The following is a 46,762-nucleotide window of genomic DNA, read 5'->3' on the forward strand; positions in this document are numbered from 1 at the left end:
GTTTGTTTACACGATTTTGTTTGTTTAGTTTTCAAAGAACAATTATTAAAGGTAATTTGGAGCGGGTGAAGAGAATCGAACTCTCATCATCAGCTTGGAAGGCTGAGGTTTTACCACTAAACTACACCCGCGTAAAATTTATTCGACTGGTCGGGAAGACAGGATTCGAACCTGCGACCCCTTGGTCCCAAACCAAGTGCTCTACCAAGCTGAGCTACTTCCCGTAAAAATGCGCCCTGAGAGATTCGAACTCCCGACCTTTTGATTCGTAGTCAAACACTCTATCCAGCTGAGCTAAGGGCGCATGTATTGAAGTCAACTTTTAAAGTATATCAGACTCAGTATTGTTTGTCAACAATTTATTTGGTGCGGCCGAGAGGACTTGAACCTCCACGGGGTTGCCCCCACTAGGCCCTCAACCTAGCGCGTCTGCCATTCCGCCACGACCGCACGATATTTAGCGACAAAAACAATCATAACATACTAACCAAATTAATTCAAGTAAAACATTTGGTGCGGGTGAAGGGAGTCGAACCCCCACGCCTTGCGGCGCCAGATCCTAAGTCTGGTGCGTCTGCCAATTCCGCCACACCCGCATTTAATATTGATTTATAAAAAAATGGCTGGGCTAGCTGGATTTGAACCAACGCATGTCGCAGTCAAAGTGCGATGCCTTACCGCTTGGCTATAGCCCAATATTTGATGTTTATAAAGATTAAGAAACAGGAAATGAATCAATGTCACTCCCCGTCCCAGATGACCCCTACGGGACTCGAACCCGTGTTACCTCCGTGAAAGGGAGGTGTCTTAACCGCTTGACCAAGGGGCCTAAAAATTATATGGCGGAGAAGGAGGGATTTGAACCCTCGCGCCGGTCACCCGACCTACACCCTTAGCAGGGGCGCCTCTTCAGCCTCTTGAGTACTTCCCCATATGGCTCCGCAGGTAGGACTCGAACCTACGACCGATCGGTTAACAGCCGATAGCTCTACCACTGAGCTACTGCGGAATAATAATATTACATTCTCTAATCTAAGCTATATTACAACCATGTCCCCACCTCAGTAAGTAACCCAAGGAGCGTCTCGGTGTGTACAACTCGCAGCAAATTCATGATGCCTCGCTCGTCTCTACCACTGAGCTACTGCGGAATAATACTATTAAAAACCTTAGATCAATTAGGCAATCACCTTATCGACTCTTTACATTATAATGACGTTATAATAGAAAGTCAATATAGTTTTTAGATAAAGATTTTTTCCAAATTCTTACGTCATTCTAATATTATTTCTTTTATTTTCGTCAACTTCCCCCTACATTTTCCACAAACATATCTGCTTGTATCAATGCTTCTTTTTCGCCTGTATGATAGCTGACATTTCGAGCATTGATATATAAGGATTCTTTTGGATGTTCGTTTTACTGGTCTATCGGGTAATTGTGCACAAAATCGCGGTGCTCCTACTTTTTTTAATAATTGCTTAAACTCTTGGTCTCTATGCTGATACCCCTTCCCTTCAAGGTGAAGATGATAATGGCATAGCTCATGTTTAATGATCCCCACTAATTCTTTTACACCTAGCTGCTCGTAATATTTTTTATTTATTTCAATATTATGTGTGCCAAGAAGGTATCTGCCGCCAGTTGACCTTAGTCTTTGATTGAAAGACGCTATGTGTCGAAACTGCTTCCCAAATGATTCAACAGATACCTTTTCAACTAATGATTGAAGTTCTTGTTGTTCCATTTAGGGACCCTCACTTTCTTTGCGAACATGACAACCTATTATAGCATATATTGTATATACCTTTAATAATGATGTACTTTTCGGGAGGTTTTATTATGCCAACTTGGTTGCAAAACCAAATGAAAAGAGCTTTCTATGAGAAGGATCGCTATCAGATCAAGATGCTAAACCAGTGCTGGTTCTTTTACAGAAAAAAACACTTCTCTTAAGTTCATGAGGGCAATTTATGCACTTCTCTTCCTATTTTTGTCCTCATGAAAACCTCATGAGGACAACTTACACCATTCCCTTCCTATTTCTGTCCTCACGAACATTTTTGAGACCCTTTCCCTTCACATCTAATAATTATTTCTAAGAGTTAATTGATAGGGACAAAAATAAAAAAGAAGACCAACTCGCTTTGCGAAATGGTCTTCTTTAATGGTGATAATATTATTACAGGAACCCGTTACTTCCAACTAGTTCGAAGGCGCCAGCATTGTTAACGCAACCCTGCCTTTTTTCATATCAACAGAATCCACCCATACAGTGACTACATCCCCTACTGACACAATGTCCAATGGATGCTTTACAAATCTATTGCTTAGTTTGGAAATATGCACAAGCCCGTCCTGCTTAACGCCGATATCAACAAATGCACCGAAGTCCACAACATTCCGAACCGTACCTTGCAGCTCCATACCTGCTTTTAAATCCTCTAACTTAAGGACATCTTTTTTCAAAAGAGGGCGTGGCAAATCATCGCGCGGATCGCGTTCCGGCCTTACCAAAGCATCAATAATATCCTTTAGGGTTAATTCCCCGATAGCAAGTTCTTCTGAAACAGCTTTTAAATCAATCCCATTAAGAGCAGTTATTAACTCATCCGAACCAAGGTCATCAGTTGTAAATCCTAGACTCGCTAATAATTTCTTCACTTCGTCGTAATTTTCCGGATGAATCCCTGTTCGGTCAAGCGGCTGCTTGCCATCTAATACGCGCAAGAACCCTATCGCCTGCTCATAGGTTTTTGCACCAAGACGAGGTACTTTCTTTAATTGAACCCTGCTCGTAAATTTCCCTTCCTCTTCACGCTTTTTGACAATATTATTTGCAGCAGTCTTGTTAAGCCCCGCTACATACTGTAAAAGTGATGGAGAAGCAGTATTCACATTTACACCGACCCGGTTAACGGCTGTTTCGACCACAAAATGCAACGATTCTGACAGACGTTTCTGGGAAACATCATGCTGGTATTGACCAACACCAACCGATTTTGGGTCAATTTTAACCAATTCCGCTAATGGATCCTGCAACCGGCGTGCAATAGAGGCTGCACTTCTTTCTTCTACCTGCAGATTCGGAAACTCTTCTCTGGCTAATTCCGAAGCAGAATAGACACTGGCCCCTGCTTCATTGACAATTAAATAGAAAATCTCTTCATCCATTTCTTTTAAGATATCTGCGACAAACTGTTCTGTTTCCCTTGAGGCTGTGCCATTTCCGATGGCCGCCATTTCAACCTTATACTCGCGGAGGATGTGAATAAACTTTTCGCGCGCTTCCTTGGCTTTGTTAACCGGTGGGTGGGGATAGATCACATCTATCTTCAGCACCTTACCTGTTTCATCTACGACTGCTAATTTACAGCCTGTCCTGTAGGCTGGGTCGACACCGATGACGACTTTGCCTTTCAACGGTGGCTGTAAAAGTAAGTTACGAAGGTTTTCAGAGAATATATGTATGGCTTGCTCTTCACCCTTATCCGTTAATTCATTGCGGATTTCCCTCTCAATGGAAGGCTGAATTAATCTTTTGTAGCTATCTTCCATCGCTTCTAACACAATGGGTGCTGATGGAGAGTGCTGGACACGGATCCATTTTCTCGCCAAATATGACAGGATTAAATCGGCATTCATTTTAATCGAAACTCTTAAAATGTCCTCTTTTTCACCGCGATTTAAAGCGAGAATTCGATGCGGAACAATTTTATTTACAGGTTCTTCATATTCATAGTACATTTCGTAAACGTTTTTCTCGTCTTTTTCCGCTTCTTTGACCACCGATACAACTGCACCGGATTTAAACGTTTCTTTACGAATCCATTTACGGCTTTCAGCATCATCAGAAACCCATTCCGCAATAATGTCTTTCGCGCCTGCAATTGCATCCTCAACCGTAAGGACTTCTTTTTCTTCTGATAAAAATTGTTTTGCTTTTTCTTCCACACTTTCTTTTGTAAAAGTCAGCAGCCACTCTGCTAAAGGTTCTAAGCCTTTTTCTTTTGCAATCGTCGCTTTTGTCCGTCTTTTTTGTTTATATGGCCTGTATAAGTCTTCAACCTCTTGAAGCTTTTCGGCTTTGGTAATCGCCTGGTTAAGTTCATCTGTTAGTTTCCCTTGTTCAGCAATGATTCGAATAACCTCTTCTTTTCTATGCTCAAGGTTTTGGATATACTGCCAGCGTTCTAAAATATTGCGAATCTGTACTTCATCAAGCGCTCCTGTCATTTCTTTCCGATATCGAGCAATAAAAGGAACTGTATTGCCTTCATCTAATAATGAGATAACACTTTGTACTTGTTTATGAGATATTGTCAGTTCAGCTGCAATTTTCTTTAACAATTGATCATCTTTTACGATTGTATCATTCACAAAACAATCCTCCATTCCTTTTCATTCTATTGTATCAGAATCATTAGACCGTTTCATTAAAGTGCCTTCTGCAATTTATTCAAAAAAAAATAGGCGAGCATATGAGCTCGCCTAAGCAGAAGTAGAAAATGAGGTCAGGATATGTATGAAAAAACGCTCTTCCTAAAAAGAGCGTGCTTTAAATTAAAATTCGATGAGACCCAGGCTAACCTGCAAGGCTTCATCCACTTTTTCCATCATTTCGTCATCGAGATGGGTGATTTTATCGGTTAACCGCTGCTTATCAATTGTACGAATTTGCTCTAACAGAATGACCGAGTCTCGTTCAAATCCGTAGCGCTTCGCATCAATTTCTACATGAGTAGGAAGCTTGGCTTTTTGAATTTGAGCTGTAATCGCTGCAACAATCACTGTGGGACTAAACCGATTCCCGATGTCGTTTTGGATGACAAGTACAGGTCGGACGCCGCCTTGTTCAGAACCAACAACTGGGGATAGGTCCGCGAAATAAACGTCACCACGTTTGACTATCAAAGGATTATCCTCCGCTTACAAGACGTTCAACTGTGTGTTCTGCCTCATATTCTGCTAAAAATGCTTCTGATGCAATTCTAAGATTTATCTTTGCCATTTCCATGTATCCGCGTCTCATCGACTCGCGAATTTGTCTCTTTTTTCGTTCGCGTAAATACATTTTTGTTGCTTGGTAGATAAACTCGCTGCGGTTTACATTTTCTTGTTTAACAAAACCATCTAATTCCGTTAAAAGATGTTGCGGTAACTTCACTAAGATTTCCGTAGTTGCGCCTGACTCAGCCACAAACATACACCTCCACCATCACTACACACCATTTTTATCTAACCAGAATTCCTTCTGACGCATAAATTCAACACACTACATGAGTCGACCCAGAGTCGGTTTCATACAGTGAGTTTCACTTATCTATCTGTACCATATACAATAATAACACTTATCGAACTTATTGCATAGACTATTTATAATACTACTGTATTATAAGCCAATAAAACACTCTTTTATGCACAAATTACCGCAATATCATAAATATGACTAGAAAACTTCATTTAGCCCATTAATCTTCAAGAAGGTAATTTTTTAAATCGACAATTTTCCCGCCCTTTTTATAAAGGCGCGGAACTCGATTTGCAATGATACATGGAACTTCATAATTAATTGTGTCAAGCTTTTGGGCGATTTCATTAACGGAAATAAACTGATCCTCGTCCCCGCCGATTAATGTTACGGTGGTCCCAATTGGAACATGATATGGGAGACGAATCATACATTGATCCATACAGATTCGACCGACAATCGGCAACCTCGTTCCCTTAACAAGCACCTCTTGGCCTTGCAGTTTGCGAATCCAGCCGTCTGCATAACCAATCGGAATGGTCCCAATCCACTCTTCTTCACCGGTTTCATACGTTGCCCCATAGCTCACTTTTTCGCCCTTTTGCAACTTCTTTACATGGACAAGTCGTGACCTGAGTGAAAATGCTTCCCGGAGCGGAAAAGGAATTTCACTTTCCATTTCAAGTGAAGGTGCCAGGCCATACATTGCAATGCCAATCCGAACGGCATTAAAATAAGCGCTAGGATATCTTAGTGCAGCAGCACTATTGCTTGAGTGGATATACTTCGGTTGTTCTTTTAGCCCATTGGCCATACTGTCAAATAACGCTAATTGCTGACGAAAATAGGTTTCATCCAGTTCATCAGCCGTAGCAAAGTGTGTATAAATCCCTTCCAATATAAATTGGACATTTTCGGAGATGATTTGTTCGATTGCAATTAACTCTGGTAAGCTGCGAACACCAATCCTCCCCATCCCTGTATCTACTTTGATATGAAAAGAAATTCGATCTTCTGCCTTAAGATGTTTTATGGCATCTTGCAGCCATTCCTTCTGGAAAACTGTAAGGGTAATATTAAATTTCGCTGCCACTTGAACATCTTCAGGCCGTGCAGCACCCAAGACAAGAATAGGAGCAGTAATTCCTTTCTTTCTTAAGGCTATCGCTTCATCCATAAAAGCAACTGCTAAATAGGCTGCACCTGCTTCAAGGGCTGTTTCTGCCACTTGAATATCACCGTGGCCATATGCATTTGCTTTGACAACTGCGATCATATTCACGTCTTGAGGCAAATGCTTTTTGACGGAGGCAACATTGGCAAGAATACAATCTAAATCTATTTCCGCCCATGTATCTCTATAAAAAAAACCTTGCTCTTCCATGTTTCCACTTCCTAATAGCTTTAATTAAATATCATTCCATTTTATCACAAAAATTATCATACTGCTGTTTACTTTCATTTACAAATAAAAACAGGCCCTGTAAAGAGCCTGCTAGTATCAATATTTATTTTACTGCTTCACCTTGGACAGATGCTGCAATTTCAATCATTTCTCTCTTCGTTAGGTTTTTCGATGCAATCATATAATCCACACCATTATGCGACCAAGAGAGGGAGTGTTCCGAAACTGCTCCGATAGTCATACCTAAGTCGACAATATCACCTTCAATATAGGTTGGATTCGCAGACGCTGTTTTTGCTGTTACCTTTTCCTGGACAAGCGTGAACGATTTTTTGCCATCATAGGTGAGGACAACCCTCTTGCCATCTTCTAGCGCCACTTCTTTTTCCTCAATCAATTTTGTCCCTTTAAGTTCTGTAGTTGGATACATAACGGTAAAGGCATCATCGCCGCCATCTGCCATAGCAGGCAAATTAAGCTGCGCACGTGTCATGTTTTTCTTCATATCGAAATCATCCTTGTCAAAGCTGGCATTAAATTTCACTTTGGAAAACTCAACAGTTACAAGGGCATTTCGATCCGGATCCATTACTTTTACCACAGCAGGTGATAAATCACTTTTATTCAATTTGATTTCTTGGAATGGCAGCATTGTATTGTTTTGATAGCGGGTCTTCGTTTCGAATACATAATATTCTTTAGTGGTGGAGAATTTTGCACTTTTATCGGCAACAATATCCTTAATCAGCGATTCATACAAGTAGGCCTGGCTGCTGTTTTGCGGCCAATCGCTTTGGAAGCGGAAGCTCTTATTTAGAGCAGGTGTAAGAACAAATACGCCTTCGTTATTCCTTAATATCATCTGACTTTGGTCTTTTTGAGCATTTTTCAAATTCACGCGATAAAAGGTAGGATCTTTATGCCAAATTTCAACCTTATAAATTTGTGAATCAGATCCCATTTTCAATGTCATTTTTGCATTCACCTTATAGCCACTTAAGTCATCTAGTTTCCCCGTTAGCTCTTTTACCACATCACCTTGTGATTTAGAACCGCAGGCCGCTAGTACAAAAATGACCATGAGCCCCGTGATTAGCAGCAATAACTTTTTCCTCATTCCTTCAACCCCTTCTTGTCTCATTTCATATGATTATAGAGAAGAGAAAGGCAGGGGTCAGGCAATGGAGTTTGCTTTCCAAAATGACCATAGCTGACCTTGTCTCTCCTGTTTCCCTATGAATATATGAGACAACCTAAAGGAATATGATAAGGAGTTGCCAAGCTATTTATTTTTATAAAAATTTATATGCTCTAAATTTCTTCAATAATTACATGCGCTACGGCGTAATCTCTACTATGTGAAATAGATAAATGAGCATGCCTCTCTGGCTTTGCAAAAAAGGGTTTTCCGGAACTATCATTTTCTATTTCAATATCTAAAAATGACAGTTCCTCTCCAATACCTGTGCCATTCGCTTTAGAATACGCTTCTTTCGCTGCAAAGCGCCCTGCTAAAAACTCTACTTTTCTGACAGCCGATAAACCTTCAAATTTTAGCCGCTCATTCGGAGTTAACACGCGGTCCACAAACTTCTTTTGTCGATTGATGATGTCCTCAATCCTTGAAAGTTCAATAATATCGATCCCAATCCCTTTAATCATCGTTCATCTTCCTTCTATTTAATATACAATGAGCATAAGTAATAGTGTACGAGGACGGAAATTAGTTTATTAATATTTTAATGTGAAACTCAGGAGGTTTTTATCATGTTTACGAGAACGGAAAGTTTTCGCGATTTTATCCGCCTTTATCCGATTGTTTCTATTATTATTACCATTCATGTAGGATTATTTCTATTAACGAGTATAACCATCTTCCCTAACTCTTGGTTCTTTGAAAATCTTTCTGGAGTTAACCTTTATATTAAGGAAGGGGAATATTGGCGGCTGATTACACCGACCTTTATTCATAGTGGTTTTTCACACATGCTGTTTAATAGCTTTTCACTTGTGTTATTTGGACCGGCACTGGAGCGAATGCTTGGAAGCGGCAGATTTTTATTTGTCTATCTGCTGTCAGGTTTTATTGCAAATGTCGCCACACTGCTGCTCCAGCCGCTCACCTATACCCACGTTGGCTCAAGTGGAGCGATATTTGGTTTGTTTGGTTATTACCTGGCGGTTATTATGTTTCGGAAACATATGCTTTCCAAGCAAAACTCGCAAATAATCCTTACTCTTTGTGTTGTTAGTCTTATTATGACATTCTTACAGCCAAATATTAATATTACCGCCCATCTTTTTGGATTACTTGGTGGTTTTTTAATGGGGGCGATTCCTTATTTTAATAAAAAAGATTTATCCGATTCGATTCGAGGTACCGCGAGCTGGGCCAGCAGTAAGAAAAGCAGCATCTCCTATCAATCTCCATTGAAAGTGATCATTTGGGCCTCGATTATTATCATTGCTATTCTCGGATTACTAGCACAATAAGAAAAGCGCAAGCGCCCTGTTCAGCGGCGTATGGCCTGGAGTGCTCCAACTGAGATAAAGGAAACACGAAGAGCCGAAGGTGCATTCGTGCTTGACTTATCGTAGGGCGGAGAGCGAAGGACACTAGCCGCTAGGGCGCTGGAGCTGGACAATTTTCAAAGTCGAAATTTATACTTTCTTATTTTGAAATAACAGGGATTTGCAGTCGAAACTACCTTTCACTGCAAATCCTTTTTTCTTTGCCGCTAGAATACCAATCATAAATTTTCTTTAGATCACCCTTTTCCATATCAACAACAGTGCCGCCTGCATCACCGACGCCCGATTTCACAAAGGCTTCGAATGTTCCTAATTCTTGTTTCTGCTGAAAATAACTTTCTCTTATTTCCAAGCTTTGAATCTTATTTTTCTTCATCATAACCGTCGTTCGAATCATCATTAACGTCCGGTATCTTAGCGTTAGCTGCTGTTCAGCAAGAGTCCAACCAGCTGCCTTATATTTTAAAACAGCCCCAAGCGTCATCGCACCAAGCAGGATGATGGAAAGAAGGCCCCAAGTCTTCAAAAATAGCAGCGACACAATCACGATCGGAGTAGCAATGTACCAGTGCCTGAATATATAGCGCCACATCGACCGTTTCGGTATTAGGGTAAAGGTGGTCGGGACAAGGTACTCTGTAATGGCCGGGTCAAGGATTGAAGCAATCTGATCTAGCTTGACGATTGGCAAAAGGGTCACTTTAGAACCCTCTTGATTGGCCGATGACCCGCCAGCACTTTCCGCATATACGGTCGCATAACCGAGGGGTTGTCTGACAATATTTTCACTGATGCGAATCGCTTGGATCCGCTTCAACGGAATTGTTATTTGTCTTCTCTCCAACAGACCCTGAGTAATAACTAAATCATTGTCTTTTTTGATCACAGTAAAATTAGCATACTTTAGCATCGTACCAATGAGCGCGATTACCCATGCAAGGAAAAATCCAATAACCACAAGGATCGTAAGCAGGATCAGACTAGGGGCCGTCCATTTTTCAATACCGCTGGCTAATCTTCGAAAGGGAATCAGGTCATCCACTTGACTTAATAACGCAAGGACAGCTGAGATGACCACCCCAACACCACCTGAGGTTAGGGAAAGAATCAATAATTGTCCGGTGGATATTTTATAAACGGATTTACCCTCAGGTAGATCTTTTCCTTCGATTGCCCCGTTCCCTTTAGCTGCTGCCGTAAATTCCTGGATTACCAGAGCCTCCTCTTTCGATATCCCAGAAAGGACGGCTTCCGCTTCTTCTGCTCCCACTCCGCCAGCCGTTTCAATTTGGAGTTTTACCATCCCGAACAATCGTTGTAAAATACCTTCGGAAAGATCGATACTTTGAATTCGTTCATATGGAATGTATCTTTTCTTCCGAATGAAAATCCCATCATTAATCCGGAGTTCATCCTGTTCCAAATTATATGTATACCGTAACCACGAGAGGAGACTGGTGATAAAAATAATAATAATTGATATAAAGGATACACCCAAGGCGAATAATAACGGACGCCCACTATCGCGAGTAACCGAAAATGTAAAAGCAGCAATTGGAAAAATAAAGTTTTTTATTCTTTTACCCATATATCCCAAAATGGCTATGGGATGAAGTCGTTTTGGTTTAGACATCATCTTCAGCAACCCTTGCTAGTTTCGATATATTGAACCTTAATTGTTCTGCTTCTGTTTCTTCTAAAGCAGGAATTTGATGGGCTGTGGCCGCCGTATGAACAATCACAGAGGCTAATTTGTACTTTCTTAGGATTGGTCCTTGGACGGTATCTACATGCTGAACGCGAACCATCGGAATCAAGGTACGACTCCGGATAAAGAAACCATCCTGCAGCTCTATTTCTTCCTCACGAACTTCATATCTCCACCATTTCCATCTGAGTGCAGGAAACAGAAAAATATGTAAAAATGTAAAAATAACTCCTAATATGATAAGGGTAAGCGAAATCCAGAAGGGACCATCGAAAATATCTAATAGTAAAACAATAACAGCTGTGATCGACCATTCTATGACAACCTTGATTACTGCAGAGATTCTCCATACCTTTAAGGCCTTTTCCGAAAGTCGATTTTGCGGTTCAACCATTCATCTCTCCCCCTGCTTCACAATCTCAAAATCAGTTTAAGTATACATGGTTGGGGAGTACGGCACTACTACTTATTCGATAATAAAACTAGACTGGTCAATTCACGTAACTCCTTCACGCTCATTCAAATCCTTTTCCAATTGAAAAAGCGCCGCATCTTTTTGCTTCTCTTCAATCATACAGTGGATCTCTGGAATCTATGTTTACTGTTCCCCTTTTGGTCAAATAAAAAAAGCATGAACGATATCGTCCATGCTTTTGTATTTTAGTGGTTAAAAGTTCTTGGCTTTGATGTTGACTTACCGCCACCGCCAGTTCTTTTTTCACCACTGCGTGGCTTTGTTGGTGCTTTTTTTCTGTTACGGTCCCCGCCGTATGAACCTGAACCTCTAGAATCATCTCTTCTTCTACGGTCACGATCTTGGGGTTTTCTTTCTCGTCTTTGTGGAAGCTGTTCTTCTGTCAGCTTAACCGGTGTTGTATCCGGTTCTTTTGTTAACATTTTCAACACAGCTGCGACAACAGTTGCTGCATCATTTTCTTCCAACAATTCTTGAGCTGCTGCTTTATAATAATGTAAGTTGTTTGATTCAATCGTTGCTACGATTTTTTCTACAACTGCTTTTTGTTGACCTTCTAATGCTTCATCAAGCGTAGGAGCTTTCATTTTTTCCATCTTGCTTCTAGTAGTTCTTTCCACGACAGCAAGATATGATTTTTCACGTGGTGTAATAAATGTTAAAGCTACACCCTTTTTACCGGCACGACCTGTACGTCCAATACGGTGAACGTAGCTCTCAGGATCTTGAGGGATATCAAAATTGTATACGTGAGTTACTCCGGAGATATCAAGTCCCCTTGCTGCTACGTCTGTTGCTACAAGCACGTCAATTGTTCCTTCTTTAAATTTACGAAGAACTGACATACGCTTTGCCTGAGTTAAATCGCCGTGAATACCTTCTGCCGTATAACCTCTTAAAGTTAATGCCTCCGATAATTCATCGACACGGCGCTTTGTACGACCAAAAACAATCGCTAGTTCAGGGGATTGAATATCAAGAAGTCTTGTTAATACATCAAACTTATTTCTTTCCACTACTTCAAGGTAATACTGTTCAATTGAAGGAACGGTCATTTCTTTCGTTTTGACACGAATAATTTGCGGATCCTTCATGAACTTTTCTGCCATTCTTTGAATCGGCCCTGGCATGGTTGCAGAGAAAAGTAATGTTTGACGTTCTGCTGGTGTTGAAGCAAGAATCGATTCAATATCTTCAATGAATCCCATGTTTAACATTTCATCTGCTTCATCAAGAATCACTGTGTTTACTGTTTCGAGGCGCATCGTTTTTCTGTTGATATGATCTAATACACGGCCTGGAGTACCAACAATGATATGTGGTGCTTTCTTTAATGAGCGAATCTGACGGCTGATATCCTGCCCGCCATATATTGGCAATACGCGAACTCTTTTGCCTGAACCAAGTTTATATAGTTCTTCTGATACTTGAATCGCAAGTTCACGAGTTGGCGCAATAATAATACCTTGGATTGCATCCGCACTAATATCGACTTTTTCAATCAATGGAATCCCAAATGCAGCTGTTTTACCAGTTCCTGTTTGAGCTTGCCCGATCAAATCAATACCTTTTAGCCCCAATGGAATAGTTTCTGACTGAATTGGTGTTGCCTCCTCAAAACCCATTTTGAGGACGGATTGTAACGTGGCCTGACTTAGACCTAATTCTTCAAACTTTGTCAATGTTTTCATTCTCCTTCATCTATGTGAAAATATTTTTTAAGTGCTGAATATTTTCGCCTGATACTCAGAAAAGCGGAAGCGCCTGCTCTTAGAGGCGAAAAGCGCTTGAGGGCCCAAGTGAAGTCCTATTTTGAATTAATAAAAATGCTATAGGTTATCTTTCATCTTTGATCAAGTAGGTTTAAAGTTCATCACGGATAAAATAAATTTTAATTTTTTCACATGATGGCAGTGGATTTTTATACTTCATCTTAGGCAGGACCGAAACGGCTCGGTTCCCTTGGCGCTTGAGCGGACACGCATCAAAATGCCGTAAATAGGTAACATCTTTATTTTACCAAAAAAAAACATGCTCCCTCAAGGAGTATGCCCTTTAATAATCGTTCTTTAGACACGTTGATGAATATCATACCACTGTTGCTAGTATTTTGCAATAAAGACAAGTTTGTTACAGGTTCAAACCGATCCTATTACTTCATCAAATTGTCCAGTACTCGAAAAGAAGGGCAACTTCTCCACACAAGGGGGGTCTCAGTTATTTTTCTTTTATCAAGCTTAAATCATTCATTAATTCGTCAGTTTTAATTTCTTTTATTTTTTTTGCAAAGCCGTTACGATTTCCTCTAATTTCATACCTCTTGATGCTTTAACAAGGATTAAGGTATTTTTATTTACATGCCGCTTTAATTCTTGAATAAGTGGTGCTTTTTCTGTAAAAGCAAACACTCTTTCTTCTCCCAAAACAGTTCGGGCTGAGTTTGCAATATGCCCCCCTAAGTTTCCATAGGTAAACAGAAGATCGACTTTATCACCGTTTAAAGCAGTTCCAATTTGCTGATGATACTGTTCTTGCTGTGGGCCAAGCTCTAACATGTCCCCTAAGATAAGGATTTTTCGATCATACCCCTTAAGATTGGAAACTAATTCGATCGCCGCCATCATGGAAGTGGGACTTGCATTATAAGCATCGTTAATTATTTTTTCGCCTTGACCCCCTTCTACCAACTCCATACGCATATTCGTTAACTTTATACTAGCTAACCCCTCATTCATTTTTTCGAAAGGGATTGAAAAATAGTTAGCAATCAACATCGAGGCAAGTGCATTTAAAATATTATGCGTTCCTAATACTGGAAGTTCGAAAGTAGTCTTTGAAGTGTTGATGTTGAAACGATTCCCATTCTCTAACTGAGTAATATCAGTTGGATATAGATCATTCGTTTCATTTCTGCCGAATGTTTTAACCTGTACATTGCCTTTATGTTGTTGAATTCGTTCCATCAGCAGTGGTTCATCGCCATGGAGGACAGCAAGTCCCCCTTCTTTTAACCCTTGGAGGATTTCAAGTTTCGCTTCCGCGATTCCCTCCCTTGAACCGAGGTCGAGAAGATGTGATTCACCAATATTGGTAATCACTACAGCATCCGGGCATGCAAGCTTCGTTAGAAATTCAATTTCACCCCTGCCGCTCATTCCCATTTCAAGGACGGCAATTTCAGTGTCTTCGTGTAATCCTAAAACCGTTAATGGAAGACCAATATGATTATTATAATTTCCTTCTGTCTTTTGAACCTTATAATTTGTGGCAAGAATGCCAGCAGTCATATCCTTTGTCGTAGTTTTCCCATTACTTCCAGTGATACCGACCACTTTTACGTCTAATTGCTGCCGGTAGTTTCTTGCTAATTCTTGTAAGGCCACGAGGCAATTATCGACAATCAAAATAGGTAAATGTGTGGGCGGGTTCGGGACATCCTTTTGCCAAAGGGCCGCAGCTGCACCTTTACTGATGGATTCTTCGACATATTTATGTCCGTCTGAAACCTCTCCTTTAAAAGGAATAAACAGGTTACCATTTTCAATCTTACGGGAATCAATGGAAACACCCGTGATTATCGTTTCAGCAAACGTACTCATATCATTTTGAGCAGAAACCATTTCAGCAATCTGTTTTAACGATCGTTTTATCATTGATATCCTCCTTTTTCTAAAATAATCTTGGGACTCCGCTAATCGGATATTCCTCTTTATTAAATAAAAACTGACACGGCAGCTACAGCCGTGTCTCCGTTTTTTAGAAAGTAAACTTTATCTGTTGTTTCTCTGCATGTCTTTCTTTCGCAAGACTTACAAGCCGCTCAATCAATTGTGGATACTCCAAGCCTGTGTGCTTCCACAAGAGCGGGAACATACTAAATGGAGTGAAACCAGGCATCGTATTTACCTCATTAATTAGCGCTCTTCCATCTTTTGTTAAGAAGAAATCGGCACGGACCAAACCAGAACAATCTAAAGATTTAAAAGCTTGGATTGCCATTTGATTAATTTGTTGTGATTCTTCGTCTGTTATGTCAGCAGGGATGATCAGCGCTGTATCCCCGCTCTCATATTTCGCTTTATAATCATAGAAATCCTTTTTTGGTACAATTTCACCGGCAACCGAACATTCAGGCTCATCATTCCCAAGAACCGCCACCTCGATTTCACGAGCAACGACGCCTTCTTCAATGATGACTTTGCGGTCAAATTGAAAAGCTTCGGCAAAAGCGGTTTCTAATTCCGCACGATTTGTACATTTGCTGATTCCGACACTGGAACCAAGGTTTGCGGGCTTTACAAAGCAAGGATAGCCAAGTTCTGTTTCGACCTTGCTATAAGCCTCTGCTTTTGCTTTCTCCCATTCACTTTTAATAAAGGCAACATAGTTTACTTGAGCAAGCCCCGCCTGTGCAAATACATTTTTCATCATAACCTTATCCATTCCTGCTGCTGAGGCTAGCACTCCATTGCCGACGTATGGCAGGTTTAATAGTTCTAATAAACCTTGTACGGTTCCATCTTCCCCGTTTGGTCCGTGCAGCAACGGAAAGATAACATCAAGTGTTTCCTGCTTCTCAGCTTGGAAAAGTGCGGGCGCGAGCGATAAAGGCGATAATTGATTTCCCTCTGCAAATTCAAGCGCCTTCACGTTTTCAACCGGCTCACTTAACTGCGGTCCTTTAATCCATTTTCCTTCTGTATTTATGTAAATAGGATGAATTTCAAATTTTTCAAGGTCTAACGCTCGAATGACAGCCAGTGCTGTCTGCAGAGACACCTGGTGTTCGGCTGATTTTCCTCCATATAATAAACCTAATTTTGTTTTCATACGAAAACCTCCATTTTCTCATTCACGGTTATATTTTAACACTTATTTTAAAAAGAAAGGAAATGTAGTCCACCAATTTTTTATATGTTTTTTCCTACTGAATATTTTATGATGGCCATAGCTTGCTTAAAAACTAGCGCTGGTTAAATTGTCAATTTTCTCATTCTCGTTTATCCTAATATTTCATGTATAATTAGTTTAAAACGATAATCTGGAGGCACATAATGACGGGTTCACTTTTATCCATATTATTATTTGGCTTTTTGCTGGGAATTAAGCATGCAATCGAGCCTGATCATGTTATTGCAGTTTCAACCATCGCAAGCGAATCAAAAAATTTAAAGCGCTCAATCTTTGCCGGTGTCTACTGGGGTATCGGGCACACGGCTACTCTTTTCATTGTCGGAATGTTTTTGATTGTAGCCAAAAACACAATCACAGATACGGTCGCCCTGAGTCTTGAGTTTATTGTGGGAATTATGCTAGTTATTCTCGGCTTAAATAGTATTGTAGCGTTTCTGAAACATCGCCATCATCACCCACACACCGACGGCAGCCAGACCATTGAAAAAAAAGGCCGTACCCATTATAAATCCTTTTTCATCGGGCTCATTCACGGGCTTGCCGGCAGTGCAGCAATGGTTCTACTTACAATGAGTACCGTTTCGACCGCGTGGCAAGGTGCTTTATACATACTTATTTTCGGTTGCGGCACAGTTGTTGGTATGCTCAGCTTTTCAACTGTTATTGGTATCCCCTTTGTTTTGACATCCGGTAAACAGTTGAATAGGTATTTGAATCATCTCGCGGGCATTATCAGCATATTATTCGGAATTTATTATATGTATAACTTAGGCGTGAACGAAGGATTATTTAACCTATGGTTTTCATAAGAAAAGCGAAAGCACCATAAAAAACAGTCCCACCCATATGGAGTGGGACTTTTTTATCAAGCCAAATGTTCTAGATGACATTTAATTTCCATTCTTTTGTCTTCTTGTCAAAAATAATTTTCGCGTGATATGGTTTAGATGATATTTGATCATATTCCTCCACCATGTCATCCATATTGGCGAAATCACCAATTACCCAGATGGGAATTTCAATTTTGCCCCGCTGGTGATCTGCAGCCCGTAATGAAATGCAAATTCCTTCTTTAATGAAGGGTGTTAATGAAAGCAGGATTTCTTTATTCACCTGAGGATACGTTCTTTTCTTACGGAATCCTAGGATCGATTTTTCAATCTTAAGATCTCCTAATTTTACGGCCACTACTTCGCTAAGCACATGAAAAAAATCCTTGAAGCTGCGGTAATAAGTTTTGTTATACCAGCCATCATCTTGTGCTAAATAAACAAAACGGTTCCCTAATTTATTATAAAAAGGCATTTTCAAATGATGCTTTTGATGACCTAAGTACAATAATTCAGCGATTTCCTGTCCCGTCAGTTCATTCAACACATCTTCCTCAATAAAATCAATCCAGCAAAAGTTTTCGTAACTATAAACATTGTCTGCCGCTAACTTTTTAATTCTTTCTTCAGGGCAATATTCGAGTTGTGTATGCATATTAAAATCAGCATCATCAAAGCGGTGCTTTAGTAAAAGCAAGTGATTTAATGAACCTGAAAAAGCAGCAGCGAATTCAGCAAATTCGATACCGGAAGACATTACATACTGGTCTGTTTGGTTCAAATGGACATAGATGAGATCCTGTATGTCTTGATGATGCTTCTTCAAAGCAAAACTCCTCCGATCAACACATGAAATGATTTAGTCAATACTTCCTTATTTTATCAAATAATAGTCCAAATAGCTTATTTCAATTCTTTTACAAATAATAAGTTTGATTAACACATACTAGAATTATGCCTATTGATTATTATTTGTTAACTTTCCTTTTTCATCTATATTTCTTTATCAAATTAGAATCTATGCATTAGCAAGATAAGGAGTTGGTCTATCACCTATGATTAAAGATATGACTCAAGATGAATTAAGTCTTTATATTATTAAAACCTTAAAAGAAAATAAAAAAACTGAATTCGAAAAAATACTCGAAGAACTCCAGCCCTATGATATAGCAAAGATATATGAAGATCTACCTGAAAAACATAAAGGACGATTTCTCCTGTTTTTAAAATTTGATATTCTAGCTGATCTAATGGAAGAGCTTGATAAAGAAGACCAGCTCGGCTTATTAAATATTTTAGGAATTGAAAAATCAAGTAAGGTCCTTGATTTAATGGATAATGATGATTTGGCGTTATTGCTGCATGAATTATCACCAGAGAAGAAGGATTCCCTCCTATCTGGGATGAAAGCAGAGGAGTCTAATGCCGTCCAGGATATCATGAAATATCCTCCGGAAACAGCCGGAAGAATCATGACCAACCGATTTGTTTGGATCCGAAGCTATTTTACGGTTCGAGAAGCAGTTGATAAGTTTAAAGTATTCGCAGAATTTGCCGAATCTATTAACTATTTATATGTGATAGATGAAGACCGAAAACTTGTCGGCGTAGTTTCCTATCGTGATTTACTATTAGCAGAGCCAGACGAAAAGATACGGACGATTATGTATGAAAGGATTATTTCCGTTACGGTGGCAACAGACCAAGAGGTTGTGGCGCAAATCGTGGAGCGGTATGATTTCCTAGCCATCCCGGTTGTGGATGAGAATAATGTCCTCGTTGGGATTGTCACGGTCGATGACATTATCGACATCGTCATTCAGGAAGCAAATGAAGATATCGAAAAATTGTCCGCTACTGGGAAATCAATTGACTTTGAAACCAAAACATTAGTTGCGGCTGCAAGAAGACTCCCTTGGCTCATCCTGCTATTGTTCATCGGTGTCATCTCTGGGAGAATTATCAGCAGTTTTGAAGATACCCTCAAGCAGGTTGTGGCACTTGCCTTTTTTATGCCGATGATTGCAGGAATGACGGGAAACACTGGAACCCAATCCCTTGCGGTCGTAGTAAGAGGGCTGATTTCTTACGATATTGATAAGGGCGTAATTACTCGCTTAATCGCAAGGGAACTTGGTGTTGGGATTACGATCGGGATCACCTGCTCTGTCCTTATCGCGGTCATCGCATATATATGGCAGGGAAGTCTCATTTTAGGTGCCGTTGTCGGCTGCTCGCTCTTTTTCACGTTAATCATTGGGACACTTGCCGGGACGATTATTCCACTTATTCTTTTTCGTTTAAAAATTGACCCTGCCGTTGCCTCAGGACCACTGATTACCACCTTGAATGACATTTTTTCATTGCTTACCTACTTTGGCATTGCAACCATGTTCTTAAAGTATTTAATGTAGGAAAAAATGAAACCTTTTTTGAAGTGAATCGTTATGTAATGTAGACGTTTCAAAATTTTCATAAATTAAGCATGTCTCAATGATAAACACCATATTTATATCATTATGAGACAAACTGTTATAGAATTATTAAGTTAGACTGATTATTTTTTTATAAGTGAAGGTGGATTATGACAGACTTTATTAATAATATTTTGGAGTTTTTATCACAATTAGGATATTTCGGCATTGCCATAGGATTAATGATAGAGATTATTCCAAGTGAAATCGTCTTGGGTTATGGCGGGTATATGATTTCGCAGGGGCATCTCAATTTTATCGGAGCAGTGATTGCCGGGACGATCGGCGGAACGCTCGCCCAGTTATTTTTATATTGGGCGGGTTATTACGGGGGCAGACCTTTCTTAGAAAAATACGGAAAATATGTCCTTATTAAAAAGAATCATATTGACATTGCTGAGCAATGGTTTGAAAAATATGGCGCAGGAGTGATTTTTTCGGCAAGATTCATTCCAGTTGTCAGACACGCGATTTCCATTCCGGCGGGCATTGCCAAAATGTCAGCAACTAAATTTACCCTTTACACTGTGGCAGCCATTATCCCATGGACCATCCTGTTTCTATACCTGGGTAAAGTCCTAGGCAGTAACTGGTCTCATATTAAAGAATACGCACAACCCTATGTGATGCCAGCCATCATCGGAGCCATTGTTCTAGGGGCGATCTACTTTTTAGTCAAAAAAACAAAGAAAACCACCGATTAATCCCGGTGGTTTTGCCTTGCTGAAAATTTCCTTTGTGCCCATGTATCAAGCCTTTTCACATGGTTTCTCCCAAGCGTAAATCCATATAAAATGAGTAAAACAATGATTAACGTGAAGAGGTCGACTTTCTTGGTTGCTATAAAGTTTACGATCCCCATTAACACCTGTGGAATAACCCCTGTTAGCGCAAATAAAACCGTTGCTATCTTAAACCAGAAGCTTGATTTCAAACTATACCTGGCATATAACATAAAGAATGTCGATGACCACGCTAATACTTCAAGACTGACTAGTATGGTCCACTTATTTTCAACCAAAAAATCCATATCCCACCCCACCTATTACTTTTTAAAATGAAATGGCAGTGTGGACACAATAACCCTCTTTTTAAAAATAAGATAGGTACGAATTAATAAACTTGATTGATTGTGCAGGATATTATGCCAACTCTTTTTGGTAATAAACTGCGGAATCAAAACCGTTACACGATAATTATTTTCCTCTGCCTTATGTTCAACAGTATCAATAAATTTCGATAAGGGAATAAGCACACTTCGATAATGTGACTGTAAGGTAACAAGCCTAACATCCGGCTGCCATTGCTGCCATTTTTCTTCAAAACGCTTTTCATCCTCACGGTCAAACGACACATAAACAGCAAAGATTTGATCAGTTAATGATTTCGCATAATTAATTGAGTTTTCAACCACTTTCGTAATCCCTGCAACAGGTACAATAATGACATTTCCCTCAATTGGCTGCGCTGGATGGTCGGGATGAATCCTCAATTGTTCACCCACCGCTTCATAATGATAATTAATTCGTTTGAAGGCAAAAACGATTATTGGTAAGAAGATCACCACAAACCATACTTGACTAAATTTCGTCAGGAAGAAAATGATTAACACGGCTAAGGTGATGAGAGCGCCAATTAAATTGGCACTAAGTTTAGAAACCCATCCGGCTGGTTTTTCACGTAACCATTTAATAATCATTCCCGTTTGAGATAAGGTGAACGGAATAAATACACCAACCGCATAAAGGGGGATTAAGTGCTCTGTTTGCCCTTTAGAGAAGATTATAAGCAAGATGGAGGCTACTCCTAAGGATACAATCCCGTTCGAATACCCGAGCCTGTCCCCCCTAATCGTAAACATTCTTGGCATATACTTATCCTTGGCAAGTGCATACGCTAATAAAGGAAAAGCAGAATATCCGGTATTAGCTGCCAGCACTAAAATGAGGGCGGTCGTTCCTTGGACAAAAAAGTAAAGATAATTACGCCCGAAGGTTTCTTTGGCAATTTGCGAGACGACCGTTTCGTCATGCTTTGGCGATATACCGTAATAATAAGCTAGGAAAGTAATCCCCGTAAATAACAAGGCAAGAAGCGTACCCATTAATATTAATGTTTTGGCCGCATTCTTTGGTGCTGGATCTTTAAAACTGGGGATTGCATTCGATATGGCTTCTACCCCAGTTAATGCCGAGCATCCCGACGCAAAGGCACGTAACAGCAAGAAAAGCGTAATCCCTTGAACAGGCGCTCCAATTGGTGCATGCTGGACAGTCGGTGATACATCGCCAGTCATGATTTTAAAGAGACCCACACCAATTAAAATGAACAGGGCAACAACAAACAAATAGACCGGATAAGCTAAGATTGACGCTGATTCTGTTAAACCGCGAAGATTGAGAATTGTAATCAGAACTACCAGAACACACGCAATCCCAACGGTATGCGCATGTAAGGCTGGAAAAGCTGACGTAATCGCATCCGTACCAGCAGAAACACTTACTGCCACCGTTAATATGTAATCGACTAAAAGGGATCCCCCGGCGATTAATCCTGCTTTCTCACCGATGTTCTCTTTCGAAACAATATAGGCCCCACCGCCATGAGGATAGGAATAGATAATTTGTCGATAGGAAAGGATTAGAGCCGCTAATAGAAATAATACTCCAACTGCAATCGGAACCGAGTACCAATAGGCGATTACGCTTACGGTTGCTAACACGATTAGGATTTGTTCAGTCCCGTATGCTACAGATGATAAGGCATCGGAAGAAAGAATGGCTAAAGCCTTGAAAATGTTCAATTTTTGTTCGCCTAGTGCCGTTGATTTTAACGGCCGGCCGATTAAGAATCTCTTAAAAGAAGAGAGCACCTGACTCACCCACCACATTAGAAGTAGAATTACCGATTGATTTTAACACAAGACAGTAGTTAATATGAAGTGTTTTCTTTTGACGAAGTACCAAATTTTTCATGTAATGTCGATTAAAATTAATATTACTACTTAGTCTTATCCTAAATAGCACGATTATGAAGAAAATTATTAGTTGAGGGCATATAATATTTATCATTACCACTATTCATCAAACAAAAAAGCATGGAGACATTATTTAGTCTCCATGCTTTTACAGTAGCTTTTTTCAAAAAACTATTTTACCGCTCCATTAATGACACGTTTCATTGCCTGTATTTGGCCTAAATGAATACTCTCATGGAAAATCGCAAAATTTGTTAGTTCACCAAACGTTTCCTGACCAAGGAATGGTGTTTTTAGCCTTTGGTTAAAACTCTCCGCTGGAATTTCTTTAATCCTTGACACTTGTTCTTGCAGCTGCACAATTAATTCCTGTACCGAAGGAACATCTCCCTGCCAAGCAGCAGGACTAGTCCTCGAGGCAAATAGCTCCATATAGTTTGCTGGCAGCTGGGTTGATTTTTTCGGGAAGCCAAACATAAATTGCTCGGCAACAGTTAAGACATGGCCAACATGCCAGTGGATAGTATTGTTAAACCCTTCCGGCTGAAAATCAGCAATCCCCTCTTCTAGTGCATCAACACTTTTAACAAACCTATCCCTTGCTAACTCATAATGCTTAAATAATAATTCACTCATTTTGTTTTCCCTCCCATTCGATTACATAGCTATAGTTTAATTGATTTTTGCCTTGTCTGGAAACTACATTTCAACCGGAGCTTCTAATCCTAATAAACGTAATCCTTCTTTCAAAACTTCCGTTACTGCATAGACAAGCGCTAACCGTGCCTGCTGTTCTGGAGTGTCTTCAAGGATTTTTACCTCTGCATAATATTTATTGAAGGCTTGTGCTAAGTCAATAATATATTTAGCCACCTGGGATGGGTCGAAGTTGATGCCGGCTCTTTTAATGGCTGGCGAAAATTCCATTAAGAGGCTGGTTACCTTCCACTCCTTCTCCCAAGTATTTTCGTAGGATAAGGCACCCAACTCCGCATTTACATTCGCCTTTCGTAAAATAGAACATGCCCTTGCATAAGTATATTGCACATAAGGGCCTGTTTCTCCTTCAAAACGAAGCATTTCCTCTAACGAAAATTCAATATCGTTCATTCGATTGTTCTTTAAGTCATGGAAAATTACCGCTCCAACGCCTACTTGTTTGGCCACATTATCTTTGTTTGGAAGGTTAGGATTCTTCTCTTCAATATTATGCCTAGCCATTGCAATCGATTCATTTAAAACTTCCTCTAATAAGACAACCTTGCCTTTGCGCGTGGACATTTTCTTTCCATCTTTTAGCATCAATCCGAATGGAATATGATGCATTTGTTTTGACCAATCGTAGCCCATCTTTGCTAATACAGCCATTAACTGTTTGAAGTGGAGGCTTTGTTCATGACCAACCACATATAGGGATTGGACAAATTGGTATTCCTCCTGGCGATAAAGAGCCGCCGCTAAATCTCGGGTCGCATACAGTGTTGCCCCATCAGATTTTTTGATCAGGCATGGCGGCAGCTGTTCTTCGGTGAGCTCGACCACCTGTGCCTGCTCGGATTCGACCAATAGCTGTTTTTCTTCAAGAAGCTTGACGACACGGTCCATTTTGTCATTATAAAAGGCTTCGCCGGCAAAAGAGTCAAATTCAACATTCATTAACTGGTATATTCGCGAAAACTCTTTTAATGACTCATCACGAAACCATTTCCAGAGTTTTAATGCTTGTTCGTCTCCTTCTTCTAGCCTTTTAAACCAGCTGCGCCCTTGGTCTTCAAGGCTTGGATTCGTCTCCGCTTCTTTGTGAAATTTTATATACAGGGTTAATAGCTCTTTAATCGGATTCTGCTTGACCTTTTCGGCATCTCCCCATAATTGATAGGCAGTGATCAGCTTCCCGAACTGTGTCCCCCAGTCACCGAGATGATTGATTTTAATCGGCTTGTAACCACATTTCTCGACAATTAATGCGAGCGAGTTGCCAATCACCGTTGAGCGCAAATGCCCCATTGAAAAGGGTTTAGCAATATTAGGGGAGGACATGTCCATGGTGACAGCACCGCCATTCCCAAACGTAAGCGCACCATACTTCCCTTTTTGCGAGATGATTTCATTCACTACTTTTTCAGAAGCCGTCTTTTTGTTTAGGAAGAAATTAAGGTAGGCTCCAACCACTTCTACTTTTTCAAAAATGGGAGAGTTAATCTTCTTACTTAACTCCTCAGCAATTAGATTGGGGGATTTTCTCTTTAGCTTCGCTAGTGTAAAACAAGGAAAGGCTAAATCACCGAGCTCCTGATTCTTAGGTTTTTCAATCATCAGTTCCAGATTTGTTTGTGAAATCTCTTGGTCCAGTAATTCATGTAAAATGGCAGCAAGCTCCTGCTTAAAATTCATCTTTAATACCTCCTTTTATCTCTAAAAAAAACAAAAAACTCCCGTCTCTATTAAAAGAGACGAGAGTTCATAATCCCGCGGTACCACTCTAATTGTTCAAAAGAACCAGCTTTCCTTTGTAACGGAGGATCCTCCGGCATACCCTACTCAAGTTCAGGTACACATCTCAAAAGTGCGCTTCATTATCTGTTCTGTTTCAGGCTCCCACCACCCCTGAATCGCTGGTACATCATAGATAACTACTCTCTTTATCATTGATTTTATCCAAATTTATTACTCGTATTATACTGGATTAAAATGGATTTTTCCAGTGATTGTTGATTATTTTTTACATTCAGGTAATCCTACAACTAAAGGAGGGATTTTTATGGCGAGAAGAAGAAATAAAATCCTTGTCCCCGAGGCGCGCAATGGCCTGGATGCGTTGAAAGCAAAGGTCGCGAATACCGGGAACCCTGAGGATGCAAAATTTGAAGCAGCAGAAGAAGTGGGTGTTCCATTGAACAAGGGATATAACGGACAGCTTACATCTGAGCAAGCCGGAAAGGTAGGCGGCAGGCTGGGCGGCAGCATGGTCCGCGAGTTGGTCAAAATGGCACAAGAAAACTTAGCGAAGAAAAAGTAATGCGCGGGGCCTAATTTGTTAGGTCTCCTTTAATTTTTAGGCTGTGTTACAGGGCATTATTAATTTTTATAGCCAAGTTTGATTGGAGCGGAAATCAATAGCCAAGTTTAATAAAGTAATTTTTTTAAAAAAAGTTTGACAATTTTGTGACAATTGATAGAATATTCTTACAAGGAGTTGATAGTGATGCAGGAAAAACACTTAAAGAGTATATTTACATTTAAGAAAACAGCAATCTTTGGAAGCGTTCTAGGGCTCATTCTTATTTTGTTAGGTCAATTTGTAAACGGTTACAATACGACTTATTTCTTAACTGCACTAGGATTTGGAATACTTGCCGGTTCCGTCGTCAATTACCTTTTTGGAACATTTTTAAGTTTAATGGAAGAACTCACTGGAAGCCGTAATAAGAAGTTGCCGAAAATTTCCACTGCTTCAAAAAATATTTATCTTTTAAAATAAGAAATCGGAGCGCCACCCAGTGACGCACCGATTAGTTAAAAGACTTGTATTGAGGTACACACAAGTCTTTTTCTATGTGGACAAGCCTTTTACTAAAAATACTTTCATGATTTCCGCGATTTGTTCCGAGCTCAGCGGCTGATGATTTCTTTCCCAATCTGAAACTAAGGCAATATACATTTTTAAAAGAAGAAAGCTGGTAATTTCGGTGTCGTTCGGTGGGATTGCCCCTTTCGTGATAGCCGTGTCAATCTTCTGCTTCAAATAGGCAATGATTTCATCCTCAACGTGCTGCAGCATTTCCGAAACCGCTAGAGTCCCCATTTCCGCTTCCTCTTGGACCAGTTTAATCATCAGTTGGTGCTGAGCGCGAAACTCTAATAAACGATAAAGTGCCCGATGCACGTTTTCTGTGAAGGGTAAATCTGGTTTGATGACGGATTCTGCCTCAGCAATCATTTCTCTGACCAAAGTGGAAATAATCTCTTCGAATAATTCTTCTTTATTTTTAAAAAAAGTATAAATCGTCCCTTTGCCAACATTGGCCAGCTTTGCGACTTGATCCATCGTTGTTGCTTTATAGCCAAATAATGAAAAAGACTTTGTTGCCGCTTCTACAATCATCTTTCTTCTATCTGTTGCCATGTCCACACCCCTACTGACCATTTCAGTTTTTCAGTCATTTACTTAAATATACCATAAGATAGGTTTCGTTTCCAAATAGGTTAAAAGTAAAGCCGAGTTTCGGATTAGATAAGAACTCGGCTTTTGATTTAGGAACCTGTGGAGCGATAATGTTTTACACCAAACTGCCAGACAAGGAGACACGGGAGGATAAACAAGCGGCCAGCTGCCGGGATCAGCATATATAGGAGGTCGTTCCCACTGTTCTTTCCAAGAATAAACCTCCTTGGACGACAGCTTTCTTCAATACTCCATTTAGTGCCGTCCTCCCTAGCAAGACAAGACCCGCAAGATAAATCAATTGGATAATGATACCGATGATGGCGTCATGCAGTGGGATATGTCCTGAGTAAACCCTGAACGGGAAATCTGCCGTCCAGCGAAACGGCAGAACATTAGCTATTTTTTCAAGCCAGTCCGGCATAAGCGGTACAGGAATGATTAATCCAGCAAAAAATTCGCCGAGGACACCAAATATTAATAGCGATCCCATCGGGGACAAGGTCACAAATACGGATATATATAAGAACATCGAGATCGCTACTAAGAGAAGCAGGCCTAACAGTAAGGCGCTTCAGAATAATAAAAAGGCTGTTGGGCTGGGTGGAAGAGTCATGTTGTACGGCCTTGGCAAGAAGAATGAAACAATTAGAATCGGAAAGCAGCGCAAGAAGGCACTGGACAGCCGCTGCGCCAGCAGCTTGGCATACCAATAACCATAGAGCTCACATGGCCGGCATAGTTCGTAAGCAATATTGCCACTTGTTATCAGATCAAATAGCTCGTTATCGCGAAACCAGATGGTAACGAACACAAGAAAGGCCTGTTGCAGCCAAATGTAGGTGATTAATTCTTTTAAGGAAATAGGAGGAGTTTTCATTACAAATTCGTAAAATGCTTCAAATACCATAATCGTTATAAAACCCCAGAAAAATTGAGTAACTACCCCTGCCAATGCAGCAGTCCGATACTGCAAGCCTTTATTGGATTCTTTTTTCCCTTCCTCTCACCGATTTTTGTCGCCAATAGCCTTTATTGGATTCTTTTTTCCCTTCTTCTCACCGATTTTTGTCGCCAATAGCCTTTATTGGATTCTTTTTTCCCTTCCCCTCACCGATTTTTGTAGCCAATCCATGTCCTCATCCCTTCTCTGTTTACCTAACACATAGAATCATGAACAATCTCATACTAAAAAGCATGAAATTTCCCACTACCGAACATAGGTTATTTTCCCTTATGATAACAATACAATAAAAATATTATTTATATGTCTTCCGAAAGGGATTGAAGCAAATTGAAAATAATCATAATTATGGTAATTGTCTTCGTCATTATTGGTCTTGTTCTTTTTTTCAAAATGAAGGGAAGAAAGGGTCCAATCAAAAGGGGCGGTTTCGGTATTATCTCTCCTGTTTTATTTGTATTGGTCATGTTTTCGTTTAGTATCAGTCAGTTGCTGCACATTCCAGGTGAGCCCTTTCATCTGCCCGCCTTTTGGGAAATGCTGATTGCTGGTCTACTCGGCACATTGTTTGGAGCGATTATGCTAACTCAAACATCATATGAGATTCGCGAAGATGGATTGATTTATTCAAAGCCAAATAAAACGTTTAAGTATGTAATCATCGCCATCATTGTCATTCGCATCGCGTTAAGTCAGTATTTCAAAAGTATGGATTACATCGAGTTTACAGTGCTAACGATGACAATTGCTTTTCTATATATCTGCGTTTGGCGAATTGGAAGCTATATTAAATTTCGCAAATTACATGCAGGCAATCGACCAGCGGAAAATAGATGATTATAATATAAAAGCTCTTCTTTCTACTTTTTTACAGAGAGAGGGGCTTTTTTTGTACGAGCACTTCATTATCGGTTAAGTGGGTTACATGCCTTACAGATTTGAGGTATTATTCATAGTAGATGTTTTTGTGCGGAAAGTTTATCGGTCCGCAGGGAAGGATAAATGTGGAAGCATATCATTTATGATTTTGGAGGAAGTTTATTGATTACTCTAATCAAACCACTGTTAGTTAACATCACGATCTTATTATCTTTTACATTTAATGCCAACTTATTTTTTCCCTTTCAAACGAAAGTTCCTAATGCTTTAAAACAAAAAGTGATTTATGGTTTGATTGGTTCCTTAGGAACGCTTTTTTGTATGTTTTATCCGATTGAAACCTTGGGGGCAACCCATTTTGATTTAAGGATGTGCTCCATTCTGATCCTCACTCTGTATGGGGGTTGGTTACCCGGGGGCATCGTTTTAGTAAGTGCATGCCTTGTCCGCTATTTTATCGGTGGAAAATTCCTAGCGATTGGCATCTTGGTATCCATTGTCGCCTTCTTATGTGCCCTTGCTTTCCGGAGATTTTTTCATAAATCACCTTCTAAGCTTGTGGCAGGAACAATGGTCGTTGTTTGCTATCTTATTATTTATATTACGATTCTATATTTTAGAATCAATTTTTTAAGTCTATCTTTTTATTTGATTTACTTTATTGCCTTATATATTACGGTTATGGCCCTGATCTTTGTAATTGAAAACTTGATAAAAATTAATAAGCAATTTGAGGAAATGGTTTATGTTGATAAATTGACGATGGTGGGCCAACTTACCGCCTCAATTGCGCATGAAATTAGAAACCCTCTCGCAACCATTAGAGGATTTATCCAATTTATAAGTAGAGATACGAACGATGAGCAATTAAAAAAATTTTCGCCTCTAATTATGGAAGAACTAGATCGGACCAACAGTATAATTACAAACTATTTGAAAGTTGCCAAGCCTGAACCTTTTCAGTTGGCAATTATCCCCATAAATGATGTGATGAGTGACTGCGTTCAATTAATGAGGCCTCTTGCCTCCTATTCAAATGTCATCATCGACTATGAAAATATTGAACCATTTTATGTAAATGGAGATGAGGCCCATTTAAAGCAAGCGATCATGAATGTGATCAAAAATGGGATAGAATCGATATCCAATCGGGGAAGAATTAAGATTGAGTTACATGCTAACCACTTCAAAAATACTGTTGAAATCCTTATCAAAGACAACGGAAGCGGAATGACACCAGAACAGTTAAAGCAGATTGGATTGCCCTTTTATACCACAAAAACGAAAGGGACCGGATTAGGGAGCATGGTTACCAACAAAATCATCCGGGAATTGAACGGGGCAATTGAGTATGGAAGTGAAACTAATAAAGGTACCACTGTGAAAATTGTTCTCCCTTTAAGAAATGAATAACATATGAGCCAAAGTAAAAAGACACCGTTCATAACAAATGAACGGTGTCTAAAGATTCCTGTTATTTATGAACAACTAAATGCGCAAAATGAAAATGGTCGAAGGCGTGTAATCCATCTTCTCTTCCCTTAAAATACATATCCTCGATATTAGCAGGAGAAAGATTTTCATAGAGTAACATATTACAATCCTGCAGCTCCCTATCGAGTTCAAATGGGTCAAAGCCCGTAACCATTGGTTCACCTGTATGTGCAGTAATTTGTCGCATTTGGGTTAGCTTCTTAGAGGCAATACTGTCATCAAAAGCAGTATCATCGAGGTAGTCAAAGATGAATGAGCTTCCGTTTACAGACATTTCCGAAACAGAAGATAGAAGTTGATAGAAATCCTTTTTATCTAGGTACATTACAACGCCCAACAAACTAAAGTAAGTATATTTTTGTTCATCATAGCCGCTTTTCTTCAATCCATCATAAAGGGAGTCATTTTTAAAATCTACCGGAACAAACCTAACATTTTCGGGGATTTCAATACCTAATTCCTCTAGCCGATTTATTTTAAAAGCTTGAGTTGCAGGGTGATCGACTTCGTAAATAACAAAATCTTCCGGCAGCCTATCTTGCCTTAAAGCAAAGGTATCGAAACCTGCACCGAGGATGACATATTGTTTAAAACCACGCTGGATTGCTGCCTTGAGTCCATCTTCTGTATACCTTGCCCGACTGACTAATTGTGGAATGGTCTGGCTGCTCATCACCCAGTGCAGTTTATCATCAAACGTTTCCAATGTTTCGCTTTTTTCCTGATCAAAGAAGGCAATCGCGTTAGCCCAATTAGTGGCGATTAACTGTTTTTCTTCTTCTTTTAAAAGCGAATGTGCGACAAAATCATTGAAAATCGGCTCCCTGCTGGTGGATGAATGATATCCTCTTGCAAAAGAACTAACTAACGCAGTTAAACTTTCCTTCCTAGTTTCCAAATAAGTTCCCCCTTCAAAATTCTTTTTAAAACAGAAAAAACTCCTGGCAGTGTCTGCTAGGAGTTTATTTTATGATAGATATATGTATGTTGTCAATAAATAAATATTATATCACACTTCTTATAAATAGTCAATAATTTTTATTTCATCAATAAAAAAAATAAAAAAAGAACAGTGTTAGTCACCGTTCGTTTTACAAAACTTAGTTTTCTGCATTCAATCGTTGGTATTGCTCCACTATCCCTTTAAACAAAATAGATGTTGAATCAAGCTCGGTGTACTTCTCAATCGCCGCTTCTAAGCTTTGTTCACGGATGGTCGATTGGACTTGTACTGCTTCCTCATCACTTTGAACATCGTAAAGAAGTGCCGCTGCAACTCCCTTCAGAAGAAATATCGGTTCTGTTGCGAACACTTCTGCATATTGTCTAGCAGGGCTAACGAGACGATCATTGGGCCCGAGTTTGCGAATTGGCGAACGTCCTACTCTCGTTACTTCATCAACAATATAGGCATTAGAAAAACGTCCGATAATCTTTTCAATATATTTATTATGGTCTTCTAGATTAAAATCATATTTCTTAACTAAAAACGCTCCGCTTTCTTTTAGCGCCCCTTCCACTAACTCTTTGATTTGCGTATTTGCCATCGCACTATTAATCGTCTCCATGCCAAAATGATAGCCAAAATACGCAGCTAAGGCATGACCTGTATTCACCGTGAAAAGCTTGCGTTCAATAAAGGGAACTAATTCCTGAACATACGTTATTCCCTTAACAGGCGGCTTCTCGCCAATAATTTTTGGCTCTTCGACCACCCACTCATAAAAGGGCTCAACCTTAACCATTAGCCTATCTTCATTAACTTGATTCGGAACAATTCGGTCAACAGCAGAATCAGGGAATCCAAAGCGCTTATCAAATAGAGAAATTTCATCGGCTGATAACGTTTCATAAATCTTTTCTTTTAAAAACGACGTGCCGCCAATCATGTTTTCACAAGCGATAATATTAAGCGGCTTATCGGTTCGTTCCAACCGCTTCCGTAGACCATCTGCCAACAAATTCGCTATAAACGGTAAAATGTTTGGTCCGATTGCCGTCGTTACAAGATCTGCTTCCGCAATTGCCTCGATGACTAGTTCAGGGTTAAGCGCGCTATTTATCGCCCTTACGTTTTTGATCACAACTTCCTCTTGCGACGGTTCCGCAAGAACCACACGGTATTCGTTCTTTTCATTAAGTAAGTCAACGATTTCACGATTTACATCAACAAAGCACGTTTCATAGCCTGAATGATATAATAGATTTCCAATAAAGCCACGGCCAATATTTCCGGCGCCAAAGTGAATAGCGAGCATATTAATTCACCTCTTCAAAAATCGATAAAATCTCTTCGGCGGATTTTGCAGCAACTAGTTTTTCGATATTCTCTTCTTCCGAGCAAACAATCGCTATACTAGATAAAATATCAAGATGTTCATTGTTCTTACCGGCAATTCCAATTAACAGCTTAACGATATTTCCATTTCCAAAGTCAACACCTTGCGGAACCTGAATGAAAGAAATACCTGATTCCTTCACAAATGACTTCGAATCTTCGGTACCATGGGGAATGGCGACAAAATTCCCCATATACGTAGAAGTTAGCGCTTCTCTTTCAAGCATTTTTTCAATATAGTCTGCAGCTACATACCCTTTTTCCACAAGAATGCTTCCAGTTAATCTAATCGCTTGTTCCTTTGACCCAACCGATACATTTAATAGTATATTTTCTTTTGCTAAGATTGCTTTTGACATATTTAAACACTCCTTATATTGTTTAATTTCTCCGTCATAAATTGATCAAATCTTGCTGTTAAATAGGCTAGTATTTCTTCCTGTTGATCCGATTGAAACAAGGAAATACTTTCTTCACTCTCAATTAACAACGAGCTCAGGTAACTCAAGACTTCTAATGAGCTCTCAGCTGTTTCCTGGGGTGATAGCATTAATAAAATTGACTTTATTTCCATTACCTTTTGATCCATTCCAACAACTTCAATCAGTTTTTGAGTCAAATAGATTGTGAAAGTTGGTGTCATTACATGCGGTGACCGTGCATGGAATAATGCCATTGATGTATCTGGAATACCTAAGCCCCCGAGTTTTTCTCTCTCGAGGATTGCATCAACAACCGCTTCAATATTATTAATCTTTTGGCTAGCAAATAATTCTTTGCTAGCTAGTTTTATAATCTCAGCAGCAGTTTCACTATCATTTATTTTCTTTAATTCAAATCCTTCCAAGATTGCCGCGATCGTCTGGGCATACCCTTGAATGCTTTGCATTTCTTCGATTAACACACTTGCCTTTTTCTTACTTAAATTATCAATAGAAGGGATTGAAAAATTCTGTTCTGATCCATTAATAATAATCTGTTTATTAATAAAAGAGCGGATCTTTTCAATTTCATCTTTATTTAAGATCGGGCTTACTAAGATATAATCCAAATGATAATCAGGAATCGGGATCGTAGAGATAATTAATTGATAGTTATCCGTTTTCATTTTTTTGAATTCCATGACCGAAACATTTTCAATTAGCTTAAGCTCGGAGAACTCCTGCTGCAATCTCGTCGCCAGCATCTTTGAGGTGCCAATGCCGCTTGAACAAATAACCAGTGTTTTTAATTGAACAATCTCCTTGTTGGCTAAGATCGCCGCACCAAAGTGCATGACGAGATAACCAATCTCCTCATCAGGAACATAAAACTCGTGAAACACTTGTTCAACCGCTTGTTTGATAATAGAAAATAACTCCGCATAATCCCGCTTTATTTTATCTAATAATGGATTACTTATCCCCATCTTTTGTTTAATTCGATAGAGGGCTGGTTTCAAATGAACAACCAATCCTTCAAATAGCGAACGATTACCTGTTAGCTCTATCCCTACACGTTTCCCAACCATTTCAATTAAATTCCTTGTTTTAATGGCTACCTGTAAACTCGAATCCTCGATTAAATATTCATTATCATGTCTGAGCTTAGCACCCTTTAAGTGCATAGTGATATACGCCACTTCTGCCTCTGGAATTTTAATTTGAAACACTTGCTCCAATTGGGCCACAATTTTTTCAGCATATTTATATTCCTTAGATGATTGTTGATTCTCCAGATAGGACTGGTTTCTCTTAATCCCTTCACCTTTTTGGATCCGTTCTACCGCCAAGGCCAAATGAACGACCAAACCGATATAGGCACTATCAGCCATATTAAAAGGTAAATCCTGAATAGTCGATTCAACAATTTTTTCAACGGTGAGCAGCTTTTTCTTTTCTACCAGTCCAAGAAGCCTCTCAGAAATCGTATTGATTTGCTGATTGGATCGCTTTTGAATATTTTCTCTTGCTAGTGAAAGGATTTCTGACTCATCGAGATACTCAGTAATCAGATTACTCATCGCTCTTCTTTTCGCACCTTCGTGGCCTTCAATCTCAACCCCATAACCTCTTCTGCGAATCAGCGCTAATCCAAACGTTTGTAACCTCTCTTCTAATTTCGTTAAATCAGCACTTATCGTAGCTATGGTCACATTTAAATCATTGGCTAGACCTAAAAGCTTTACCGGTCCATTCGATTCCAATAATGCACACAAAATTATCGTTTGTCTTTCATCTGGTGTATATTCTGTATGAAAAAGATTAAATAAAAATAATTCAAGCTCGCTTATTTTATCTTTGCTTCCCGTAATTTGAACGCCCACACCTGACTTTTTTTGCAAGGAAAGTTCATAATCTTTTAAAATATCTTCTATATTCTTTAAATCGCGATGAACGGTTCTGCCGCTCACCCCAATTTGATCTGCGAGTTCTTTCACGGTCATCTCGTCTGTTTCAGTTAACAAGATTTCAAGAATTTGTCTTTCTCTTGCGGAAATATACATGATCTCACTCCGTGTAAAGTATTTTAATCCTCGTCCCCCAATCATAGGTTGTTGCCAAAATTATAATTAATACTCACAATTTAATTTTAATCCGACAATAACCTTTATACAACAAGAGGATAATCCAAGTTAGTCATATGGATTGTTGACAAAATTTAAAAGCGGAAGTGCCCGTTTATCTTTAAACAAACAAAAACCTAGCACTTCGGCTAGGCATTTGTCGTGTTATTTCTTTAAAGCTTCAGCTAATTCATCATACCGTGGACTATTTAAGAAATTTTCTACTGAAATATGGTTTGCATTTGGAAGCTTCGCTTTTGCACGATCCGTTAAATCCTTATGGGTTACGACTACATCTGCATCACTTGGTAAATTATTAATGGCTGTATTTATTACAGTGACATCGATACCGGCTTTCTTCATTTTGTTCCTTAAAATAGATGCACCCATCGCACTTGATCCCATTCCAGCATCACAAGCAAAGACAACTTTATTAACTGATTCTGAATTAATAGGTTTTTGACTAGCTAGCACTGAAGAAACAGCGCTTTTCTTGCCTTTCATTTCTTCCATCTTTGCTGTTGCAGATGTTAAATCCTCATCAGTTGCCTTACTAGTTTTCAAGATTAATGCTGCAACCGCGAAGGAAACGGCTGTTGCTACTAACACACCTGCTAATACTCCGAAGTAATTTCCTCTCGGTGTCATCGCCATAAGAGCGAAGATACTACCTGGTGACGGGGCTGCGACAAGACCTGCATTGAAAATGTTAAATGTAAATACTCCACTTACACCTCCAGCCATAGCAGCTAGAAGAAGCATCGGCTTCATTAAAATGTATGGGAAGTAAATTTCATGAATACCACCTAAGAAGTGGATGATTACCGCACCTGGAGCTGTTTGTTTCGCTGACCCTTTACCAAAGATCATAAAGGCTAATAGGATCCCTAAGCCCGGGCCAGGGTTTGATTCTAGTAAGAAAAGAATAGATTTTCCTGCTTTAGTAGCTTGTTCAATCCCTAATGGGCTTAAAATACCATGGTTAATTGCATTATTTAAAAATAGTACTTTTGCTGGTTCAATAAAGATGTTTGCTAATGGTAACATGTTATGTTCGACAATAAATTGAACACCTGAAGCTAAAACCTTACTCAATGCTTCAACAACTGGTCCAACACCTTTGTATGCCACTAATGTTAAAAGGCCACCTAGAATACCAGCAGAGAAGTTATTTACTAACATTTCAAAACCTGATTTGATTTTTCCATGAAGCAGCTGATCAAATTTCTTAATTAGGTATCCCCCGATCGGCCCCATAATCATGGCTCCTAGGAACATTGGGATATCCGTACCAACGATGACCCCCATTGTTGCAGTCGCACCAACGACTCCACCACGGATGTCATAAACCATTTTACCACCGGTGAAACCAATTAATAGTGGCAGTAAGAACGTGATAATTGGCCCTACTAATTTTGCCAAATCTTCATTTGGTAACCAACCAGTTGGAATAAATAACGCAGTGATTAGCCCCCAAGCAATAAAGGCACCGATATTCGGCATGACCATACCACTTAAATAACTACCGAACTTTTGTATTTTAACTTTAACATCTGATTTATCGTTAACTTTTTCATTCATTATCTTTTGTCCCCCTCTTTATCAAATATTGTTGAACTTTCTATCTTAAGAATAAAGCGTTTACAGGAACATTTCTATTTTTACAAAAATACAATTTGTCATTGTGATTGTTGACAACATTGATAATCCTTTAAAAAACAAAAAAAATCGAAGTAGAACCAGGGCCAGATGCCTGATCTCTCTTCGATTTTGAAATACTTATTTACGATTACTCAACCGTTACTGATTTAGCTAGATTACGCGGTTTATCAACGTCGCAATCACGGTGCAGAGCTGCGTAATAAGCAATTAATTGCATAGGTATGACAGAGATAAGTGGTGTTAATAATTCATGTACTTCCGGAATGACGAAGCTATCTTCGTCCATTTCTAATCCCTTCATTGAAATGATACAAGTGTTTGCTCCACGAGCAGCAACCTCTTTCACATTTCCACGGATACTTAAGTTTACACTTCCTTGGGTTGCAAGTGCGAATACTGGTGTTCCTTCTTCAATTAATGCAATTGTGCCGTGCTTTAATTCCCCACCAGCAAAACCTTCTGCTTGAATGTAAGAAATTTCCTTCAGCTTCAAGGCACCTTCTAAGACTACATAATAGTCGACACCACGGCCAATAAAGAAAGCATTACGTGTAACTGATAAAAATTCTCTTGAAATGTGCTCAATTAATTCTTTTGAGTCACAAAGAACTTCCATCGCGTTCGCAATAATTCCAAGTTCATGGACTAAATCAAAATCAACACTGATTTTTTGGCTCTTTGCTGTAACTTCAGCTAAAATGGCTAACACAGCAAGTTGTGCTGTATATGCTTTGGAAGAAGCAACAGCAATTTCAGGACCAGCATGCAGCAAAAGTGTATAATCTGCTTCACGAGAAAGTGTTGAACCCGGAACATTGGTGATCGTTAACGTTGGATAACCCATTTCTTTTACTTTTACGAGAACCGCACGACTGTCAGCCGTTTCCCCACTTTGAGAAATGAAGATGAACAACGGATTCTTTGTTAGAAGCGGCATATTGTAGACAAATTCACTAGCAATATGAACTTCCACAGGAACTTTTGCAATCGTTTCAATGAACTGCTTTCCAACAAGACCGGCATGATAAGAAGTTCCAGCTGCAATAATATAGACACGATCAGAAGCATTCATCGCAGAAATGATTTCAGGGTCAATTGTTAATTCCCCTTGTTCATTTTGATAGGTTTGGATAATCTTCCGTAATACAAGCGGCTGTTCATCGATTTCTTTTAACATATAGTAAGGATATGTGCCCTTTTCGATGTCACTTGCATCAAGTTCCGCTGTATATGGCTTCCGGCTAATGATTTCCCCGTTAAGATTTTGAATAATGACTTCATCCTTTGAAACAAGGACGATTTCTTTGTCCATTAATTCTAGGTACTGATTCGTTACTTGAAGCATAGCCATTGCATCACTTGCAACAACATTAAAGTCGCTGCCTAATCCAACTAAAAGGGGGCTTTTGTTTTTCGCAACATAAATGGTTTCATTGTCTTGTGCATCTAATAAGGCAAGAGCATATGACCCATGTAATAACGTTAGTGTTTTACGGAATGCTTCTAAAACCACTAATCCTTCATTGACAAACAACTCAATCATCTGAACAATGACTTCAGTGTCAGTTTCACTGGTGAATTTGACATCTGCTAAATATTCACGCTTTAAAAGGTCATAGTTCTCGATTACCCCATTATGAACAAGTGTGAATCGGCCTGACGTACTTTGATGTGGATGGGAATTTATCTTGCTTGGTACCCCGTGTGTCGCCCAACGCGTATGACCAATCCCGATGTTAGCTAAGACGCCCATATCAACAATGCTACGTAAATCAGCAATCCGGCCTTTTTCTTTAAAAACATGAACCCCATTTTCATTCTTAACAGCGATTCCGGCAGAATCATAGCCTCTATATTCAAGCTTTTCTAAGCCTTTTAATAAGATTTCTTTTGTATCATTATTTCCAATATATCCAACAATTCCACACATTTTCTATTCCTCCCTGATATAGGGGGCAAGAATGCTTTGGAGGCTTATGCTTGCCCCCTTATCTCTGTTTTTTTAGGTATCTGTCTATACCTGTTGAAACATTACTAATTAGTATGTGCATTTTCGTCTCTTTGTGCACAGAGTTGCCTCTGTGTTTTAAAGAAGAAATTTTCGGTTGTGCACGTTCAACCGGGAGGTATCCGCCGAACATTCGATAAACCTCCTCCTCGTCAACTAACCCAACCACATTGGGTAGTTCAGGCGCTTTTTTAAAAAAAGTAACTCTCTCTTCAGCCCACCTTTCTAGATAAAATTGGTAAAAAAGTGCTTTGTGAAACAAAGCAACTTTATACTACACGATTAGGTATGTTACGTCAACTAATACCTGGAATATATATATTACTAAACAATACATAATAAAATATGCATAAAGGAAGCAGATCGTTCCTTTATGCATATATATGGGTTTTATTCTTCCTTTAATTCCATTTCTTCTTTGACGACTGCCACAATCCTGTTCACATAAGATTCACAAAGTTCTTCTGTCGGTGCCTCTGCCATGACCCGAACAAGCGGTTCCGTTCCTGATGGTCGGACAAGAATTCTTCCGTTTCCTGCCATTTCAGCTTCAACTTGCTCAATAACCTCTTTTACCTTTGCATTATCGGTTACATGATGTTTATCGGTTACTCTCACATTGACGAGCTTTTGCGGGAATTTTTTCATTTCACCAGCTAACTCAGAAAGAGGCTTCCCAGTTGCTTTCATAATATTGACTAATTGCAGGCCTGATAATAAACCGTCACCTGTGGTGTTATAGTCTAAGAAAATAATATGGCCTGATTGTTCGCCGCCCAGATTAAACCCATTTTTCTTCATTTCTTCGACAACATAACGGTCACCTACCGCTGTCGGTACACTATGGATCCCATGTGCCTCAAGTGCTTTATAGAAGCCGAGATTACTCATAACGGTTGACACGATCGTCCCATGCTTTAAGCGGCCTTGCTCTTTCATATATTTACCGCAAATGTACATGATTTGGTCCCCATCAACAATTGTTCCATTTTCATCAATCGCAATCAAACGGTCGCCATCACCGTCAAAGGAGAGACCTACATCGGCACCTTTTTCTTTGACTAAGGCTGCTAGTGCTTCAGGATGAGTTGAGCCCACTCCTGCATTGATATTTAAGCCATTGGGAGAAGCGCCCATTGTTGATAGGTCCGCATCTAAATCGGCAAATAAGTGTGCCGCTAGAGATGACGTTGCCCCGTGTGCACAATCTAAGGCAATATGGATTCCTGTAAAATCTTCATCCACACTATTTTTCAAATATTGGAGATACTTCTGACCGCCCTCGAAATAATCCATGACTTGACCAAGTTCCGAACCCACTGGTCGAGGCAGTTGATCTTCTGGTAAATCGATGAGCGTCTCGATTTCTAATTCCTGCTCATCGGAAAGTTTAAAGCCATCGGGACCAAAAAATTTAATGCCGTTATCAGCCACTGGATTATGAGAAGCAGAAATCATGACTCCTGCTTGGGCACCTAAAGCTTTGGTTAAATATGAAACACCTGGAGTAGATATAACTCCTAAACGCATAACTTCGGCTCCAATGGATAATAACCCAGCCACAAGGGCTCCTTCTAACATATGGCCAGATATACGCGTATCCCGTCCGATGAGTACTTTGGGACGATCTTTATCCTTTGTTAAAACATATCCGCCATAACGGCCTAATTTAAAGGCCAACTCAGGTGTTAATTCGCTATTTGCTACTCCACGTACCCCGTCGGTCCCGAAATATTTTCCCATTTTAAAAATCTCTCCTTCAACTTGTGTATTGCTAGATATTAGGCATTATTTTTTTCGATCGTAATTTTCGCTGATGATTTAGTAGGTTTCCACTTTACAGCCGAAGGTCCTTCCACGTGAATGTCCACTATATGATCCCCTTCTACAAGGCCAGACAAATCAATAAAGACTTTGAAATCCTCAGGCCTGATGCTGCTAACTGCCGAAGAGGGACCATTAATAAGTATATTTATCATTTGATTTCCTGGATCGTTAACCGTGGCCTTATATTCTTCGGATAATCCTTGAATGTTTAACGGTACATCCGAAACTGTTTTTTCTTCTTGTTTTTTGACCACAACGGTTGCTTTTACGATTTGCGGGGTAACCTTTGTAATTCCATTAGAGATGATTACAGGCAATGTAAGGGTGGTGTTATCGGTAATTTTACTGAGATCAACCTCAACACGGACATTATCCGTATTTTTAAGAACATCTTCATCCCCTGTGATTGTTGCCTCTTTTTCATCGATATCAATCGATTCAATCGTCACACCTTCCGGGGCAGTACCATTTCTAACAATTTTAATCGGTACAGTCTTACTGTTGCTTTTTATTGGTATCGTGATTTCTACCGTTTCCGGATCGACCAATACATTTAACTTATTTAGATCTTTGTCAAGAACCTGGACATGAGCCTTTTCTGAAATGGTTTCTTTCAGTTGACCTTTTTCCTCAAGGGCAGCCTTTACATACGTAATCCGATCGATGACACTTTTGGCACCGGTAATCTTCACTTTATTTGGCTCGACAACGGGTTGTCCTGCAGAATAACCCGCTTCTATTTGGCTCGCATTAAATTCTGCCTCAACTTTAAATTCCTTTGTGATTTTTTCCTGAACAGATACAGTTACACTAGCTGGTTTCACAGTCGCACTCAATTTATCCGACAGGTCTCTTACTTTTAATTTTACTTTCTGTTTCCCAATTTTAGCTTTAGATAAATCTACGTAAACCTCAAAGTTCTTCAACGCTTTGGCAGACTGAATGTGCGTTATAGGTCCTTTTAAAGTGATATCAACCGTGGCTGGAATTCCTGACACCACTAGATTTTCCGTATCATAATAAACCTTTACAGGAATATTGGTAATGGTTTCTGTTGATTGCTCTCCTGGCACATTCACATCCGTTATCTTTTTACCTGTATGTGGTACAGAAGAATATAAAAGTACCGCTAACAACAAGGCAAGAATTTTAATAAACCAAGGATTATCCATCAATTTATCCATTATTTTTCCCCCTCCAGTTCCAACGAGCTGAAGAAGCTTGTTTTGTTTTCAAATGAATGAACAATTCACTCGTAAGTAATTCTTTCAGTTGCTCTGTATTAATCGCTCGATGAAGCTCCCCATTCTTTGTAAGTGAAATATGACCTGTCTCTTCAGAAACGATGACAGTGACACTATCAGTCACTTCACTTATTCCTAATGCAGCCCGATGTCTGGTTCCCAGCTCCTTAGAAATAAACGGGCTTTCGGATAACGGCAGATAGCATGCGGCGGCTGCGACATTATTTTTTTGGATGATTACCGCACCATCATGGAGCGGTGTATTTGGGATAAAAATATTAATCAGCAATTCAGAAGAAATATTGGAATTTAGCTGGATCCCCGTTTCTATGTAATCGCCCATTCCCGTTTCTCTCTCGATCGAGATTAACGCCCCAATACGGCGCTTTGCCATATAATCAGTTGCCTTAACAATTGCCTCAACTGTTTTTTCCGGATCTTCATCATCCAGATTACTGCTTCTTGAAAAGAACTTCCCCCTGCCTAATTGCTCAAGGGCTCTTCTAAGTTCTGGCTGAAATATAATAATAATCGCAAGAAACCCGTATGTTATCGCCTGTTCCATCATCCAACTTAATGTTTGGAAGCCTAGAAACTCACTGACAACTCTAACTAGAAGAATAACGAGAATGCCTTTTAGTAATTGAACGGCCTTCGTTCCTCTAATCACATTGATCAGCTTGTAAATGACATACCATACGAGGACAATATCAACAATACTAGCTAAATACTTCCATAGTTCGAAATCAGCAAACGGCATTGTTCTTCCTCCGTAATTTTCTTTAACACAAATAAATTACAACCTATTTATTATACCATAAATACCACTTGTACCTATTATATGTATCTGGGTAAAAAAACAAATCACCCGATCGGAGTGATTTGTTTTTTTATTTGGTTTCTGGTTGGTCTTCCAATATTTGAACCACATCTTGTGCGGTCTTTTTAATATGATACCAAATCCAATCGAACACTTCATTTACCTCTTCAATTTGCCCTGTTACATGTCCTGCAGAGGCCAAATATTTTTCACCATTGATAACTGTCACATCACCTTGGACTTCACCTTCAATTTCTAATGTCCCATTTCGAACAATGACATCGCCCTTGACCGTCTCACCTTTAGGTACAATAACCGTATTATTTTTAACTATTAAGTTTTTTTGCTTCGATACAGAAAACTCTCGATCTTGATTCCAAGTAGAAAATACGCTTCCCATCATTAATATGAGAAATAAAGAGGCAGCTGCAAGCAAAGGATGGTTTTTCAACCAACGCTGCATCCAAATCTTTCGTTTCTCTTTTGGTAAACGAGACAACACTTTGGCTGTAAAGTCATCCGGTACCTGCATATGTGACACACTCTTTACAAAAGCGATCGTCTTATTTAGCTCATTAAATATAGCCTCGCATTCTTTGCAGTTTTGGAGGTGTTCTCTTAATATTCGTTCTTGATCAGGTGTAATTTCTTCATCTAAGTATTCATGCATTAGTTCGATGATTTGTTCTGGACACATTAACAGTTTCACCTCTTATCACACATATCTTAATTGTTGTCTTAACGCTTCCCGGCCACGGTGAATCCTTGTTTTAACCGTTCCAAGTGGTAAATCAAGAATTTCGCTAATTTCATTTAAGGACAACTCTTCAATATATTTTAATACGATGGCTGTCCGATATTTATCGGGCAGTTTTAATATCTCTTTCTGGACCGTATCCTGCAGCTCTAAGCTTTCTACTTCTGACTCTGGCAGCGGTGTGTTCGAAGGGATCTGCGAATACATTGTTAATCCTTCTGCCCCTGCAACCTCTGCATCTAAATAATGATCCGGTTTCTTTTTTCGCATTCGGTCAATACACAGATTGGTTGCTATCCGAAAAAGCCAAGTTGAAAATTTCAAGTCTTGATTAAAGGTTTTGATATTCACATAAGCACGAATAAAAGCTTCCTGTGCCATATCCTCAGCTTCATGACGATTTCCAAGCATCCGGAAACATAGTTGATAAATACTGTTTTTATATATTTCAACGATTTCACCAAAGGCATCTTGGTCCCCTTTGATTACTTGTTTTATTCTCTTTTTTACAATTGCATCCATTACGTTACCTCAGCTCCATTGCTGCTATCCGATAATACGAATCGTTAGCAAAAAAGTTTCGTTTTACACGAAAAAACTTCTCAATACCTTTAATATTAACAAAAATATACTAAAAGGGCTTACTAATTAGTTTAAAGATTTTATGAAGGAGATAAATTGACACGGTTTTAATTCTTTGACAAGAAGAAAATAGAAAAAAGCTGCATCACGCTAGAAGAACAGGTTGGCCCGTTTTCTTACGAAATGCAGCTTTACTTATTTATTTATTTATTATAATAATTTTTCTCCGAATAATGAGCCCATCAATTCAACTGCCACTTTAGCAGTTTTATTTTTTTCATCTAAAATGGGATTTACTTCTACAAATTCTGCTGATGTAATGATTTTTGCTTCTTCTAACATCTCCATAGCAAGATGACTTTCCCGGTAGCTGATTCCACCCATAACTGGTGTTCCAACGCCTGGAGCATCATTTGGGTCTAGGCCATCTAAATCAAGTGAAAGGTGGACACCATCTGTCTTTTCTTTCAGGTAAGCGATGGTTTCTTCCATTACTTTGGCCATCCCCATCCGGTCAATTTCATGCATTGTGTAAACTTTAATTCCTATTTCCTTTATTAAATCTTTTTCTCCATCATCCAGTGCTCTTGCACCAATAATGACTACATTTTCAGGTTTAACTTTAGGACCATATCCACCTATCTCGGTTAACAAGCTGTGCCCTAACCCGATACTTACGGCTAGTGGCATTCCATGGATATTACCAGAAGGGCTTGTCTCAGCCGTATTTAGATCGCCATGTGCGTCATACCAAATGACACCAAGATTTTTATAATGTTTAGAGACACCTGCTAAAGTACCAATAGCAATACTATGATCCCCGCCAAGGACAAGCGGAAACGCACCCGACTCGACAGCAGCATCTACTTTTTCAGCTAACAAAGCACTTTTCTCAGCAACTAAATCAAGATTCCGCAAATTAGATTCTTTATCCACCACAACTTCAGGTCTGCCAATTGGAATATCACCTAGATCATGTATTTCATCAAATAGTGGCTTAAGTCGTTCAACCATCCCAGCATAACGGATGGCACTTGGCCCCATATCTACCCCTCGTCGCATTTGTCCTAAATCCATCGGCATTCCAATAATTGAAAGCTTACTCATATTAATTCCTCCTACCCTGTTATGTATCTATTTTAACCGCTTTCATACCAATGACTCAACTCGACAAAATTATGTATATATATACGATAAAAAACCTTAGACCATTGGTTGGTTTAAGGTAGGGATTTACATTTAAGAAAAAATGTAAGTTCGGTTCCATTTTGACTATCGAATTCAAACTTCGCAGATATGATTGGCGATAGTTTGATTGTTATTTCATGAATTTTTGTCGCCAATATCCCTTATTGGCGATACTTTATTGCTTTTTTCATGCATTTTTGCCGCCAATAGCCCTTATTGACGACACTTTATATCTTTTTTCATCAATTTTTGGTGCCAATAGCCCTTATTGGCGACACTTTGATGCTTATTTCATAAATTTTTGCCGCCAATAGCCCTTATTGGCGACACTTTATTGCTTTTTTCATAAATTTTTGCCGCCAATAGCCCTTATTGACGACACTTTGATGCTTATTTCATAAATTTTTGCCGCCATAGCCCTTATTGACGACACTTTGATGCTTATTTCATAAATTTTTGCCGCCAATCACGACACTTTGTTTCTTTTTCATAAAAAAAGAACCTTGGAGATTTCTCCAAAGTTCCTGGCTGTTACTATATGAGCCATGAAGGACTCGAACCTTCGACCCTCTGATTAAAAGTCAGATGCTCTACCAACTGAGCTAATGGCTCTCTGGCTGGGCTAGCTGGATTTGAACCAACGCATGTCGCAGTCAAAGTGCGATGCCTTACCGCTTGGCTATAGCCCAATAGAGATGTAATATTATCTAGTATGTCCAACTTTTTTAAAAATATTAATGGTGGAGGGGGACGGATTCGAACCGCCGAACCCGGAGGGAGCGGATTTACAGTCCGCCGCGTTTAGCCACTTCGCTACCCCTCCATATTAAATTTAAAAAAGCAGTGCCGGCGAGAGGACTTGAACCCCCAACCTACTGATTACAAGTCAGTTGCTCTACCAATTGAGCTACCCCGGCATATAGTTTGAAAAAATATTAAGTTTGAACACGATGACTTCGTTGCCGTCATCCTGACCTCAGAAAGCTTATGCAAGCAGCAACTCGGTCAGTATGCTGAAGTTTATTCAAGGAGTTTATTCGGTCGTGCTCTACCAATTGAGCTACCCCGGCATGTAGTTAACATAATTATATTATGGTGGAGGATGACGGGCTCGAACCGCCGACCCTCTGCTTGTAAGGCAGATGCTCTCCCAGCTGAGCTAATCCTCCACAGCAATGAAAGTTATTTTACGCTAGTGCATAAAAAACTTTGGTGACCCCTACGGGACTCGAACCCGTGTTACCTCCGTGAAAGGGAGGTGTCTTAACCGCTTGACCAAGGGGCCATACTATTATAAAAATAGGAAAGCTTCCAAGCGGGCTCGAACCGCTGACCTCTTCCTTACCATGGAAGTGCTCTACCTACTGAGCTATGGAAGCATAGCTATATATAAGTTTACATAAAAATGGCTCCGCAGGTAGGACTCGAACCTACGACCGATCGGTTAACAGCCGATAGCTCTACCACTGAGCTACTGCGGAACAATAATATTTCAGCCTGGCAGCGTCCTACTCTCACAGGGACGCGTGTCCCAACTACCATCGGCGCTGAGAAGCTTAACTTCCGTGTTCGGTATGGGAACGGGTGTGACCTTCTCGCCATTACTGCCAGACTATTTTCAAGACATTATTTATTATAATATCTTTTTGAAATTTTTCAAGAGGAAAATTTTTTTTTTTCATTCCCTCAAAACTAGATAATGCAGAAGAAGTTTGTAAAAACT

The 46,762-nt window shown here is 39.5% G+C and carries 41 protein-coding genes, 17 tRNA genes, 1 rRNA gene and 1 other annotated feature; of the genes, 9 read left to right on the forward strand and 50 right to left on the reverse strand.

The genetic code is table 11. The features are described from left to right. Positions 1-57: 57 nt before the first annotated feature. The 10 genes from ACSU6B_RS25130 to ACSU6B_RS25175 form a co-directional block, all read right to left on the reverse strand. A tRNA-Gly gene (locus ACSU6B_RS25130) sits at positions 58-131 on the reverse strand. Between the two features lie 16 nt (positions 132-147). After that, positions 148-224: transfer RNA gene (locus ACSU6B_RS25135), tRNA-Pro, on the reverse strand. Between the two features lie 6 nt (positions 225-230). After that, a tRNA-Arg gene (locus ACSU6B_RS25140) sits at positions 231-304 on the reverse strand. Positions 305-364: 60 nt separating this feature from the next. Continuing rightward, positions 365-450, reverse strand: a tRNA-Leu gene (locus ACSU6B_RS25145). A 61-nt stretch (positions 451-511) separates the two neighbouring features. Beyond that, a tRNA-Leu gene (locus tag ACSU6B_RS25150) sits at positions 512-596 on the reverse strand. Positions 597-620: 24 nt separating this feature from the next. Then, positions 621-695: transfer RNA gene (locus ACSU6B_RS25155), tRNA-Gln, on the reverse strand. A gap of 62 nt (positions 696-757) precedes the next feature. Continuing rightward, a tRNA-Glu gene (locus ACSU6B_RS25160) sits at positions 758-829 on the reverse strand. Between the two features lie 11 nt (positions 830-840). Further along, positions 841-931, reverse strand: a tRNA-Ser gene (locus tag ACSU6B_RS25165). 3 nt (positions 932-934) lie between these two features. After that, positions 935-1,009: transfer RNA gene (locus ACSU6B_RS25170), tRNA-Asn, on the reverse strand. 264 nt (positions 1,010-1,273) lie between these two features. Continuing rightward, on the reverse strand, positions 1,274-1,747 hold the full coding sequence (locus ACSU6B_RS25175) for a SprT family protein (protein WP_410889058.1): 474 nt from the start codon (positions 1,745-1,747) through the stop codon (positions 1,274-1,276). A gap of 95 nt (positions 1,748-1,842) precedes the next feature. Here ACSU6B_RS25175 and cmpA point away from each other — a divergent pair, with 95 nt between their 5' ends. Continuing rightward, complete coding sequence (gene cmpA, locus ACSU6B_RS25180; RefSeq protein ID WP_088085061.1) at positions 1,843-1,956, forward strand: cortex morphogenetic protein CmpA; 114 nt, start codon at positions 1,843-1,845, stop codon at positions 1,954-1,956. Positions 1,957-2,205: 249 nt separating this feature from the next. On the opposite strand, the gene ACSU6B_RS25185 is transcribed toward cmpA, so the two are convergent. From ACSU6B_RS25185 to acpS, 6 genes are all read right to left on the reverse strand, one after another. Further along, a complete protein-coding gene (locus tag ACSU6B_RS25185) occupies positions 2,206-4,380 on the reverse strand; it encodes a Tex family protein (RefSeq protein ID WP_410889060.1) in 2,175 nt (724 codons plus the stop codon). Between the two features lie 183 nt (positions 4,381-4,563). Beyond that, a complete protein-coding gene (ndoA, locus tag ACSU6B_RS25190; RefSeq protein ID WP_007083556.1) occupies positions 4,564-4,914 on the reverse strand; it encodes a type II toxin-antitoxin system endoribonuclease NdoA in 351 nt (116 codons plus the stop codon). A 4-nt stretch (positions 4,915-4,918) separates the two neighbouring features. After that, entirely contained in the window at positions 4,919-5,200 is a 282-nt protein-coding gene (locus ACSU6B_RS25195; protein ID WP_066097189.1) for a CopG family ribbon-helix-helix protein, read from the reverse strand. Positions 5,201-5,471: 271 nt separating this feature from the next. Further along, positions 5,472-6,635: an alanine racemase gene (alr, locus tag ACSU6B_RS25200; RefSeq protein ID WP_410889062.1), complete on the reverse strand. Its 1,164-nt coding sequence runs from the start codon at positions 6,633-6,635 to the stop codon at positions 5,472-5,474. Between the two features lie 124 nt (positions 6,636-6,759). Beyond that, complete coding sequence (locus ACSU6B_RS25205) at positions 6,760-7,773, reverse strand: LolA family protein (RefSeq protein WP_410889063.1); 1,014 nt, start codon at positions 7,771-7,773, stop codon at positions 6,760-6,762. A 194-nt stretch (positions 7,774-7,967) separates the two neighbouring features. Then, positions 7,968-8,318 carry a holo-ACP synthase gene (acpS, locus tag ACSU6B_RS25210; protein WP_410889064.1) on the reverse strand — a complete coding sequence of 117 codons (351 nt, stop codon included), beginning with the start codon at positions 8,316-8,318 and terminating at the stop codon, positions 7,968-7,970. A gap of 105 nt (positions 8,319-8,423) precedes the next feature. Between acpS and ACSU6B_RS25215 the strand changes: the two genes are divergently transcribed. After that, a complete protein-coding gene (locus ACSU6B_RS25215) occupies positions 8,424-9,149 on the forward strand; it encodes a rhomboid family intramembrane serine protease (protein WP_410889066.1) in 726 nt (241 codons plus the stop codon). A 211-nt stretch (positions 9,150-9,360) separates the two neighbouring features. On the opposite strand, the gene ACSU6B_RS25220 is transcribed toward ACSU6B_RS25215, so the two are convergent. From ACSU6B_RS25220 to ACSU6B_RS25240, 5 genes are all read right to left on the reverse strand, one after another. Next, complete coding sequence (locus ACSU6B_RS25220) at positions 9,361-10,824, reverse strand: PH domain-containing protein (RefSeq protein ID WP_410889067.1); 1,464 nt, start codon at positions 10,822-10,824, stop codon at positions 9,361-9,363. Beyond that, positions 10,814-11,290, reverse strand: coding sequence for a PH domain-containing protein (locus ACSU6B_RS25225; RefSeq protein ID WP_410889068.1), 477 nt, complete (start codon positions 11,288-11,290; stop codon positions 10,814-10,816). Before ACSU6B_RS25225 ends, ACSU6B_RS25220 begins: the two co-directional genes overlap by 11 nt. A gap of 266 nt (positions 11,291-11,556) precedes the next feature. Further along, entirely contained in the window at positions 11,557-13,053 is a 1,497-nt protein-coding gene (locus tag ACSU6B_RS25230; RefSeq protein WP_410889069.1) for a DEAD/DEAH box helicase, read from the reverse strand. Between the two features lie 591 nt (positions 13,054-13,644). Continuing rightward, positions 13,645-15,024 (reverse strand): UDP-N-acetylmuramoyl-tripeptide--D-alanyl-D-alanine ligase, encoded by a 1,380-nt coding sequence (locus ACSU6B_RS25235; RefSeq protein ID WP_410889071.1) that lies wholly within the window; start codon positions 15,022-15,024, stop codon positions 13,645-13,647. Between the two features lie 103 nt (positions 15,025-15,127). Then, the gene (locus tag ACSU6B_RS25240) at positions 15,128-16,201 is read right to left on the reverse strand and encodes a D-alanine--D-alanine ligase (RefSeq protein ID WP_410889072.1); all 1,074 of its coding nucleotides are present in this window, start codon (positions 16,199-16,201) and stop codon (positions 15,128-15,130) included. 224 nt (positions 16,202-16,425) lie between these two features. Between ACSU6B_RS25240 and ACSU6B_RS25245 the strand changes: the two genes are divergently transcribed. Further along, positions 16,426-17,094 (forward strand): urease accessory protein UreH domain-containing protein, encoded by a 669-nt coding sequence (locus tag ACSU6B_RS25245; protein ID WP_410889073.1) that lies wholly within the window; start codon positions 16,426-16,428, stop codon positions 17,092-17,094. A 70-nt stretch (positions 17,095-17,164) separates the two neighbouring features. Here ACSU6B_RS25245 and ACSU6B_RS25250 read toward each other — a convergent pair whose 3' ends face one another. Then, entirely contained in the window at positions 17,165-17,941 is a 777-nt protein-coding gene (locus tag ACSU6B_RS25250; RefSeq protein ID WP_168241568.1) for a hypothetical protein, read from the reverse strand. Positions 17,942-18,170: 229 nt separating this feature from the next. Between ACSU6B_RS25250 and mgtE the strand changes: the two genes are divergently transcribed. Both mgtE and ACSU6B_RS25260 read left to right on the forward strand, forming a co-directional pair. After that, positions 18,171-19,529, forward strand: a complete 1,359-nt coding sequence (gene mgtE, locus ACSU6B_RS25255; RefSeq protein ID WP_410889074.1) for a magnesium transporter — start codon at positions 18,171-18,173, stop codon at positions 19,527-19,529. A gap of 170 nt (positions 19,530-19,699) precedes the next feature. Continuing rightward, a complete protein-coding gene (locus ACSU6B_RS25260; protein ID WP_251033179.1) occupies positions 19,700-20,293 on the forward strand; it encodes a DedA family protein in 594 nt (197 codons plus the stop codon). Here the strand turns inward: ACSU6B_RS25260 and ACSU6B_RS25265 are convergent. The 4 genes from ACSU6B_RS25265 to argS form a co-directional block, all read right to left on the reverse strand. Continuing rightward, a complete protein-coding gene (locus tag ACSU6B_RS25265) occupies positions 20,290-20,619 on the reverse strand; it encodes a hypothetical protein (protein ID WP_410889075.1) in 330 nt (109 codons plus the stop codon). The two genes, ACSU6B_RS25260 and ACSU6B_RS25265, sit on opposite strands and share 4 nt — an antisense overlap. Before the next feature lie 15 nt (positions 20,620-20,634). Further along, positions 20,635-22,461, reverse strand: a complete 1,827-nt coding sequence (locus ACSU6B_RS25270) for an APC family permease (RefSeq protein WP_410889101.1) — start codon at positions 22,459-22,461, stop codon at positions 20,635-20,637. 276 nt (positions 22,462-22,737) lie between these two features. Beyond that, positions 22,738-23,202 carry a DinB family protein gene (locus ACSU6B_RS25275; protein ID WP_410889076.1) on the reverse strand — a complete coding sequence of 155 codons (465 nt, stop codon included), beginning with the start codon at positions 23,200-23,202 and terminating at the stop codon, positions 22,738-22,740. Between the two features lie 63 nt (positions 23,203-23,265). Beyond that, the gene (gene argS / locus ACSU6B_RS25280) at positions 23,266-24,960 is read right to left on the reverse strand and encodes an arginine--tRNA ligase (protein WP_410889077.1); all 1,695 of its coding nucleotides are present in this window, start codon (positions 24,958-24,960) and stop codon (positions 23,266-23,268) included. Positions 24,961-25,012: 52 nt separating this feature from the next. After that, positions 25,013-25,224 (reverse strand) — a binding site (T-box leader). A gap of 103 nt (positions 25,225-25,327) precedes the next feature. Here argS and ACSU6B_RS25285 point away from each other — a divergent pair. Together ACSU6B_RS25285 and ACSU6B_RS25290 are read left to right on the forward strand one after the other, a co-directional pair. Continuing rightward, positions 25,328-25,585, forward strand: coding sequence for an alpha/beta-type small acid-soluble spore protein (locus ACSU6B_RS25285; protein ID WP_168241563.1), 258 nt, complete (start codon positions 25,328-25,330; stop codon positions 25,583-25,585). A gap of 186 nt (positions 25,586-25,771) precedes the next feature. Continuing rightward, the gene (locus tag ACSU6B_RS25290; RefSeq protein ID WP_410889078.1) at positions 25,772-26,047 is read left to right on the forward strand and encodes a hypothetical protein; all 276 of its coding nucleotides are present in this window, start codon (positions 25,772-25,774) and stop codon (positions 26,045-26,047) included. Positions 26,048-26,119: 72 nt separating this feature from the next. On the opposite strand, the gene ACSU6B_RS25295 is transcribed toward ACSU6B_RS25290, so the two are convergent. The 3 genes from ACSU6B_RS25295 to ACSU6B_RS25305 all read right to left on the reverse strand — a co-directional run bounded on the left by ACSU6B_RS25295 (position 26,120) and on the right by ACSU6B_RS25305 (position 27,707). After that, positions 26,120-26,692, reverse strand: coding sequence for a TetR/AcrR family transcriptional regulator (locus tag ACSU6B_RS25295; RefSeq protein ID WP_410889080.1), 573 nt, complete (start codon positions 26,690-26,692; stop codon positions 26,120-26,122). Positions 26,693-26,906: 214 nt separating this feature from the next. Continuing rightward, positions 26,907-27,263 carry a hypothetical protein gene (locus ACSU6B_RS25300; RefSeq protein WP_410889081.1) on the reverse strand — a complete coding sequence of 119 codons (357 nt, stop codon included), beginning with the start codon at positions 27,261-27,263 and terminating at the stop codon, positions 26,907-26,909. Between the two features lie 42 nt (positions 27,264-27,305). Further along, positions 27,306-27,707 carry a hypothetical protein gene (locus ACSU6B_RS25305; protein WP_410889083.1) on the reverse strand — a complete coding sequence of 134 codons (402 nt, stop codon included), beginning with the start codon at positions 27,705-27,707 and terminating at the stop codon, positions 27,306-27,308. A gap of 318 nt (positions 27,708-28,025) precedes the next feature. Between ACSU6B_RS25305 and ACSU6B_RS25310 the strand changes: the two genes are divergently transcribed. Both ACSU6B_RS25310 and ACSU6B_RS25315 read left to right on the forward strand, forming a co-directional pair. Continuing rightward, positions 28,026-28,532, forward strand: a complete 507-nt coding sequence (locus ACSU6B_RS25310) for a CcdC protein domain-containing protein (protein ID WP_410889084.1) — start codon at positions 28,026-28,028, stop codon at positions 28,530-28,532. Positions 28,533-28,736: 204 nt separating this feature from the next. After that, positions 28,737-29,987 (forward strand): ATP-binding protein, encoded by a 1,251-nt coding sequence (locus tag ACSU6B_RS25315; RefSeq protein ID WP_410889085.1) that lies wholly within the window; start codon positions 28,737-28,739, stop codon positions 29,985-29,987. 61 nt (positions 29,988-30,048) lie between these two features. On the opposite strand, the gene ACSU6B_RS25320 is transcribed toward ACSU6B_RS25315, so the two are convergent. The 21 genes from ACSU6B_RS25320 to rrf all read right to left on the reverse strand — a co-directional run bounded on the left by ACSU6B_RS25320 (position 30,049) and on the right by rrf (position 46,651). Next, positions 30,049-30,966, reverse strand: coding sequence for a class I SAM-dependent methyltransferase (locus ACSU6B_RS25320; protein WP_410889087.1), 918 nt, complete (start codon positions 30,964-30,966; stop codon positions 30,049-30,051). A gap of 202 nt (positions 30,967-31,168) precedes the next feature. Continuing rightward, positions 31,169-32,326 (reverse strand): mannitol-1-phosphate 5-dehydrogenase, encoded by a 1,158-nt coding sequence (locus tag ACSU6B_RS25325; protein WP_410889088.1) that lies wholly within the window; start codon positions 32,324-32,326, stop codon positions 31,169-31,171. A gap of 1 nt (position 32,327) precedes the next feature. Next, positions 32,328-32,765, reverse strand: a complete 438-nt coding sequence (locus ACSU6B_RS25330) for a PTS sugar transporter subunit IIA (protein WP_215006377.1) — start codon at positions 32,763-32,765, stop codon at positions 32,328-32,330. Between the two features lie 2 nt (positions 32,766-32,767). Next, positions 32,768-34,891: a BglG family transcription antiterminator gene (locus tag ACSU6B_RS25335; RefSeq protein WP_410889091.1), complete on the reverse strand. Its 2,124-nt coding sequence runs from the start codon at positions 34,889-34,891 to the stop codon at positions 32,768-32,770. Positions 34,892-35,116: 225 nt separating this feature from the next. Then, a complete protein-coding gene (locus ACSU6B_RS25340; protein WP_410889093.1) occupies positions 35,117-36,532 on the reverse strand; it encodes a PTS mannitol transporter subunit IICB in 1,416 nt (471 codons plus the stop codon). Between the two features lie 208 nt (positions 36,533-36,740). Next, entirely contained in the window at positions 36,741-38,543 is a 1,803-nt protein-coding gene (gene glmS / locus ACSU6B_RS25345; protein ID WP_410889094.1) for a glutamine--fructose-6-phosphate transaminase (isomerizing), read from the reverse strand. 468 nt (positions 38,544-39,011) lie between these two features. After that, a complete protein-coding gene (glmM, locus tag ACSU6B_RS25350) occupies positions 39,012-40,364 on the reverse strand; it encodes a phosphoglucosamine mutase (RefSeq protein ID WP_410889095.1) in 1,353 nt (450 codons plus the stop codon). A 38-nt stretch (positions 40,365-40,402) separates the two neighbouring features. Further along, positions 40,403-41,632 carry a CdaR family protein gene (locus ACSU6B_RS25355; protein WP_410889097.1) on the reverse strand — a complete coding sequence of 410 codons (1,230 nt, stop codon included), beginning with the start codon at positions 41,630-41,632 and terminating at the stop codon, positions 40,403-40,405. Further along, complete coding sequence (gene cdaA, locus ACSU6B_RS25360) at positions 41,625-42,452, reverse strand: diadenylate cyclase CdaA (RefSeq protein WP_168241545.1); 828 nt, start codon at positions 42,450-42,452, stop codon at positions 41,625-41,627. Before cdaA ends, ACSU6B_RS25355 begins: the two co-directional genes overlap by 8 nt. Before the next feature lie 130 nt (positions 42,453-42,582). Next, positions 42,583-43,209 carry a zf-HC2 domain-containing protein gene (locus ACSU6B_RS25365; RefSeq protein WP_410889098.1) on the reverse strand — a complete coding sequence of 209 codons (627 nt, stop codon included), beginning with the start codon at positions 43,207-43,209 and terminating at the stop codon, positions 42,583-42,585. Positions 43,210-43,227: 18 nt separating this feature from the next. Then, positions 43,228-43,791, reverse strand: a complete 564-nt coding sequence (gene sigW / locus ACSU6B_RS25370; RefSeq protein ID WP_410889100.1) for an RNA polymerase sigma factor SigW — start codon at positions 43,789-43,791, stop codon at positions 43,228-43,230. Positions 43,792-44,061: 270 nt separating this feature from the next. After that, positions 44,062-44,958 carry an arginase gene (gene rocF / locus ACSU6B_RS25375; protein ID WP_214713468.1) on the reverse strand — a complete coding sequence of 299 codons (897 nt, stop codon included), beginning with the start codon at positions 44,956-44,958 and terminating at the stop codon, positions 44,062-44,064. Between the two features lie 620 nt (positions 44,959-45,578). After that, positions 45,579-45,651 (reverse strand) — tRNA-Lys (locus ACSU6B_RS25380). 2 nt (positions 45,652-45,653) lie between these two features. Beyond that, positions 45,654-45,728: transfer RNA gene (locus ACSU6B_RS25385), tRNA-Gln, on the reverse strand. 49 nt (positions 45,729-45,777) lie between these two features. Further along, positions 45,778-45,862: transfer RNA gene (locus tag ACSU6B_RS25390), tRNA-Tyr, on the reverse strand. A gap of 21 nt (positions 45,863-45,883) precedes the next feature. Beyond that, positions 45,884-45,956: transfer RNA gene (locus ACSU6B_RS25395), tRNA-Thr, on the reverse strand. A 176-nt stretch (positions 45,957-46,132) separates the two neighbouring features. Continuing rightward, a tRNA-Val gene (locus ACSU6B_RS25400) sits at positions 46,133-46,208 on the reverse strand. A gap of 41 nt (positions 46,209-46,249) precedes the next feature. Next, a tRNA-Glu gene (locus ACSU6B_RS25405) sits at positions 46,250-46,324 on the reverse strand. Between the two features lie 21 nt (positions 46,325-46,345). Then, positions 46,346-46,418 (reverse strand) — tRNA-Thr (locus ACSU6B_RS25410). Positions 46,419-46,445: 27 nt separating this feature from the next. Continuing rightward, positions 46,446-46,520: transfer RNA gene (locus ACSU6B_RS25415), tRNA-Asn, on the reverse strand. 14 nt (positions 46,521-46,534) lie between these two features. Further along, positions 46,535-46,651 (reverse strand): 5S ribosomal RNA (rrf, locus tag ACSU6B_RS25420). Positions 46,652-46,762: the final 111 nt, after the last annotated feature.

This window comes from Neobacillus sp. C211, assembly GCF_051842875.1.
GTDB lineage: Bacteria > Bacillota > Bacilli > Bacillales > Cytobacillaceae > Neobacillus.

Bases quoted from the DNA above. Each gene is read 5' to 3' on its own strand.
- ACSU6B_RS25175 (WP_410889058.1), bottom strand. From the start codon at position 1,747: ATGGAACAACAAGAACTTCAATCATTAGTTGAAAAGGTATCTGTTGAA.
- cmpA (WP_088085061.1), top strand. From the start codon at position 1,843: ATGCCAACTTGGTTGCAAAACCAAATGAAAAGAGCTTTCTATGAGAAG.
- alr (WP_410889062.1), bottom strand. From the start codon at position 6,635: ATGGAAGAGCAAGGTTTTTTTTATAGAGATACATGGGCGGAAATAGAT.
- ACSU6B_RS25205 (WP_410889063.1), bottom strand. From the start codon at position 7,773: ATGAGGAAAAAGTTATTGCTGCTAATCACGGGGCTCATGGTCATTTTT.
- acpS (WP_410889064.1), bottom strand. From the start codon at position 8,318: ATGATTAAAGGGATTGGGATCGATATTATTGAACTTTCAAGGATTGAG.
- ACSU6B_RS25215 (WP_410889066.1), top strand. From the start codon at position 8,424: ATGTTTACGAGAACGGAAAGTTTTCGCGATTTTATCCGCCTTTATCCG.
- ACSU6B_RS25220 (WP_410889067.1), bottom strand. From the start codon at position 10,824: ATGATGTCTAAACCAAAACGACTTCATCCCATAGCCATTTTGGGATAT.
- ACSU6B_RS25225 (WP_410889068.1), bottom strand. From the start codon at position 11,290: ATGGTTGAACCGCAAAATCGACTTTCGGAAAAGGCCTTAAAGGTATGG.
- ACSU6B_RS25235 (WP_410889071.1), bottom strand. From the start codon at position 15,024: ATGATAAAACGATCGTTAAAACAGATTGCTGAAATGGTTTCTGCTCAA.
- ACSU6B_RS25240 (WP_410889072.1), bottom strand. From the start codon at position 16,201: ATGAAAACAAAATTAGGTTTATTATATGGAGGAAAATCAGCCGAACAC.
- ACSU6B_RS25245 (WP_410889073.1), top strand. From the start codon at position 16,426: ATGACGGGTTCACTTTTATCCATATTATTATTTGGCTTTTTGCTGGGA.
- mgtE (WP_410889074.1), top strand. From the start codon at position 18,171: ATGATTAAAGATATGACTCAAGATGAATTAAGTCTTTATATTATTAAA.
- ACSU6B_RS25260 (WP_251033179.1), top strand. From the start codon at position 19,700: ATGACAGACTTTATTAATAATATTTTGGAGTTTTTATCACAATTAGGA.
- ACSU6B_RS25265 (WP_410889075.1), bottom strand. From the start codon at position 20,619: ATGGATTTTTTGGTTGAAAATAAGTGGACCATACTAGTCAGTCTTGAA.
- ACSU6B_RS25275 (WP_410889076.1), bottom strand. From the start codon at position 23,202: ATGAGTGAATTATTATTTAAGCATTATGAGTTAGCAAGGGATAGGTTT.
- argS (WP_410889077.1), bottom strand. From the start codon at position 24,960: ATGAATTTTAAGCAGGAGCTTGCTGCCATTTTACATGAATTACTGGAC.
- ACSU6B_RS25285 (WP_168241563.1), top strand. From the start codon at position 25,328: ATGGCGAGAAGAAGAAATAAAATCCTTGTCCCCGAGGCGCGCAATGGC.
- ACSU6B_RS25290 (WP_410889078.1), top strand. From the start codon at position 25,772: ATGCAGGAAAAACACTTAAAGAGTATATTTACATTTAAGAAAACAGCA.
- ACSU6B_RS25295 (WP_410889080.1), bottom strand. From the start codon at position 26,692: ATGGCAACAGATAGAAGAAAGATGATTGTAGAAGCGGCAACAAAGTCT.
- ACSU6B_RS25300 (WP_410889081.1), bottom strand. From the start codon at position 27,263: ATGTTCTTATATATATCCGTATTTGTGACCTTGTCCCCGATGGGATCG.
- ACSU6B_RS25325 (WP_410889088.1), bottom strand. From the start codon at position 32,326: ATGCTCGCTATTCACTTTGGCGCCGGAAATATTGGCCGTGGCTTTATT.
- ACSU6B_RS25330 (WP_215006377.1), bottom strand. From the start codon at position 32,765: ATGTCAAAAGCAATCTTAGCAAAAGAAAATATACTATTAAATGTATCG.
- ACSU6B_RS25335 (WP_410889091.1), bottom strand. From the start codon at position 34,891: ATGTATATTTCCGCAAGAGAAAGACAAATTCTTGAAATCTTGTTAACT.
- ACSU6B_RS25340 (WP_410889093.1), bottom strand. From the start codon at position 36,532: ATGAATGAAAAAGTTAACGATAAATCAGATGTTAAAGTTAAAATACAA.
- glmS (WP_410889094.1), bottom strand. From the start codon at position 38,543: ATGTGTGGAATTGTTGGATATATTGGAAATAATGATACAAAAGAAATC.
- glmM (WP_410889095.1), bottom strand. From the start codon at position 40,364: ATGGGAAAATATTTCGGGACCGACGGGGTACGTGGAGTAGCAAATAGC.
- ACSU6B_RS25355 (WP_410889097.1), bottom strand. From the start codon at position 41,632: ATGGATAAATTGATGGATAATCCTTGGTTTATTAAAATTCTTGCCTTG.
- cdaA (WP_168241545.1), bottom strand. From the start codon at position 42,452: ATGCCGTTTGCTGATTTCGAACTATGGAAGTATTTAGCTAGTATTGTT.
- ACSU6B_RS25365 (WP_410889098.1), bottom strand. From the start codon at position 43,209: ATGTGTCCAGAACAAATCATCGAACTAATGCATGAATACTTAGATGAA.
- sigW (WP_410889100.1), bottom strand. From the start codon at position 43,791: ATGGATGCAATTGTAAAAAAGAGAATAAAACAAGTAATCAAAGGGGAC.
- rocF (WP_214713468.1), bottom strand. From the start codon at position 44,958: ATGAGTAAGCTTTCAATTATTGGAATGCCGATGGATTTAGGACAAATG.